We start from the raw sequence: 57,671 nt of genomic DNA on the forward strand, positions 1-57,671 counted from the left end.
TACGACGGAGTGGCCGTGCCCCCATTTTTGGATCATAACCTAGATCAACTAATTTTTCTTTGACTTTATCCGTCACTTCGAGGTGGATGTCGTTGCTAGAAAGACGTTTGTTAACATCTGCTAGCATGAGTTCGACGATTTGGAGGAGGTTGTCCTTGCTGAGAGCTTTGAACTCGATGATGCCGTCAAAACGGTTCATAAATTCTGGGCTAAAGAAATTGCCGAGTTCACCGAGAACAGAGTTGGTTCGACCTTCACGAGCTGCCCCAAAACCAACACTGGCTTCGGCCTTACCAGTACCCGCATTTGAGGTCATGATAATGATAGCATCCTTAAAGCTAACTGTACGTCCTTGCCCATCAGTCAAACGACCATCGTCCAAGACTTGGAGGAACATGTGCATGACATCTGGGTGGGCTTTTTCAACTTCATCGAGAAGGATGAGAGAGTAGGGATTGCGACGAACTTTTTCTGTTAATTGACCAGCTTCATCGTAGCCGACATAACCTGGAGGGGCACCGACTAATTTAGCCACACTGTGTTTTTCCATGTATTCACTCATATCAAAACGAATCATGCTGTCAGCAGAGCCAAAGAGTTCAATGGCTAGTTGTTTGGAAAGTTCTGTCTTACCGACACCAGTTGGTCCGACAAAGAGGAAACTTCCGATTGGGCGGTTGGGAGTACCAAGTCCAACACGATTACGACGGATGGCTTTGGCAATCTTATCAACAGCCTCGTCTTGTCCGATAACATGGGCCTTGAGGTCGTCTGCCAGATGGATGAGTTGAGATTGTTCTTTTTCTTTTAGTTCCCCAACAGGGATATTAGTTTTCTGCTCAATGATATGTTCAATGGTTTTCTCGCTAATGATAGGAGTATCCTGATCGGTCACCTTGTTTTTCTGCATTTCCTTGTACTTGGAAATCTGATCACGGAAGTAGGCAGCTTTTTCAAAGTCTTCCTCTCGTGTAGCTTGAGTCTTGAGATTCTCAGCTTCAATTAAACGCTGATCAATCACTTTGGGATCGACAAAGTTCAGAGTCAGATTCATCTTAGAACCAGCTTCGTCTAAAAGGTCAATAGCCTTGTCAGGTAAGAAGCGGTCTTGAATGTAACGATTGGACAGATTAGCAGCTGCCTCGATAGCAGCATCAGTATACTTGACGTGATGGTAGTCTTCGTATTTCTTTTGAACCCCTTTGAGGATGATAATGGTTTCTTCGACAGTTGGTTCATCTACCTTGACAGGCTGCATCCGGCGCTCCAAAGCAGCATCTTTTTCAATGATGCGGTATTCATTAAGAGTAGTAGCGCCAACCAATTGCAACTCACCACGAGCAAGGGCAGGTTTGAGGATATTTCCTGCATCCATATTGCCATCGCCTGCTGACCCTGCACCAACAATTTCATGGATTTCATCGATAAAGAGAATGATATCCTCGCGTTTGCGTATCTCTTCCATGAGTTTTTGCATACGCTCTTCAAATTGGCCTCGGATACCCGTTCCTTGAACTAGACTGACCACATCCAAACGGATAACTTGCTTGCCTTGGAGTTTATGGGGAACATCACCATCGACAATTTTTTGAGCCAGACCTTCAACAACGGCTGTTTTACCAACACCTGGTTCTCCGATGAGGACAGGATTGTTTTTTGTTCGACGGTTGAGGATTTCGATAACACGGATAATCTCCTCATCTCGACCGATAACAGGGTCAATATCCCCACGACGGGCAATCTCAGTTACGTTGATACCATATTCCTCTAGGAGTCCTCTTTCTTGGCTAGGAGGTGTTTGAAGTGGACCACGGTTTTGAGGTCCGTATCCCCCATCGCCCCCATATCCTCCACCTGATTGAGTTGGGGGAACGTTATTTGAAGAAGCCCTGAAATTATTCAAATCATTGAAAAAGTCTCCAAAAGGATCAAAGTCTCGATTGTTTAGGTCAGTCATTCCTTTAAAGAGGGTATTGTTTGGATCCGTTTTGATAATTTTATAGCAATTTTGACAGAGATCAATTTGCTTTTGCTGTCCATTGATATTGGTATACAGATGAATTGTTGAGTCGTTAATTTTACAGTTTTGACAGAGCATACATCTACCTCATTTCATTCTTATTCTTGGCTTAATAAAAAGGTCAAAAATAGTCAAAGTTTTATACTCTCATTATAGCATGATTAAGGTGTAAAGCAAGTAAAAAGATTGGGAAGTGGTCGTTTTTAAAAGAGGGATTCATGGAGAATCAAGTGACATTGAAGGTAAGAAAAAATCCCATTTGTGGTGACAAAAAGGATTCTCATTCATCAGTCAGGTTTTCCCTACTGATTTTTTATTAGTAAAGGAGTTCGTAGATCTCCATTGCAATCAAGTCAATACTATCAAAGGTATAGGTTTCACGTGCTTCAACATCGCGAAGGGTGAAGAGTGATCCATTTTCTTCGTCATAGCTGTAAGCAACTTCTGCAACAACAACTCCTTCACGTTCAAAATTACGTTTTAGATTTCCGCCATCTTTTGTCATAGCTTCTAGGCGGTTGATGATTCTAACCAAATGTGATTCCATTATGATTCTCCTCCATTTCTTATCGTTACTATTTTACCATAAACCACGGGGACTTGACTAGAAAAAACTAAGATTTCTCGCTATTTCTCTTTTGCATAAAATTATTGGTGAAAATCAGTGGGAAAAGATTGAATTTTAATTCAATACATGTTATAATCATACAATATGATATTTAGAAAGCTGAGTTTATATGAATTTTTCCTTTTTACCAAAGTATTTACCTTATTTTAATTATGGTGCTCTTATCACTGTAGTGATTTCAATTCTGGTAGTCTTTTTCGGTACCATTCTAGGTGTCTTATTGGCCTTTGCTCAGCGATCACGCTTTAAACCGCTTGTTTGGTTTGCAAATGTCTATATATGGATTTTCCGTGGAACTCCGATGATGGTTCAGATTATGATTGCCTTTGCCCTTATGCATATCAACGCTCCGACTATCCAAGTGGGAATTTTAGGAGTTGATCTTTCTCGTTTAATTCCAGGTATTCTGATTATCTCGATGAATAGTGGTGCCTATGTGTCTGAAACTGTTCGTGCAGGGATCAATGCAGTTCCTAAAGGGCAGTTAGAGGCGGCTTATTCCTTGGGTATTCGTCCCAAAAATGCTATGCGTTATGTTATTTTGCCACAGGCAATCAAGAATATTTTGCCAGCATTGGGAAATGAATTTATTACCATTATCAAGGATAGTTCGCTTTTGTCAGCAATCGGTGTCATGGAACTTTGGAATGGAGCTACAACGGTAGCAACGACGACCTATCTACCTTTAACGCCTCTCTTATTTGCAGCCTTTTATTACTTGATTATAACTTCTGTTTTGACAGTGGCTTTGAAGGCATTTGAAAATTACATTGGACAAGGAGACAAAAAATAATGACAGAAACCTTGATAAAAATCGAAGGCTTGCATAAGTCTTTTGGGAAGAATGAAGTCTTGAAAGGGATTGATCTTGAGATCAAAAGAGGGGAAGTTGTGGTAATTATCGGTCCGTCAGGTAGCGGGAAATCAACCCTTCTTCGTTCGATGAATCTTCTCGAGGAAGCAAGTAAGGGAAAGGTTATCTTTGAAGGTGTCGATATTACGGATAAGAAGAATGACCTTTTTGCGATGCGCGAAAAGATGGGCATGGTATTCCAACAATTCAACCTTTTTCCAAATATGACGGTCATGGAAAACATCACCCTGTCTCCAATCAAAACCAAAGGGGAAAGCAAGGAAGTAGCGGAGAAAAGAGCGCAAGAACTGCTAGAAAAAGTTGGCCTACCAGATAAGGCGACGGCCTATCCACAGAGTTTGTCAGGTGGTCAGCAACAACGGATTGCCATTGCACGTGGACTTGCTATGGAACCAGATGTTTTGCTTTTTGATGAGCCGACTTCAGCCCTAGACCCTGAGATGGTTGGAGAAGTTCTAGCTGTGATGCAAGACCTTGCTAAATCAGGGATGACTATGGTGATTGTGACTCATGAAATGGGCTTTGCGCGTGAGGTAGCAGACCGTGTTATTTTTATGGCGGATGGAGTTGTTGTCGAAGATGGAAGGCCAGAGGAGATTTTCGATCAAACAAAAGAACAACGGACCAAGGAATTTTTGAGTAAGGTTTTGTAATACCTCATTTTTAGAAGAAGTGGAGTGAAAATCATGGCTTCAAGTAAGGAATATTTAGCCTTTATTCTCGATCAGTTTTCGGAGCTAGAGGAGATGAGTTATCGTCCAATGATGGGAGAGTATATCCTTTATTATCGTGGGAAGATTATTGGGGGAATCTATGATAATCGTTTGTTATTGAAGCCTGTGAAGGTGATCATGGATCAACTGGGCCAGACAAGACTTGAACGTCCTTATAAAGGAGCTAAGGAGATGATTTTACTAGAAGACCTTGAAGACAAGTTATTTCTAGAGAGACTAATTAAGGAGATGTACGAAGTTTTGCCTGTTCCTAAGGTCAAAAAGAAAGCATGATAGACTTGCCTAAGATAAATAGGCACTAAAAGCTTGATAAGAGCTTTTTCTTATAGTTTCAAACTATAAGGTCTATTAGTCAAGAAGTGTTAGAATGCCAAGGTATTTTTTGATATAATAGAAGATATTTGATAGAAAAGAGAAGAAAAATGGCACAGATTATTGATGGGAAGGCTCTTGCAGCTAAGTTACAAGGACAGTTGGCTGAAAAGACTGCCAAACTAAAAGAAGAAACAGGTCTAGTTCCAGGCTTGGTGGTGATTTTGGTGGGGGACAATCCTGCCAGTCAAGTTTACGTTCGCAACAAGGAACGGTCAGCTCTTGCTGCTGGCTTCCGTAGTGAAGTTGTGCGAGTTCCAGAGACCATTACCCAAGCGGAATTGTTGGACTTGATTGCTAAATACAATCAAGATTCAGCTTGGCATGGGATTTTGGTTCAGTTACCATTACCCAAACATATCGATGAAGAGGCGGTTTTATTAGCCATTGACCCAGAAAAGGATGTAGATGGTTTCCATCCGCTAAACATGGGGCGTCTTTGGTCTGGTCATCCAGTTATGATTCCTTCTACACCTGCAGGAATTATGGAGATGTTTCATGAATATGGGATTGATCTAGAAGGTAAAAATGCGGTTGTTATCGGTCGTTCGAATATCGTTGGGAAACCAATGGCTCAGCTTCTTTTGGACAAGAATGCTACTGTTACTCTAACTCATTCCCGTACAAAAGATCTAGCTCAAGTAGCATCGCAAGCGGATATTCTTGTCGTTGCTATCGGTCGCGCCAAGTTTGTGACTGCTGACTTTGTCAAACCAGGTGCAGTTGTCATTGATGTAGGGATGAACCGAGATGAAAATGGCAAGCTTTGTGGAGATGTTGACTACGATGCCGTTGCACCACTTGCCAGCCACATCACGCCAGTACCTGGTGGAGTTGGCCCTATGACCATTACCATGCTAATGGAGCAAACCTATGAAGCAGCGCTTCGTACACTGAACAAGGATTAGGAAAATGAAATTCGTATTTGATCTGGATGGGACGCTGTCTTTTGACTATATGACCATAGATGAGGAGATTAAGCAGGTTCTTTTAAAGGCTGAAGATTATGGGCATGAGGTTGTGTTTGCCTCAGCCCGCTCTTATCGGGATTGCTTGGGCTTATTAGGCCCTGAACTCAGTCAGCGCTTGGTCATAGGTTTGAATGGTGGTGTAGCCTATTATCTGGGGAAAGCCATCTATGAAAGAAATCTCGATGCTAGAGTTTATCAGGCGCTAGTGAATTATTGCCAGACTTATAATCTCCCTTTCTTTGCAGATGATTGCTTTGATTATAGTGGTCAGATTGTGGAGAAGATTCCATTTATTTCTAGTGTTGACCCCCTAAAGGTGGCTCGTCATCAGAAACTCGAGGACTTGGGGACTCCGATTAAGGTAGTCGTTTATATGGGCGACCATGAGGATTTGCTTGATGACCTGCTTGGTCAGTTAGAAAGACTGGAGCTGGCTCATCTGTCTTATCATGCGCATGAAAAGTGCCTTTATGTTAATCCCTTGGATACTCATAAGGCGACAACTGTTGAAAAGTTATGTGGGGAGAATTTCATTGCTTTTGGAAATGACCAAAACGATATTGAACTGTTTAAAACCTCTCTCTATTCAGTTCAGATAGGAGATTTTGCTGGCCTTACTTCATATGCGGATGAAACGTTTGAGCTAAAAGGAGAACCTTCTCCAGCAGTGGCAGCTAAAATCTTACAGACCTTTGCGGAATTTAAGGGAAAATAGTGTAGAAGGAGGTTCGCCTTCTTTTTATGTAGAGTAATGCAGTCTATAAACTATAAATTTGAAGTTTGAAAAAGATATTAATGGAATTCAATTTGTAGTAGAAAGAGTCTAGAACCGAAAGCTATTTTCATTGCAACTATTCCTTTTAAATGAACTTTTCTTGTATAATATTTTATTAGGTCAAATTGATGGAAAATAATTGCAATATAAGGTGTGTTTTGATATATTTAATATATAAAATATATTATAAAACTTGGTACTTGTTTGTGTATTCAGAAGGAGGTTATTTTTAAAAATAAAGTAAACGCTTACTTTGTATCAAGAAAAAGAAATGAGGATTTTAATGAACAAAAGACTTTTTGATAAACGTTGTCATTATAGCATTCGTAAATTTGCAATAGGTGCGGCATCTGTGATGATTGGGGCTAGTATATTTGGTATTTCTGCTGTCCAAGCTGAGGAGTTGGCTTCATCCAATGCTCAAACAGAAGAAACAACTGTTCATCAAGCTCAACCTTTAGATAAGCTTCCCGATGATGTGGCAGCTGCTATCGCAAAGGCTGATGAGAATGGTGGGCGTGAGTTTGTAAAACCAAAAGCTGAATCTGCAGAAGATAAAGTTGCTAAGGATACAGAACCTACTACACCTGCTAATGAGGGTAGTCGTGAATTGGCTAGTCCTAAAGTGGAAACTCCAAATAAAGTAGAAGAAGGAACTAAGGTTGAGGACAAACAGAAATCTGAAGAGGCAAAGCCAAAGCCTGTTGAATCTGCAGTAAAAGCTGGAACAGAAGTAAAAGAGAATTCTAAAAAAACTTCTGAAAAGGACCAAGTGAAAGCAGACACAGAGATCAAATCTTCTTCTGAAAAATCGCAAGTGCTGTCTAGAGAGTCAAACAAAGCCGAAGTTGAAAAGGAAAAACAGCTATTATCGGAACGAAAACAAGATTTTAATAAAGATTGGTATTTTAAACTAAATGCCCAAGGAGATTTTTCAAAAAAAGATGTGGATGTCCATGATTGGTCTAAATTGAATCTTCCTCATGATTGGAGTATTTATTTTGACTTTGATCACAAATCTCCCGCGCGTAATGAGGGTGGCCAGTTAAATGGTGGAACAGCTTGGTATCGTAAGACTTTCACATTAAATGAAGCTGACAAGAATAAGGATGTTCGTATCAATTTTGATGGGGTTTACATGGATTCAAAAGTCTATGTAAATGGTAAATTTGTCGGACATTATCCAAGCGGCTATAATCATTTTTCATATGATATCACAGAATTTTTAAACAAGGATGGTAGTGAAAATTCAATTACTGTTCAAGTGACCAATAAGCAACCAAGTAGTCGCTGGTATTCAGGAAGTGGGATTTATCGTGATGTAACCCTTAGTTATCGTGATAAAGTTCATGTTGCCGAAAATGGTAATCATATCACTACACCAAAACTTGCTGAGCAAAAAGAAGGGAATGTTGAAACACAGGTTCAGAGTAGGATTAAAAATACGGATAAAAAGGCTACTAAAGTCTTTGTGGAACAACAAATTTTTACTAAGGAAGGTAAGGTTGTTTCAGAATTAGTCCGCTCTGAAACGAAGAATTTAGCAGAAAATGAAACTGCAGATTTCAGACAAACAATCCTAGTTAATAAACCAACTCTTTGGACGACAAAAAGTTATCATCCACAACTGTATGTGCTGAAAACAAAGGTTTATAAAGAAGGTCAACTAGTTGATGTAACAGAAGATACATTTGGTTACCGTTATTTCAATTGGACTGCGAAGGAAGGTTTCTCTCTGAATGGTGAACGTATGAAATTCCACGGGGTAAGTATTCACCATGACAATGGAGCTTTGGGGGCAGAAGAGAATTATAAGGCTACCTATCGTAAATTAAAACTCTTGAAAGATATGGGAGTTAACTCTATTCGAACAACCCACAATCCAGCGAGTCCTCAGTTGCTTGATGCTGCAGCTAGTTTAGGTCTCTTGGTTCAAGAGGAAGCTTTTGATACTTGGTATGGTGGCAAGAAGACTTACGACTATGGACGGTTCTTTGATCAAGATGCAACTCATCCTGAAGCTAAGAAGGGTGAGAAGTGGTCTGATTTTGATCTTAGAACAATGGTAGAACGTGATAAGAACAATCCGTCTATCGTAATGTGGTCTCTTGGAAATGAGGTGGAAGAGGCAAATGGTAGTCCTCGTTCTATCGAGACAGCTAAACGTCTGAAGGCTATTATCAAGGCGATTGATACTGAACGTTATGTCACCATGGGTGAAAATAAATTTAGTCGTGCAGCGACAGGTGATTTCTTGAAACTCGCAGAAATCATGGATGCTGTCGGTATGAACTATGGTGAACGTTTTTATGATGCGGTTCGTAGTGCTCATCCAGACTGGCTCATTTATGGTTCTGAAACCTCTTCAGCTACTAGAACGCGTGATTCTTATTATAACCCTGCTCAAATCCTTGGACATGACAATCGTCCAAATCGTCACTATGAACAATCTGACTATGGTAATGACCGTGTTGGATGGGGAAGAACAGCTACTGAATCATGGACTTTTGACCGTGATCGTGCTGGCTATGCTGGACAATTTATCTGGACAGGAATTGACTATATCGGTGAACCAACTCCATGGCATAACCAAGATAATACACCTGTAAAAAGTTCTTACTTTGGTATCATCGATACGGCTGGTTTACCAAAGAATGATTTCTACCTTTACCGTAGTGAATGGTATAGTGCTAAAGAAAAGCCAACTGTTCGCATTTTACCACATTGGAACTGGACTGAAGAGACCCTTAAGGAACGCAAGATGCTGGTTGATGGAAAGGTTCCGGTTCGTACCTTCTCAAATGCTGCAAGCGTCGAATTGTTCTTAAATGGAGAGTCACTTGGTAAAAAGGAATTTACTAAGAAAACGACAGAAGATGGACGTCCATATCATGAGGGGGCTAAACCAAGTGAATTGTATCTTGAGTGGCTTGTGAAATACCAACCAGGTACACTGACTGCGATTGCTCGAGATGAAAATGGGAATGAAATTGCGCGTGATAGTGTGACAACTGCTGGGGAGCCAGCAAGAGTTCGTCTGACTAAAGAAGAGCATGTTATCACTGCAGATGGAAAAGACCTATCCTACATCCATTACGAAATTGTTGATGGTGATGGGAATGTGGTTCCAACAGCTAACAATCTTGTTCATTTCAATCTTCATGGTCAGGGACAAATCGTTGGTGTGGATAATGGAGAACAAGCTAGTCGTGAACGCTACAAAGCTCAAGCAGATGGAACATGGCAAAGACGTGCTTTCAATGGTAAAGGGGTTGTCATTGTAAAATCAACAGAAAAAGAAGGTAAATTTACTCTTTATGCAGATTCTGCTGGTTTAACTTCTGATAGCGCAACAGTCGCAACTGTGTCTGGTAAGAAAGAAAACCGTCACTTTGTAGCCTTTGCTCCTGTAAAAGCAACAACTGACGTGACAACAAATCCTGAATTGCCTCAAACAGTAACAGCTATTTATAGCGATGGTAGTGTTGAGGAAAAGACTGTAACATGGGACGTGCCATCAGACTTGCTTACAAGTGCAGGTGAAAAGAAAGTCTCTGGACGAGTGGAAGGTTTGGAAACCCCAGCTGAGGCACTTGTTAAAGTGATTGCTTTAGATAGATGGTTACCAAAAGTTGCTACAGTCCCAGTTGGAACGAATGCGGCTGATTTGGATAAAACGGTCACTGCTGTTCTGACAGATGGTAGCTTGATTGATACTGATGTTGTTTCTTGGACCTTGAAAGACCCTGCTGTTTTGAACAAGGAAGGTGGACGTACGGAGGCTACTGGTAAATTGGTAGATGACGACCGTGAAGTGACTGCAACCTTTATCGCAAGTAGTAAGGAAACAACAAGTAGCATTACAGGACTTACTGTTGGGGATAAAGCTCTTGAGAATTTTGAGTCTGGCAAGACCTATTACCGTGTATCTCTTCCTTACACTGGAACAATTCCAAGTGTTGGAGCTCAGACTACCGGATATCAAGTAACTGTTCAGCAAGCTTCTGCTGATAATGGTTATCAGGCTTCTCTCTTCTTGAGTGACCAAAAGGGTGATTTGGTTCAAACTTACTTAATTCAGTTTGTGAAGGAAGCTCCTGCTTTGAAACGTTTGGAAGTGGTTGTAGAAGGAAAAGAAACTGCCACTGAAGATCAAGTATTAACTTATCACGTCATTGGTCGTTATGAGGATGGTTCACAAACAGAATTTTCGGCTTCAGATATTCACTTAGAAGCTAAATCATCTGATGGGGGACATCTTGAGGTGAATGGTCAGAATCTATTGCTCTATACTAAGGGAAGAGTGACTTTGACACCTCGAATCGATAATCAAACAGAGAAAACAGAATCTGTAACTACTGAAGTAGTGATTAAAGAAAATAAAGTTAACAAGAAGATTGTGAAACTGCATCCTGTATCTGTTTCTACAGACATCAATCAGCAACCGAATCTACCTAAAGAAGTTGGAGCAGAATTTGATAAGGGCTTACCACGCAAAGTATCTGTAACTTGGGATAAGGTAGATGAAAAAGAGTTGGGGCACTATCATAGCTTTACGCTTAAAGGACATGTGGAAGGTACAGATATCGAAGCACAAGCGACTGTAACGGTTGAAGGATTGCAAGTTGCAGAGGAAATCAGCCTCACAGTACCTAAGGGTGAGACGGTTCAATTGCCAGCCAATGTCCGGGCTTACCATTCTAACGGAACAACTATCTACAAAGATGTTGTTTGGGATCAGGTTCCAGCTAACTTTAGTCAAACTGAAGGGGTCTATGAAATCAATGGTCGTTTAGTAGGTAGCAATCTGACAACTAAAGCTCATGTTCGAGTGTCTAGTCAAGTGGTTGCTGGAAATAATATCTCTAAACAATGGACAGGTTCACAATTACCAGCTGCCATTGTATCCAATACAGGTGGAGATGATTCAGCCAATACCTTGAACGACTTGACTGTATCAAGAACGCCATCAGATGCTAAAAATAGATGGACAACTTGGAGAACAAATACTGATAATGACTGGGCTTCTATCTTATTTGGTAATTCAGGAGACTTGACGAAACGTTTTGTCAACAATTTGTCGGTTGATTTCTATACTGATGGAGCAATTGGTCTTCCAAAAGAATATGTAGTTGAATATTATGTAGGTAAAGAAATTCCTGATTTACCAAGTGATGTCAGTCATGCGCAACGAGCTAGCAATCATCCATTTAATAATCCAGACAATTGGAAAGCAGTTGAAAACTTACATGCTCCAAGTCAGCTATCTGCAACTCAAACAAATCACTTCACATTTGACAAGGTAGAAACCTATGCTGTTCGTATTCGTATGAAGAAGGCTGATGGAACTTCAGGTGTTGGTCTGACAGAGCTAACTGTCCTTGGAAACAAGGTAGTAAGCTCTACAAGTTCAGAGATTTCTATCAAGGTAGATGGCAAGGATCTTGAACACTTTAATCCATCTAAGACCGATTACTATATTCCTCAATCTAGCAAAGAAATCACTGCAACAGCTAGCAATAATGGTTTGGTAACAGTTGTTCCTGCAACCAGTCCAAAAGGTGCAACACGTCTCATCTTAAAAGCAGAAGATGGTACGGTATTGAAAGAATATAGAATCTTCCGCAATGATGAGAGAGAAACTAGTCAACCTCTTGCTGCAGAAAATAGTGCTAAAATCTTGAATGTTGGAGATGCTCTTCAACTTCCTTCAGAAGTCACTGTTTATTACCCAACTTCAACTACTTGGACTACAGATAAACTGGCAGTGAAATGGGATGCTATTCCTGAACATGCAACAGAGCATGAGGGAACATTTGAAATTACCGGTCATGTCATTGGTACAAATCTAACGACTAAAATGCAGGTGACAGTTGTTTCTAAAGGAAATCAAGTCATTTCAGAAAATCCAAGCAACAATGAAACGGATTCTAAAGCCTTTGCTTCGACAACGAACGATACACAAGCAGCTTCACATGATCGAATTTTCTATATCAATGATGGAAAATACAATGAAGATGGACGTTGGACAAACTGGTCTCGTACTCCGAAAAATGAAGAAACTTCTGTCGGACTACTCTTTAAGAAGGACGGTAAAATTGCCACCCAATCTATTGGAAAAGTAGCTATTCAGTTCTTTAAAGATAGTGGAACAGATGCCCCAGAGAAAATGGTTCTAGAAAGATATATTGGCCCTGCCTTTACAGAACCAAGTACGATTTCTCGTTATGAAGAAAATGCTGACCATCCATTCAACAAGGCAGAAAATTGGGCACCTATTCCTTACAAAGCTTCTGGAGAATTAGTAGCTGGTAAACCAATCGAGTTTAATTTTGATCCGGTTCAAACGACAGCAATTCGTGCTCGCATGACTCGTAAGGCTACTACCAATGGTCTTGCACTTGTAGAATTTACAGCCTACTCTGCAGGCAAGGGAGCAGAAGTGGAAACACCATCAGCGACTATTTCGATCGACGGAAAAGCATTGGAAAACTTTGATCCAAATGTGACAGATTACACTCTAACAACAATGGGTTCAAAACCAAAAGTCACTGCAACAACTAGTGGACATGGAGTAGTTACAGTTGTGGATTCTGGAAATGCCAATCTTCCAACACTGGTTCGTCTTGTTTCCAAAGATGGTAATCTGGTGAAAGAATATCGTTTACACTTTAAGTCTACCTTCCAAACAACACCAACAGAAGGCGTTAAGAACTTAGTAGCAGAAACTCCAAGTTTGGAAATTGAAAAGACTCCGCTTCCGTTTAAAGAAGTTATTCGTGAAAACCCTGAACTTGCTCAAGGTCAACGTCGTATCGTTTCTGAAGGACAAGATGGAGAAAAAGTTGACTATATTCAAGTTTTGGGTACTACTAGAAGTCTTGTTCATTCTGAAGAAAGAAAGGCTCAGGATCGCATTGTTGAAGTAGGAGTGAAAGCATCTATTTCAAGTAGTAAAGGCGAGGAGCCTGCTCCAGTCAATGAAGTTCCAGAATTCAAAGGAGGTGCTAACTTTGTAGAAGCAGCAGTGAACGATGTTCCAGAATTCAAAGGCGGTGCTAACTTTGTAGAAGCAGCAGTGAACGATGTTCCAGAATTCAAAGGAGGTGCTAACTTTGTAGAAGCAGCAGTAAATGAAGTTCCAGAATACACAGGAATTCTAGCCACAGTAGGAGATCAAGCAGTACCAAGTGTTGAGAAACCTGAATTTAAGGGTGGCGTTAATGCTGTAATGGCTCTAGAACATAAACTTCCAGAGTACCGTGGTATTCTAGCTACAGTAGGTAATCAACCAGCACCGACAGTAGAAAAACCAGAGTTTAAACTAAGTTCGTTAGAAAAAGCTCAGACTCCAGAAACACCAGTCCAAGTTGCCAAGGAAGACAAGAGATTGCCAGAAACTGGTGAAAAACAGTCAGAAACAGCTGTTTTCTTGGCAGGTGTTACCTTGGCCTTGTCAGCAGCTTTATTAACTGCAAAACTCAAAGAAGATTAGTCTCAGCGTCTAATGACATCCTATTTGTAGATATTAGCCGATGATTAAAAATTGGTTTCTTTTTCAACTATTGTAAGTTGATGGCATCTAAAAACTGGAGAAGACAATCATGGTCTTCTCCAGTTTTATATAGGTGTAAGCAAGAGAGGTGAATTGTACCCCAAAAGTTAGACAGAAAAATAGTAATCCAAATTGCAAGGTGTGTACCTTTTTGTTGTATAATGGAGTGAGGTGATTAGATGATTTTAAAAATTTATAATGGGGAATATAGTTTACAATGGGATGGAATATACTACTTAGCACTAATTGATTATCCGAATATTCAAGAGTGGGAATTAGAAAAAATTGCTAAATTTATAGCTTACGAAAAACTTCATAAACGTCAAACAAGTATTGAGTGTGCTGATTCTTGTTTAAAAGAAGAAATTTTAGATTACATCTGTCAGCATCCCTTTCTGCCACCATTTACCCCTACAGATAAAAGAGTAGCCTCGACTTATGATCTACATAAGAGGTTAGTGACTTCGGACTACTGTAGTCATACTACGACTATAGATGCAGCGATTTCTATCTTTAAAACAGGTCAGCTCTTATCTGCTGTGAACGCCTTTGGGCGAGATGCTGAAGAGTTGGTTTTGGATAGTAGAAATGCTGCATCGGATCCGATAGATTATTTTGACTATGTCATGTTAGGGTGGTCAAATACAAGTTCTGGTTATCGATTAGCGATGGAGCGTTTATTAGGTCGAGCTCCTTCAGATAAAGAATTACAAGACAAGTTTATTCCTGGAGTGAGTTTTCATTTTATCTATACAGATTTGATTAAAGTTACTGGTTATATTTTTGATGGCTACCATGTTGCAAAAATTAAGGACATATTGAATTTATTTAGTGAGTTGTATATTTGTATTATTCCAACTCATAATAAGAGCCAATTTGAAAATATTATTCCAACTAAAATACAAGATAGAGTGCATTATCTTGACTATGATGGAGAAGACTTAGAAGAGTGGACTAAGAAAGTCTATCAAGTTGTTTTAAAACAATCAGATAAAGGATAGTTGAGGAAAAAACGATGAAAGTGATTGATCAAACTTTATTAGAAAAAGTCATTGTAGAACGGCCACGTCACAGTCATAAGGGGGATTACGGTCGCCTGCTCTTGCTGGGAGGGACCTATCCTTATGGGGGTGCTATCATCATGTCAGCAATTGCAGCTGTTAAGAGTGGGGCTGGTTTGGTGACTGTTGGCACGGATAAGGAGAACATTCCGGCTCTGCACAGTCATTTACCTGAGGCCATGGCATTTTCTATAAAGGATACAGCATTACTAAAGGAACAGATAGAGAAGGCAGAAGTTGTCTTGCTAGGTCCGGGTTTGCGAGAGGATGCTTTCGGAGAAGAACTTGTAAAACGGGTTTTTGATAAGCTCAGAAATGACCAGATTTTGATTGTAGATGGCGGTGCTTTGGGAATCTTAGCAAAAAGCCAGTTACTATTTCCTTCTAGTCAGCTTATCCTGACTCCTCACCAAAGGGAATGGGAAAGACTATCTGGCACAGCTCTTGAACATCAAAATACAGAGACGACTGCTAGAGCTCTTGCATCTTTTTCTCAAGGAACGATTCTAGTCGAGAAGGGTTCGGCGACTCGTATCTGGCAAGCTGGTCAGTCTGAATATTATCAGTTACAGGTTGGAGGCCCCTATCAAGCAACTGGTGGGATGGGAGATACTCTGGCTGGGATGATTGCTGGTTTTGCAGGTCAGTTTCACCAAGCCAGTCTTTATGAGAGAGTAGTGGTAGCAACCCACCTTCACTCAGCCATTGCCCAAGAACTAGCTCAAGAACATTATGTGGTTTTACCAAGTCAGATGAGCTGTGAAATTCCGAAAACAATGAAAAAAATATCTCAAAAAGGCAGCTAATACCTTGGTTGTCTTTTTATGTCGATGTAGCTATGTTGATAAGTTTTTCAAATACCTCAGAACCAGCAATCAACTGCTGAACTTGCGTGAAATTCTCACTTTTAAGGTCTTGATTTTTACTTAAAATTACAAATAAAGCGAGATTGTTATCAAAGTTGAGGGGTGTCAAATCATGCTTTTTTTGATATAATTTTTAATGATGAATGCGAGAAATGATCGGTATGTGGTCGTTGATTTAGAGGCGACCAGCACCGGAAGCAAGGCAAAAATTATTCAAGTAGGCATTGTGGTGATTGAGAATGGTGAAATCATCGATCAGTATGCGACTGATGTCAATCCCCACGAACTCTTGGATTCTCATATCAAAGAATTAACAGGTCTGACCGATCAGCGCTTGGCTGTGGCACCAGAGTTTTCTCAGGTGGCTGGAAAAATTTTTGAATTGGTTAAGGACGGTATTTTTGTTGCGCACAATGTACAGTTTGATGCCAATCTCCTTGCGGAATTTCTCTTTTTTGAAGGATATGAATTGCGCACACCGCGGGTGGATACAGTTGAGCTTGCCCAAGTTTTGTATCCTCAGTTTGAAAAGTATAACCTAGGTATCCTTTGTCAAGAGTTGGGCATTGAACTAGAACAAGCCCACACTGCCCTGTCTGATGCTCAGGCAACAGCAGAACTCTTGCTTTACATGCGTCAAAAACTTTTTGAGTTACCAAAAGGGCTCTTAGAAAGCTTGTTAAACCTTGCAGACAACCTTCTCTATGAAAGTTATCTGGTGATTGAGGAGGTTTACCAGCAACAATCTCTCCTGGCTTCTCCAGAATTGATAGAACTCCATGGGCTTTTCCTCAAAAAGGAAAGCAAAGCCTTAGTCCCACGAAAGTTATCCAAAGACTTTGCTAAAAACATTTCTTTATTGGGATTGGAGGAACGTCCGCAACAGTTGGAATTTGCGGAGAAGGTTGAGCACTTATTGGAAGAACACCAGACTTCTTTTATCCAAGCTCAAACGGGATTGGGTAAGACTTACGGTTATCTCCTCCCAGCTTTGAACTCGGAGAGTCAAGCAGGGATTCTAGTGAGTGTTCCGACCAAAATTCTTCAAAATCAAATCATGCAAGAAGAAGGTCAGCGCTTAAAAGAGGTCTTCCACCTGGAGATTCATAGTCTCAAGGGTCCTCAAAATTATTTAAAACTGGATGCCTTTCACCGAGTTCTCCATCGACCGGAGTCCAATCGCCTTTTCACACGCTTTAAAATGCAACTGCTCATCTGGCTAACAGAGACAGAGACTGGTGATTTGGACGAAATCGGTCAGCTTTATCGCTACCAGCACTTTCTGCCTGAACTAGTCCACGATGGCAAGCTTTCAAAGAAAAGTTTATTTGCTACAGAGGATTTTTGGAAACGAGGGCAGGACAAGGCCAAGACCAGTCGTGTTCTTCTGACCAATCATGCCTATCTGGTCACTCGTTTGGAAGACAATCCAGAGTTTGTCGACAACCGTTTGATGATCTTGGATGAGGCACAAAAAATGCTGTTAGCTCTTGAAAATCTAGCCCAGCAGGCTTATCGCCTTGAGGATCTTGTAACTCAAATTGATAAGTCCTTGGAGACAGAGGAAAATTTGGTTCAGAAACGCTTGCTTGAGAGTATTGCTTTTGAATATCGTTACTTGATGGAGCACTATCAGTCAGGTCTTACGAATGGAAAGTGGTTGGATTCTCTCGAACACTTGCGCCAGCATTTTTCGGAGCTAGTTCTCCCAGAGTATAGAGAGATTGCAAACTTTTTCATCTCGGACCGTGAATTTTGGCTTGCTCCAGCAGAGAAATCGAGCAAGGATGTCTTGATTTGTTCAAGCAAAAAAGGCCGCTTTATACTAGCAGATTTATTGCCAGAAGACTGCAGGCTCCTAGGAGTATCGGCTACTCTTGAAATCAGCAATCGGGTTTCCCTAGCAGTTCTATTGGGATTCCCAGATGCTCCACTTGTTAGGCTTGATGTAGCAAAGCAGGACCAACAAAAAGTCTTTCTAGTCAATGACTTTCCTCTTGTGACAGAAGTTTCACCTTTTGACTATGCTAGTGAAGTGGCTTCTGTTATCCGAAGGTTACAAGCCTTTCAAGAAGCCTTATTGGTTTTGTTTACTTCAAAAGAGATGTTGCTGGCAGTTTCGGATTTGCTCGACCAACCGCATCTGGCTCAGTATAAAAATGGGGAACCAAGTCAACTGAAAAAACGTTTTGAAAAAGGTGAACGCCAGATCTTACTTGGAACAGGTAGTTTCTGGGAAGGAGTTGATTTTTCAACCCATCCATGCGTAATCCAAGTGATTCCGAGATTGCCTTTTCAAAATCCCCAAGAACCCTTAACCAAAAAATTAAACCAAGAACTGCGCCAAGAAGGGAAAAATCCCTTCTATGATTATCAGTTACCGATGGCTATCATTCGGTTAAAGCAAGCTCTTGGTCGTACTGTTAGACGGCCCGACCAAGGTTCGGTTGCTGTAATCTTAGACAGTCGTGTTGTCAGCAAGCGTTACGGCAAACAAATCGCCCAAACCTTGTCAAAAGAAAGAACGGTTCGGGTTCTTGCTAGAGAACAGCTAGAGCCTGCTGTAGCTGATTTTCTCCAATCCCGTCGCAATAGAATGAAAGAAAAATCCAAGAAAGAGAAAAGGTAAAAAATATGAAACGTTCCTTCGACTCTCGAGTCGATTATAGCCTCCTCCTACCAGTGTTTTGTTTACTGGTGATTGGAGTAGTGGCTATCTATATAGCAGTTAGTCATGACTATCCAAATAATGTACTTCCAATTCTAGGCCAGCAAATTGCCTGGATTGCTCTAGGGCTTGTCATTGGGTTTGTCGTCATGTTCTTCAATACCGAGTTTTTATGGAAGGTGACTCCCTATCTTTATGGCTTAGGTTTGGCTTTGATGGTTCTCCCCCTTGTTTTTTACAATCCGAGTCTGGTAGCTTCTACAGGTGCTAAAAACTGGGTGTCTATCGGGGGAACCACGCTCTTTCAACCATCTGAGTTCATGAAGATTTCCTACATCTTGATATTGGCTCGAGTCATTGTACAATTCACTCAAAAACACAAGGAATGGCGACGGACTATTCCCTTGGATTTCCTATTGATTGGTTGGATGATTGCCTTTACCATCCCAGTCTTGATCCTTCTAGCCCTACAAAGTGACTTGGGGACTGCCTTGGTCTTCGTAGCTATTTTTGCAGGCATGGTCCTCCTTTCAGGTGTTTCGTGGAAGATTATCATTCCTGTTTTTGCGACAGGAGTGACTGCAGTTGTAGGCTTCATGGCCATCTTTATAAGTAAGGATGGACGTGCCTTCTTGCATCAGATTGGGATGCCGACTTACCAGATTAACCGTATTTTGGCTTGGCTCAATCCCTTTGACTTCGCGCAAACAACGACTTATCAACAGGCGCAGGGGCAAATTGCGATTGGAAGTGGTGGCTTGTTTGGACAAGGTTTCAATGTGTCCAATCTCCTCATTCCAGTACGTGAAAGTGATATGATTTTCACAGTGATTGCTGAAGATTTTGGCTTCATTGGTTCAGTCTTTGTCATTGCTTTGTACTTGCTTCTTATCTATCGTATGTTGAAGATTACGCTCAGATCAAATAACCAGTTCTATACTTATATTTCAACTGGCTTTATCATGATGTTGCTCTTCCATATCTTTGAAAATATCGGTGCCGTGACAGGCTTACTTCCTTTGACAGGGATTCCTCTGCCTTTCATCTCCCAAGGGGGATCCGCAATTATTAGTAACCTCATCGGAGTCGGTCTCCTCTTGTCTATGAGTTACCAAACCAATCTAGCAGAAGAGAAAAGTGGAAAAGTTCCATTTAAACGAAAGAAAGTCGTCCTAAAACAAATCAAATAAGGAGGCCACTATGGCAAAAGTAGCAGTTATCTTAGCTCAGGGTTTTGAAGAAATTGAAGCCTTGACAGTAGTCGATGTTTTGCGTCGAGCAAACATTTCATGTGATATGGTAGGATTTGAAGAGCAGGTGACAGGATCCCATGGCATTCAGGTAAAAGCCGATCGTGTCTTTGATGGTGATTTGTCCGACTATGATTTGGTAGTTCTTCCAGGTGGCATGCCTGGATCAGCTCACCTACGAGATAACCAAGCCCTCATTTCACAGGTTAAAGCATTTGACCAAGCAGGAAAGAAAATTGCTGCCATCTGTGCAGCTCCAATCGCCCTCCATCAAGCAGGTGTCCTGAAAGACAAACACTTCACCTGTTATGACGGTGTTCAGGAGAACATCAGTGATGGAATTTACCGAAAGGAAACAGTTGTTGTGGATGGCAATCTAACAACTAGCCGAGGACCGTCAACTGCCCTTGCCTTTGCCTATGAATTAGTGGAGCAACTGGGAGGAGATGCAGAAAGTTTACGAGTCGGCATGCTCTATAGAGATGTCTTTGGAAATCAACAGTAAAACGAGAGCTAGACTCTCGTTTTTTACTTGGAAAAAACTAGGAAATCATCGCTTTTTTCATAAAAAAATGGTATAATGAAGGGTATGAAATATCACGACTACATATGGGATTTAGGTGGCACCCTATTGGATAATTATGAGATTTCTACAGCAGCTTTTGTAGAAACCTTAGCCCAATATAGTATTGAGCAAGAACACGACCGTGTTTACGAAGCCTTGAAAGTTTCGACAGCTTTTGCCATTGAGAAGTTTGCCCCAGACATCGATTATTTTTTAGAGAACTACAAAGAAAATGAAGCACGTGAGCTAGAGCACCCAGTCTTGTTTGAGGGAATTCCAGAGTTACTCAAAGACATTTCGGACAAGGGTGGTCGCCATTTCTTGGTTTCTCATCGAAATGACCAGGTGCTAGAACTTCTTGCCAAGACCCAGATAGCGAACTACTTCACCGAGGTGGTGACTGCCAGTTCTGGCTTTAAACGAAAACCAGATCCTGAGTCCATGATTTATTTACGTGATAAATATCATATTACATCTGGTTTGGTCATTGGTGACAGAAATATTGATATAGAAGCAGGTGAAGCTGCTGGCTTAGATGCCTATCTTTTTAATAACGTTGCGACATTGAGACAAGCAATAGACATGTAAGAAAAGGGAAAAAATGACAGAAGAAATCAAAAATCAACAGGCACAAGATTATGATGCCAGTCAAATTCAAGTTTTGGAGGGACTTGAAGCTGTTCGTATGCGTCCAGGTATGTATATTGGATCGACTTCAAAAGAAGGTCTTCACCATCTAGTATGGGAAATCGTTGATAACTCAATTGATGAAGCCTTAGCTGGATTTGCCAGTCATATCCAAGTCTTTATAGAGCCAGATAATTCCATCACCGTTGTAGATGATGGACGTGGAATTCCTGTTGACATTCAGGAAAAGACAGGACGTCCCGCTGTTGAAACCGTCTTTACAGTCCTTCACGCTGGAGGAAAATTCGGTGGTGGCGGATACAAGGTTTCAGGTGGTCTCCATGGAGTAGGTTCTTCCGTAGTAAATGCCCTCTCAACGCAACTAGATGTTCATGTTCACAAAAACGGTAAGATTCATTACCAAGAATACCGTCGTGGTCATGTTGTTGCTGACCTTGAGGTGGTTGGAGATACGGATAAAACTGGAACAACAGTTCACTTCACACCAGATCCAGAGATTTTTACAGAAACAACGACTTTTGACTTTGACAAATTAAACAAACGTATTCAAGAACTAGCCTTTTTGAACCGAGGTCTTCGAATCTCGATCACAGATAAGCGTGAAGGTCTCGAACAAAGCAAACATTACCACTATGAGGGTGGGATTGCTAGCTACGTTGAATATATCAACGAGAACAAGGATGTGATCTTTGATACACCAATCTACACAGACGGTGAGATGGATGATATCACAGTTGAAGTAGCCATGCAGTACACAACCGGTTACCACGAAAACGTCATGAGTTTCGCCAATAATATTCACACCCATGAAGGTGGTACGCATGAGCAAGGTTTCCGTACAGCGCTGACGCGTGTTATCAATGATTATGCCCGCAAGAATAAATTGCTAAAAGACAATGAAGACAACCTAACAGGGGAAGATGTCCGTGAAGGTTTGACTGCAGTTATCTCTGTCAAACATCCAAATCCACAGTTTGAAGGACAAACCAAGACCAAACTGGGCAATAGCGAAGTGGTTAAGATCACCAATCGCCTCTTCAGCGATGCCTTCTCTGATTTTCTCATGGAGAATCCACAGATTGCCAAGCGCATCGTGGAAAAAGGGATCTTGGCTGCCAAGGCTCGTGTGGCTGCCAAGCGTGCGCGTGAAGTCACTCGTAAAAAATCTGGATTGGAAATTTCCAATCTTCCTGGAAAACTAGCAGACTGTTCTTCAAATAACCCTGCTGAAACAGAACTCTTTATCGTTGAGGGAGACTCAGCTGGTGGGTCAGCTAAATCTGGTCGTAACCGTGAATTCCAAGCTATCTTGCCAATTCGTGGTAAGATCTTGAACGTTGAAAAAGCTAGCATGGATAAAATCCTTGCCAACGAAGAAATTCGGAGCCTTTTCACTGCCATGGGAACAGGATTTGGTGCAGAATTTGATGTCACTAAGGCTCGTTACCAAAAACTCGTTTTGATGACTGATGCCGATGTCGATGGAGCCCACATTCGGACCCTCTTGCTAACCTTGATTTACCGCTACATGAAACCAATTCTAGAAGCTGGATATGTCTACATTGCCCAACCGCCAATCTATGGGGTTAAAGTTGGAAGTGAGATCAAAGAATACATCCAGCCTGGTGCAGATCAAGAAATTAAACTCCAAGAAGCCTTAGCACGTCACAGTGAAGGGCGTTCAAAACCAACCATCCAACGTTATAAAGGTTTGGGAGAAATGGATGACCACCAATTGTGGGAAACAACCATGGATCCAGAACATCGTTTGATGGCGCGTGTTTCGGTAGATGATGCTGCCGAAGCAGATAAGATCTTTGATATGTTGATGGGGGACCGAGTTGAACCTCGCCGTGAATTTATCGAAGAAAATGCCGTTTACAGCACCCTTGACGTCTAAAAAATGTGGGAAATAGTTCCCATGACCTAAAAAATATGATATAATCAATACGATTGTTTCTAGTATAAAAGGAGTTTGATATGTCTAATGGACAACTAATTTATCTAATGGTTGCGATTGCAGTCATTTTGATTCTAGCTTATGTAGCGGCAATCTTCCTACGTAAGCGTAATGTAAGTAGATTGACGGCCCTCGAGGAAAGAAAAGAAGAACTCTACAACCTTCCTGTAAATGATGAGGTTGAAGCAGTTAAAAACATGCATTTGATTGGTCAAAGTCAGGTGACCTTCCGTGAATGGAATCAAAAATGGGTTGATTTATCCCTTAACTCATTTGCTGATATTGAAAATAACCTGTTTGAGGCTGAAGGCTATAATAATTCTTTTCGCTTTTTCAAAGCGACTCACCAAATCGATCAAATCGAAAGTCAAATTGATTTAATTGAAGAAGACATTGCGGCGATTCGTAATGCGCTTTCAGAGCTTGAAAAACAAGAGTCTAAGAATAGCGGACGTGTTCTGCATGCTTTGGACTTATTTGAAAATCTGCAACATACCGTAGCAGAAAATTCGGAACAGTATGGTAAAGCCCTTCCTGAAATTGAGAAACAATTGGAAAATATCCAGTCAGAGTTCTCTCAATTTGTAACCTTGAACTCTTCAGGTGACCCAGTTGAAGCTGCAGCAATTCTTGATTCAACTGAAAATCATATTCTCGCTTTGACACATATCGTTGATCGTGTTCCATCTCTCGTGAAGACTTTGTCAACAGAACTTCCAGAACAATTGGATGATTTGGAGGAAGGCTACCGTAAACTCTTGGATGCTAATTATCACTTCACTGAAACGGACATCGAGTCACGCTTCCAACTTTTACATGAATCCTTGAAAAATAATCAAGAAAACATCCGCCAGTTGGAATTGGATAATGCAGAGTATGAAAACACACAAATCCAAGAAGAGATTAATGCGCTCTACGATATTTTCACGCGTGAAATAGCTGCCCAAAAAGTCGTTGAAAGTCTCCTTTCAACACTTCCAACCTACCTCAATCACTTGAAAGAAAATAATCAGGTTTTGGTTCAAGATCTTGAACGCTTGAATAAAACCTATCTTCTCCCAGAAAGTGATGGGAATCATGTCCGCCGTCTTCAAGCTGAATTGTCAGGGCTTGATACAGCGATCACAGAGGCAACTGAAGATCAGACAGAACCTACTCAAGCTTACTCTATTTTAGAGGAGCAGTTTAATTCACTTCAAAGTAATCTAAAAGACATTGAAGACGAACAAGTTTCTGTTAGTGAACGCCTATCTCAAATTGAAAAAGACGACATCAATGCTCGTCAAAAAGCAAATGTCTATGTGAATCGCTTGCATACTATCAAACGTTACATGGAGAAGAGAAACTTGCCGGGTATTCCTCAAAGTTTCTTGAAACTTTTCTTCACTGCAAGCCATAACACAGAAGATCTGATGGCCGAGTTAGAACAAGCACAAGTTAATATTGAATCAGTTAAACGAATTCTTGAAATTGCGACCCATGACATGGAGGCTCTTGAAACAGAAACCTACAATATTGTTCAATATGCGACCTTGACGGAGCAACTCTTGCAGTATTCAAACCGTTACCGCTCATTTGATGAGCGTATCCAGCAAGCTTTCAATGAAGCACTTGAAATTTTTGAAAAAGAATTTGACTACAAGGCATCATTTGAGAAGATTTCTCAAGCCTTGGAAGTTGCAGAACCAGGAGTCACAAATCGCTTTGTTTCTTCTTATGAAAAAACACGTGAAGCGATTCGCTTCTAATACCTGAAAAGCTTAGATCATCTAGGCTTTTTATTATTTATTTCAAAAATAGAAGAATATCGATTTATCATTGAAATTATAGTTCTGATTTGATATGATGGAGGTATGAAGAAAAATAGAGAGAAGCGTGTTTCCCACGATAAAAAGAGAAGTAGATTGCTTTCCCTTGTTGGAATCTTGGGTCTTGCTATGATCTGCCTAGGTGGTGCCATTGGTCACAAGGTTCTACAAAAGCAATCTTATGAACAAAAAATTGAAGCGCTAAAGAGTGAAAAGGACCAGCAATTCAGCTCAGGTAGTCAGAAGGACCATTTCCGAAAAGGTCAAGCTGAGGTGATTGCCTACTATCCTCTGCAAGGAGAGGAAGTCATTGCGTCTATTAGAGAAAAAATCAACCAGGATATCAAAGAAAAGCTGGAAGATAAAGAAGATTTGGTCTTTTATTATACTGAGCAGTTGGATCCAGTCTTAAAGGGAGTTGTTTCTCGTAATATCAGTAAGCAAGTTTACGATTTGTCTGCAACAAAGGTTGAAGAAAAAGAAAAGACTTCTTTGGGAAGAGTTTACTTGACAGAAGATGGTAAACTTTTTACTCTTAGTCAACTTTTCAAAGATGCTAGCAAGGCTAAGGAACTACTGCTGAGCCAAATCAAATCAACCCTAGAAGATAAGAAACTTGACCAGACAAAAATGGATCAGGTGCTAAAAACCTTCACAGACCAAGAATTGGCATCTTGGAGCTTTGACTATAAAGATAGTCAACTCATCCTTTATCCTGCTGACCAAGTGGAGACTCTGGAGGAAATTGCTTTACCAATATCCAGTTTCTTTGATGTATTGGAGTCCTCTTATCTATTAGAAAAGGATGCTGAACTCTATCAGGCTTACTTTGCACAAAAAAATAAAAAAGTTGTAGCCTTGACTTTTGATGATGGTCCAAATCCATCTACAACTACCCAGGCTTTGGATACATTAGCTAAGTACAATGTAAAGGCGACCTTCTTTGTACTTGGTAAAAACATTGCTGGCAATGAAGATCTTCTGAAACGAATGAAATCAGAAGGACATGTTGTGGGAAATCATAGCTGGGATCATCCCGTTCTTTCAAAATTGACTCTTGAAGATGCTAAAAAGCAAATCACGGATACGGAAGATGCCTTGACCAAGGTTTTAGGTTCGAGTTCTAAACTTATGCGCCCCCCTTACGGAGCGATTACAGATGATATTCGTAATAGTCTGGATTTGAGTTTTATCATGTGGAATGTAGATAGTTTGGACTGGAAGAGCAAGAATGAAACTGCTATTTTAACAGAGATTCAGCATCAAGTTCGTAATGGATCGATTGTTCTTATGCATGATATTCATGGCGCTACAGTTAATGCTCTTCCAAAGATTATAGAATATCTGAAAGAGCAAGGTTATACATTTGTGACTGTTCCGGAAATGCTCAATTCACGTCTAAAAGCTCACGAAATGTATTACGATCGTGATCAATGATTTTAAAATCTAAAGGAGCAAGTGTGCTGATAATCAGGACTTTGTTTCTTTAGATTTTCTTCACATAGAAAGGAAAAAAGATGAAATCTTACACCCTTAATAATGGAGTTTCAATCCCAGTTTTAGGATTTGGAACATGGAAGGCTGAAAATGGAGAGGTAGCCTACCAAGCCGTTTTAGAAGCTTTAAAGGCTGGATATCGTCATATTGATACTGCGGCTATCTATCAAAATGAGGAGAGTGTTGGTCGTGCTATTCGAGATAGCGGTATTCCACGACAAGAAATCTTTGTAACGACCAAACTTTGGAATACCAATCACAGCTATGATGAAGCTCGCCAAGCTTTTGAGGAATCAATGGAAAAACTGGGCTTAGACTATCTAGATTTGTATCTTATCCATTGGCCGAATCCAAAACCACTAAGAGAAAACGACGAATGGAAAACTCGCAATGCTGAAGTCTGGAGAGCGATGGAGGACCTTTACCAAGAAGGCAAGATTCGTGCTATCGGCGTTAGTAATTTCCTTCCCAAGCATTTGAATGCCTTGCTTGAGACAGCAAGAATCATTCCAGCGGTTAATCAGGTGCGATTAGCGCCAGGAGTTTATCAAGAGGAAGTAGTTGCCTACTGTAGAGAGAAAGGAATTCTCCTAGAGGCTTGGGGACCTTTTGGACAAGGAGAATTGTTTAATAAGAAAGAAGTCCAAGAAATTGCTGATAAGCATGGAAAATCAGTTGCTCAAATCGCCTTGGCTTGGAGTTTGGCAGAAGAGTTTTTACCGTTACCTAAGTCAGTGACAGCCTCTCGCATCCAGAGCAATCTTGACTGTTTTGGAATTGAACTCAGCAAAGACGAGCGAGAAGTCTTAAAGACGATTTCGGTGACTTCGGGCGCACCTCGTGTGGATGAGATGGATTTTTAAAAAGTAAGAAAAAGAATTGTAAATTTCGTACCTTTCTGATATAATATTCAACAGGAAAGAAAGTCTTATGGCGTTCTTCAAGCGAGTTTGGGACAGTGGGAGCCAAGTAGAACAAGGTAAGAAACTGGCGCTTTCTGTCGTATTTTTAAAAACAATGAAGTAATAAATTAGGGTGGAACCGCGTTTCTGACGCCCCTAGTCGCAAGGCTTGGGTGTTGAAATTCGGTTCTTTTTGAATTTCGTCTAATACCTAAGTAGAAAGGAGCATAATGCTTAAAGGATCTTGTTTATGTAAAGCAGTTACCTACACTTTAGATGAGGAATTGTCGGAATTAGTTTTTTGTCATTGCTCATTCTGTCGGAAAGCAACTGCGTCTGCCTATACAGTTAATGCCAAAGTTAGCAGCAAAAATCTGGTATTGTATGGAGAAGAGAATTTGGTTACTTATAGTTCATCTCCAGGGAAACAACGCTATTACTGCCAGAACTGTCATAGTCAAATTTTCACTATTCAAGAAGATGTACCAGAAGTTTGTGCTTTGAAATTGGGCACAGTAGATGAATGCAATCAGAATTTACAAACTGTTCCTAAACGTCATATTTTTCAGGATCCAGCTTTTTCTTGGTTGCTTGATAAATAAATTTAAAAAGATAATATAAACTAAAGGAGTATTCAATGTCTAAGAAATTAACATTTCACTGCGTCAGTGGCATAGACCTCCTTACAGTCGGGCTGCCCCACGATCAGCACTAGAGTGCCTGAGCTAGACGCAGTACTAACTCGTCTTGCCTCGTATGATCGACGAGGCAGACTCGTGTCGCAAGTAATTTATAAAAAAAGGAGTAAACAATGTCTAAGAAATTAACATTTCAAGAAATTATTTTGACTTTGCAACAATTTTGGAATGACCAAGGTTGTATGCTCATGCAGGCTTATGACAATGAAAAAGGTGCGGGGACAATGAGTCCTTACACTTTCCTTCGTGCTATCGGGCCTGAGCCATGGAATGCGGCTTATGTGGAGCCATCACGTCGTCCTGCTGACGGTCGTTACGGGGAAAATCCTAACCGTCTTTACCAACACCACCAATTCCAAGTGGTCATGAAGCCATCTCCATCAAATATTCAAGAACTTTACCTTGAGTCTTTGGAAAAATTGGGAATCAATCCATTGGAACATGATATCCGCTTCGTTGAGGACAACTGGGAAAATCCATCGACTGGTTCAGCTGGTCTTGGTTGGGAAGTTTGGCTTGACGGGATGGAAATCACTCAGTTCACTTATTTCCAACAAGTTGGTGGATTGGCAACTGGTCCTGTGACTGCGGAAGTTACTTATGGTTTGGAACGCTTGGCTTCTTATATTCAGGAAGTAGATTCTGTCTATGATATCGAGTGGGCTGATGGTGTAAAATACGGAGAAATCTTCATCCAGCCTGAGTACGAGCATTCAAAATATTCATTTGAGATTTCAGACCAGGAAATGTTGCTTGAAAACTTTGATAAGTTTGAAAAAGAAGCTGGTCGTGCCTTAGAGGAAGGCTTGGTTCACCCTGCCTATGACTATGTTCTCAAATGTTCACATACCTTTAACTTGCTTGACGCGCGTGGTGCCGTATCTGTAACCGAGCGTGCAGGCTATATCGCTCGTATTCGTAACTTGGCCCGTGTCGTAGCCAAAACCTTTGTCGCAGAACGCAAACGCCTAGGCTACCCACTTTTAGACGAGGCAACACGAGCTAAACTCTTAGCAGAAGACGCAGAGTAAAGAGAGTGACAGTTTACGAAAATGGGCGAACAGAGTGAGCCCTGAGCCAAGTTGCCACAGTGATGAAGGTATCCTTAGTGATGCTAAGGATACTAGGCAAAATTGGAGACTTTTGGCTCCAATTTTAGCAATGAAACGACGAAGTCGGTTGCTTGCGTGCCAATCACATAAGACAAACTGGAAAATAAAAAGATACTTTTCGGAGAAAAAATATGACAAAAAACTTATTAGTAGAACTCGGTCTTGAAGAGTTACCAGCCTACGTAGTAACTCCAAGCGAAAAACAACTAGGTGAAAAAATGACCGCCTTCCTCAAGGAAAACCGCCTTTCCTTTGAAGCCATTCAAACCTTCTCAACACCACGTCGTTTGGCTGTTCGTGTGACTAGTCTTGCAGACAAACAGTCTGATTTGACAGAAGATTTCAAGGGTCCGGCAAAGAAAATTGCACTGGATAGTGATGGAAACTTCACCAAAGCAGCTCAAGGATTTGTCCGTGGGAAAGGCTTGACAGTTGAAGATATTGAATTCCGTGAAATCAAGGGTGAAGAATATGTCTATGTTACCAAGGAAGAAGTGGGTAAACCAGTTGAAGCCATTGTTCCTGGTGTAGTAGACGTCTTGAAGTCACTGATATTCCCTGTCAGCATGCACTGGGCTAACAATACTTTTGAATATATCCGCCCTGTACACACTTTGACAGTTCTCTTGGACGAACAAGAGTTTGATTTGGATTTCCTTGATATCAAGGGTGGGCGTGTGAGTCGCGGCCATCGTTTCTTGGGACAAGAAACTAAGATTCAGTCAGCATTGAGCTACGAAGAAGACCTTCGTGAACAGTTTGTAATCGCAGATCCTCGTGAACGTGAACAAATGATTGTTGATCAAATCAAGGAAATTGAGGCAAAACATGGTGTTAGCATCGAAATTGATGCCGACTTGCTTAACGAGGTATTGAACCTGGTTGAATACCCAACTGCCTTTATGGGAAGTTTTGATGCCAAATACCTTGAAGTTCCAGAAGAAGTCTTGGTGACTTCGATGAAGGAACACCAACGTTATTTCGTTGTTCGTGATCAAGACGGTAAACTCTTGCCAAACTTTATTTCTGTTCGTAATGGAAACGCAGAGCATTTGGGAAATGTCATCAAGGGTAATGAAAAAGTCTTAGTTGCCCGCTTGGAAGACGGAGAATTCTTCTGGCGTGAAGACCAAAAATTGGTCATTTCAGATCTTGTTGAAAAATTGAACCAGGTGACCTTCCATGAAAAGATTGGTTCCCTTCGTGAACACATGATTCGTACAGGTCAGATTGCCGTCCTTTTGGCGGAAAAAGCTGGTTTATCAGTGGATGAAACGATTGATCTTGCCCGCGCAGCAGCCATTTACAAGTTTGACTTGTTGACAGGTATGGTTGGTGAGTTTGATGAGCTACAAGGGATTATGGGTGAGAAATATGCCCTTCTTGCTGGTGAAACTCCAGCAGTTGCAGCTGCCATTCGTGAACACTACATGCCTACATCAGCCGAAGGAGAGCTTCCAGAGAGCAAGGTGGGGGCAGTGCTTGCCATTGCAGACAAATTGGATACGATTTTGAGTTTCTTCTCAGTAGGTTTGATTCCATCAGGTTCTAATGACCCTTATGCCCTTCGTCGTGCGACGCAAGGTGTGGTACGTATCTTGGATGCCTTTGGTTGGTACATTGCTATGGATGAGTTGATTGATAGCCTTTATGCTTTGAAATTTGACAGCTTGACTTATGAAAATAAAGCAGAGGTTATGGACTTTATCAAGGCTCGTGTTGATAAGATGATGGGTTCTACTCCAAAAGACATTAAGGAAGCGGTTCTTGCAAGTTCGAACTTTGTCGTGGCGGATATGTTGGAAGCAGCAAGTGCTCTTGTAGAAGCAAGCAAGGAAGAAAACTTCAAGCCGTCTGTTGAATCTCTCTCTCGTGCTTTCAACTTGGCTGAGAAAGCGGAAGGATATGAAACAGTTGATCCTGCTCTCTTTGAAAATGAAGAAGAGAAAGCCTTGGCGGAAGCAGTAGAGTCACTCGTTTTATCAGGGACTGCAAGTCAGCAATTAGAACAACTCTTTGCGCTTAGTCCAGTTATTGATGCTTTCTTTGAGAATACTATGGTAATGACCGATGATCAAGATATTCGTCAAAATCGATTGGCCATCTTGTCGCAATTAACCAATAAAGCAGTGAAACTTGCACGTTTCAACCAAATTAATACCAAGTAAAATCTGTTAAACGGATTAAATCTTATCATAAAGGAGAGAAACATGGATCCTAAAAAAATTGATCGTATTAACGAGCTTGCTAAAAAGAAAAAAACAGAAGGCTTAACTTCTGCTGAAAAAGTGGAACAAGCTAAACTTCGTGAGGAGTACATTGAAGGCTATCGTCGTTCTGTTCGCCACCACATTGAAGGAATCAAAATTGTCGACGAAGAAGGAAATGACGTCACACCAGAAAAACTACGTCAGGTACAACGTGAAAAAGGTTTGCACGGCCGTAGTTTAGATGATCCTAACTCATAAAATGAAAGGGGGGTGTAGATGATTTACAAGCCCCTTTTCTGTTGTAATAAAAAAGGAGCCATTTGGCTCCTTTTTGGTTTCTTAGTTGCTTGCACCAGAAGTGGCGTCGGCGTCACCACCATGGCCTCCAGCGTCCCCCGAATCAGAAGCGCCAGAAGTAGCATCTGCGTCTCCATGACCTCCGGCAGCAGGAGCAAATGGTCCGCTACCACCCACCAAACGTTGACCAGTCTCTTTTAGGTACCATTCAAGCCATGGTTGGAAGTTAAAGACGATTTCATTGATTCCAGCGTAAGATCCATCAGGATAGTACATTGCTTGGTAGTTGTGGGTGTTGATAACACCTGCAGGAGAACCTGGAACGATCGTACGGACGTATTCTTGGTTTCCGTTGCGAAGTGTTCCGATGACCCACTCTACATTCTTCATACGTGCTGGTGGAAGAGAATTGTGAACAGTCGACATACGGTTACCTGATTGAGGTGGTACACGTTTGGCAAACATGGTGTCTGGATCTTGGTGAGCGTTGTTGTAGTAGAGGAATTGGTTGTTATCGTCAGCGTATGTCAATTCAAATGGCATAGCTTTCAAGAACATATCGATTTGGTTAACTGTTAGGATACCGTGGTCCAATTTGACATAGGTATCACCAGAAACAGCACCAGTGATTGCTGCAACTTTTTCCACCCATTCTGGATCGTCAGGGTCAACTTCTGTAATGGTTGTAGCAATTGGTTTTCCACAATCCAAGTCTTCTGGTTCGATTGGTTTTGGTTTTTTCAATTTTGAAACGACTCCTACGTATTTTACAAAGTTATCTAAGCAAGTTTCAAGGAATTTAACAGTTCCTTCGTTGGTGATGTTTCCGTCGTTATCAAAAGCTTCCTTGGCTTTACCAAGAAGGAATTCGTTACCTGGAAGCGTGTAGGCATTAACACCTGGAGCATCAAGGATTTTACGAAGGTGAACTTGGGCACGTGATGTTCCTTGGTCGTAGTATGATGCACCCACAATCATAACAGGTTTGTTTTCAAATGGATGAACTTCGTATGAAAGCCATTCAAGTACAGATTTGAGTGAAGCTGAGATAGTGTGGTTGTGCTCAGGAGTGGCGATAATGACACCATCAGCACGTGTAATTTTGTTATACAAGAAGCGTAATTGGAAACTGTCGTCCCATTTTTCGTCTTGGTTAAACATTGGAACTTCGTCGATTTCAAGAACTTCTAGTTCAAATTTAAATTTGAAATTGCGACGGATAAATTCCAAGAGTTTGCGGTTATATGATTGATCGTAGTTTGATCCAACAAGTCCAACAAATTTCATTCTTTCGGTCTCCTATCTTACAAATTTTCCCAGTCAAATTCTTCTGCATCTTTGCGAAGCAATTCTTGTGCATTGCGCAATTTCTCAGTAATCTTCACAAAGATACGGAAGTCATCAAAGATGGCATCCAATTTCTTGATAACATCAAGGTCAACCAAGTCTCCACTTGGGTTAAATGCTTGAAGAGAGTGAGAAAGCAAGAATTCATCTGGAAGAACATTTGCCTTAATTTCAGGAGCGTTCAAGATTTGACGAAGTTGCAATTGGGCACGAGATGAACCAAGTGTACCATAAGAAGCACCAGTAATCATGATTGGTTTGTTCAAAAGTGGGTAGATACCGTAAGATAGCCAAGCAAGAGCGCTCATCAAAACTGCAGGGATAGAGTGGTCGTACTCAGGAGTACCGATAATCACACCGTCAGATGCTTCAATTTTAGCTGCAATCTCAAGAATTTCAGCTGGAAGTTGCTTATCTGCTGGTTTGTTGAAAATAGGGATATCCTTGATTTCAACGAGTTCAATTTCAGCTTTATCAGCAAAGTGTTTTTGCATGTATTGGAGCAATTGGCGGTTTGTAGAACGTTTAGAGTTCGTTCCAACAATGGCAATAAGTTTTAGCATGAGATTTCCTTTCTCTTTTTACATAATACAATTTTGAAGGCCTGAAGAACATGCAATGCGTCCCTCTTTGTCGATGAGAATGGCTTCAATACCATCTAAACTTTCGACTTGCCAGAGGATAGAAGCGCTTCGTTCTCCGAAAAGGCGCGTTGTCCAAATCTCACCATCAACGGATTTATCAGAGATAATCGTTAGGCTAGCGAGTTCGGTTTCGACAGGGAATCCTGTCTTACTATCAAAAATATGGTGATAGTCTTTTCCATCTACTGTCAGGTGGCGTTCATAGATACCTGAAGTGACAACGGATTTGTTAGAAGCAGGAATGGTTAGGAGATGATTGCCACGAGGATTTCGCGGATCCTGAATGCCGATCTGCCAGGCTTTCCCTTCTTTGGCTTGGTTATTCCCGATGGTGAGGATATTTCCTCCGAGATTGATCAGGGCAGAGGTGACACCGTGTGTTTTTAAATACTGGGCAACCTTATCTGCACTATAGCCCTTAGCCAAACAACCTAGATCGAGCTTCATTCCTTTCTTCTCTAAAAAGACAGTAGAGCTAGTCGGATCTAACTTGATAAAATGTGGGTCAACTAGAGGCAAGACGGCTTCGATTTCATTTGGCTTTGGAAGCCGAGCATCTGAAAAACCAATTCGCCAGGTTTGAATCAAGGGACCAATACTGATGTTGAGATGGCTAGAGGGAGCTAGGCTATGCTCTAGTCCAAGAGCAATCAGTTCAAATAGGTCAGGATGAACCTTGACAGGTGCGATTCCAGCCTGGTAGTTGATTTCCATCAGTTCGGATTCTTGACTGTTGGCGTTGAAGCGGTATTCGAGCTCTTTGAGCAAGTCAAAAGCCCCTTGAAGCAGGGTTTCTGCCCGCTCATCTACTAATGAAATGGTGATAGTTGTTCCCATTAGCCGTTCAGAGTGCGAACGAAGAGGCAAGCTACCAGCTCCTTTCTCTTTATAGGAAATCATTCAATATAAGTTAGTTAAAGAAAAATTAAACCCCTTACATTTTCTTTCCATGTATCTAGCATACCATAAAGTCAGCGTTTTCACAAATAAATTTTAACAAAAGTCAAGAAATATGCTTAAAAATTGGAAGGAAATGAAACAAATAATATAGTAAAGAATAATTTTTTCTGAAAAAAAGAGAATTCCAAGCAAATACCTTGTAAACGCTAACAGCAAATGATATACTAGAGGGGTAAATTAAATTTTAAAGGTGGAATTATTCTATGAGTAAAATCGTTGTAGTTGGTGCTAACCACGCTGGTACAGCATGTATCAACACTATGTTGGACAACTTTGGACATGAAAATGAAATCGTAGTATTTGACCAAAACTCAAATATTTCATTCCTTGGTTGTGGAATGGCTCTTTGGATCGGGGAACAAATCGACGGCCCAGAAGGTCTCTTCTACTCTGATAAAGAAAAATTGGAAGCAAAAGGTGCTAAAGTTTACATGAACTCACCAGTTCTTTCAATTGACTACGATAACAAAGTTGTGACTGCAGAAGTTGAAGGTAAAGAACACAAAGAGTCTTATGATAAATTGATCTTTGCAACTGGTTCAACTCCAATCTTGCCTCCAATCGAAGGTGTTGAAATCGTTAAGGGCAACCGCGAATTCAAAGCAACTCTTGAAAATGTACAATTTGTTAAATTGTACCAAAACGCTGAAGAAGTTATTGAAAAACTTGAAGACAAGAGCAAACACCTTGAGCGCATTGCCGTTGTTGGTGGTGGTTACATCGGTGTTGAGCTTGCTGAAGCTTTCGAGCGTCTTGGAAAAGAAGTGGTTCTGGTAGATATCGTAGATACTGTCTTGAACGGTTACTATGACAAAGACTTCACACAAATGATGGCGAAGAACTTGGAAGACCACAACATCCGCTTGGCTCTTGGTCAAACAGTTAAAGCCATCCAAGGTGATGGAAAAGTTGAACGCTTGGTAACAGACAAAGAAACATTTGATGTGGATATGGTGGTTCTTGCCGTTGGTTTCCGCCCTAACACAGCTCTTGCTGATGGTAAGATTGAGCTCTTCCGCAACGGTGCCTTCCTTGTAGATAAGAAACAAGAAACATCTATCCCAGGTGTATACGCTGTTGGTGACTGTGCAACTGTTTATGACAATGCTCGTAAAGATACAAGCTACATCGCTCTTGCATCTAACGCTGTACGTACTGGTATCGTTGGTGCTTATAATGCTTGTGGACACGAACTTGAAGGAATCGGTGTACAAGGATCAAACGGTATCTCTATCTACGGTCTTCACATGGTTTCGACTGGTTTGACTCTTGAAAAAGCCAAAGCTGCAGGCTATAATGCAACTGAAACTGGCTTTAACGATCTTCAAAAACCAGAATTTATCAAACATGACAACCACGAAGTTGCCATCAAGATTGTCTTTGACAAAGACAGCCGCGAAATCCTTGGTGCACAAATGGTTTCACATGATGCTGCTATCAGTATGGGAATCCACATGTTCTCACTTGCTATCCAAGAGCATGTAACAATTGACAAGTTGGCCTTGACAGACCTATTCTTCTTGCCACACTTCAACAAACCATATAACTACATCACAATGGCTGCACTTACAGCTGAAAAATAATAGAAACATTATTTGATATGAAAACAAAAAGTTGAGAAAAGATTCTCAACTTTTTTACATGTAATAAACAATCGCGATATATTGGAGTGCAGATGCCGCTAGGATAAAGAGATGCCAAATCATGTGGAAATAAGGTTTTTTCTTAGCGTAAAATCCAGCTCCAACTGTATAACAGAGTCCGCCAGTTACCATGAGACTCCAGAAAATTGGAGTTGTTTGACTGATAATGGCAGGAATGATAGCTAGAACCAACCAGCCCATAATCAGGTAAAGGGCAAGGCTGAATTTCTCATTAACCTTTTTAGCAAAGATTTTATAGAGGATGCCAAAGATGGTTGTTCCCCACTGAATGGCAATGATCAGATAGCCAAACCAGTTATTCATCAAGGTCAAGACGACAGGCGTATAAGAGCCTGCGATAGCCACGTAAATCATAGAATGGTCAATGATTCGCAAGACGTATTTGTGAGTCGAACCATAGGCCATAGAGTGGTAAATGGTTGACGAGAGGAACATGAGAAATAGACTGATAACAAAGATAGAAACGCCAAAAGACGATAAAAATCCATGTGCTTCATAACTATAGGTGGATGAAATAGGGAGTAAGATGAGCATGATGACGGCACCGACAGCATGGGTCACGCTGTTGGCAATTTCTTCTCCAAAACTGAGCTTTTTACTGAGTTTTAGGCTAGTATTCATTGGGATACCTCCTCTTCTTTGTTAAGGATTAAGTCTAGAGTTTGATGATAGAGTTTAACCGTTTGACAGCTAGTTTGGATAATAGGATTTTCTGGATCGATTCCTTGGTTCATGTAGTCCACAAAAGCATCGTAGAGCTGGTCTGAACTCGCTTGAGTTTGTAGAGTATTAAGTGTCTGAGCGATTTCTTGAATCGAAAAGACAGATTTGAGAGTAGTGATAGCAATCAAACGGGCAATCTGTTTGCGTTGGTATTTCTTCTTGTCAGGCTTTGTCAAGTAACCATGTTTGACATAGTTATTGACCATGGATGCTGTTAACCCCTTGTCTTTATCTGGAGAGATAGGGGCACAGACTTGATTGACATAAAGTAAAACCTGATCCAGATAGAGGTCAATGTTTGGAATGTCTTCCCATTTTGGGTAGGAAAAGTTAGAATTCATTTCCAACTCCTTTTTATCTAGTTTCAATAACTAGATTATAAAATAATAAAAAACAAAAGTCAAGTTTCAACTGCTTGTAGAAAGCCCTAAATTATGCTATGATGAGAGAAACTAGTTAGAAATGAGGGGAAAAGATGGAGATTCGCTTAGCTTTTCCAAACGAAGTAGATGCAATCATGCAGGTGATGGAGGATGCCAAAAAGTGTTTAGCCGAGTCTGGCAGTGACCAGTGGCAAAATGGCTATCCAAATGCTGACATCATTATTGATGATATTATCTCTGGTCAAGCCTATGTAGCCTTGGAAGAAGGAGAATTACTAGCCTATGCTGCTGTGACCAAGAGTCCTGAGGAAGCCTATGAAGCGATTTATGAAGGAAGTTGGCAGAGGGGAGAGTCAGAATATCTGATCTTTCACCGTATCGCTGTGGCAGCAGATGTCCAAGGACAAGGGGTTGCTCAGACTTTCCTAGAAGGCTTGATTGAAGGTTTTGATTATCTAGATTTTCGTTCAGATACGCATGCAGAAAACAAGACCATGCAGCATATCTTTGAAAAGCTAGGCTTCCAACAGGTTGGTAAGGTTCCAGTTGATGGGGAACGTTTGGCCTATCAGAAATTAAAAAAATGAAGCAGAATAAGTACGTAAAAATGCTCTACCCGTCGCCAATTGGGACCTTATCCTTAGTTGCTGACGAGCAATATCTGTATGGAATTTGGGTGCAGGACCAGAAGCATTTTGAGAGGGGATTAGGAGATAAAACAATAGAAGAGGTTGTTAATCATCCTGTATTAGAGCAAGTTATTTCCTATTTAGATACCTATTTCGAAGGCAGTGTTCAGGACCTATCAGACTTACCTTTGGCTCCTATTGGAACGGATTTTGAAAAGCGAGTCTGGACTTATTTACAGGCCATTCCTTATGGTCAGACAGTAACTTACGGACAAATAGCGCAAGACCTGCAAGTGGCTTCTGCTCAAGCGATTGGCGGAGCAGTGGGGCGTAATCCTTGGTCCATACTCGTACCCTGCCATCGTGTGCTGGGATCAGGCAATCGTCTGACAGGCTATGCATCTGGAGTCGAAAAGAAAGCCTGGCTCTTGCAACATGAAGGTGCAGCATTTCAAGAAAATAAAAAATAGAAAGAAAATAAGATGTTAGAATTTATCGAATATCCAAAATGTTCAACTTGTAAGAAAGCAAAAAATGAATTGGATAAACTTGGACTGGAATACCAAGATGTCCACATCGTAGAAGAAACACCAAGTGAGGACGTGATTTTGAAGTGGTTGGAAACTTCCGGTTTTGAAGTGAAACAATTTTTCAATACTAGCGGGATTAAATACCGCGAACTGGGCCTAAAAGATAAGGTGGGAAGTTTGTCAAAACAAGAAGCAGCCAAGCTTCTAGCCAGTGATGGCATGTTATTGAAACGTCCAATTCTGGTGGAAAACGGTGCTGTGAAACAAATCGGCTATAGAAAATCATACGGGGAACTGGGATTGAAATAGTTTTTATCTATCTCCTTGATAGGTAAAATATATGGCTTCCCTGTTTTAAAGTGTGATAAACTAGAAGGTAGACAAAGTCTGCTTTACCCGTAGCAAATAATTTGCTTGCGAGCAGAAGTATGGTAGAATGAATCATTATCAGGAGAGGATGTTTTTATGACTGTTACAACATTTTTAGCATCAGATTGGTACCAAAGTTTGATGCAACTCATTCCGGATGGTAAGCTCTTTAGTTTGCGTTCGGTCTTTGATGGAATTCCAAGGATTGTCCAGCAACTGCCTACAACCTTGATGTTGACGCTTGGAGGTGCACTCTTTGGTCTGATACTTGCCTTGATTTTTGCCATTGTTAAGATCAATCGTGTTAAGATTCTATATCCCTTGCAGGCCTTTTTCGTCAGCTTCTTAAAAGGTACCCCAATCCTAGTTCAACTTATGTTGACCTACTACGGAATTCCTTTAGCACTGAAAGCTATCAACCAGCAATGGGGCACTGGTTTCAATATCAATGCGATTCCAGCGGCACTTTTTGCGATTGTGGCCTTTGCTTTTAATGAGGCGGCTTATGCAAGTGAAACGATTCGTGCAGCTATTCTTTCTGTTAATCCAGGTGAAATTGAGGCGGCGCGTAGTTTGGGTATGACGCGAGCTCAAGTTTACCGCCGCGTGATTATTCCCAATGCTGCGGTGGTAGCGACACCAACCTTGATCAACTCCCTCATCGGTTTGACCAAGGGAACTTCTCTAGCCTTTAGTGCGGGTGTTGTCGAAGTTTTTGCTCAGGCTCAGATTTTGGGTGGAGCAGATTACCGCTATTTTGAACGGTTTATCTCTGTTGCTCTCGTTTATTGGGTGGTCAATATCGGAATTGAAAGTCTCGGTCGCTTTATCGAGAAGAAAATGGCCATTTCAGCGCCGGATGCAGTAACTACAGATGTGAAAGGAGACCTTCGTTAATGATTAAGATTTCGAATTTAAGCAAATCCTTTTCAGGTCAGACTGTCTTGGATCATCTAGACTTGGATATCCAAAAGGGAGAAGTGGTTGCCTTGATTGGTTCATCTGGAGCAGGGAAATCAACTTTTTTGCGAAGCCTCAACTATCTTGAAACACCTGACAGTGGCTCTATTCAGATAGATGATTTCTCAGTTGATTTCTCTAAAATTACTCAAGAAGAAATCCTTGCTCTACGCCGCAAGCTATCCATGGTTTTTCAACAGTTCAATTTGTTTGAACGCCGAACAGCCCTTGACAATGTCAAGGAAGGCTTGGTTGTTGTCAAGAAATTATCGGACGAGGAAGCAACAAAAATCGCCAAGGAAGAGTTGGCCAAGGTTGGTCTTTCTGACCGTGAACAGCATTACCCTCGCCACTTATCAGGTGGGCAAAAGCAACGGGTTGCCCTCGCTCGTGCGCTTGCTATGAAACCAGATGTCTTGCTCTTGGACGAGCCCACTTCAGCCCTTGACCCAGAACTGGTCGGCGAAGTAGAGAAGTCTATCGCAGACGCTGCCAAGTCAGGTCAAACTATGATTTTGGTCAGTCATGACATGTCTTTTGTAGCCCAAGTGGCAGATAAGATTTTGTTCCTAGATAAGGGGAAAATCATCGAGTCAGGCACACCGGATGAAATCATCAATCATCCGAAAGAAGAACGGACAAAAGAATTCTTCGCTAGTTACAAACGGACTTATATTTGATATAATAGTAAAAGGAAAACTCAGTTAGGTGGACTAGCTGAGTTTACTCTTTAAAAAAGATAGAAACGAGAGAGATCATGCTGCTGCAACTATTTTCTTTATATTTCGAGAGTTTGATCTTAACGACCATTCTCGTCGTGATTTTTTTAGGGATTTGGATTGGATTGCGAGCTATGTCTGGTGTGGACAAGACAGCCAAGGCTCGCCAAGCTCATCTCTATGATATGATTATGATTGGGGTGTTGGTGATTCCAGTATTATCCTTTGCCGTCATGAGTCTCATTTTAGTTTTCAGAGCATAATGCTTGCTAAATAAACTTCAAACAGTTAGAATAAAGATAGTTACAACAAGAAAGAAGGAATCGAAATGTACGATACGATTATTGTCGGTGCTGGACCTGCGGGAATGACCGCTGCCTTATATGCTGCTCGAAGCAATCTGAAAGTGGCTTTGATTGAAGGTGGTCTGCCAGGCGGGCAAATGAATAACACATCTGATATTGAAAACTATCCAGGTTATGCTAACATCAGTGGCCCTGGATTGGCAGAGAAGATGTTTGAACCTCTTGAAAATCTTGGAGTAGAGCACCTTTATGGCTATGTTGAAAATATTGAAGACCAAGGTGACTATAAGAAGGTAATCACTGATGATCAAGTTTACGAAACCCGTACTGTCATCGTGGCAACTGGGTCAAAACACCGTCTCTTGGGAGTTCCCGGAGAAGAAGAACTGAATAGTCGTGGTGTTTCTTACTGCGCAGTCTGTGATGGTGCTTTCTTCCGTGATCAAGATTTGTTGGTAGTTGGTGGTGGAGATTCAGCGGTAGAAGAAGCCCTCTTCTTGACTCGCTTTGCCAAATCTGTCACTATAGTTCACCGTCGCGACCAACTTCGTGCCCAAAAGGTTTTGCAAGACCGTGCCTTTGCTAATGAGAAAGTCAACTTTATCTGGGATTCTGTAGTCAAGGAAATCAAAGGTGAAAACCGAGTAGAATCAGTTGTATTTGAAAATGTAAAGACGGGTCAAGTGACAGAGCAAGCCTTTGGAGGTGTCTTTATCTATGTTGGTTTGGATCCTGTTAGTGATTTTGTCAAGGACTTGAATATTCAAGATCAGGCAGGATGGATTGTGACAGACAACCACATGAAAACTAGCGTTGACGGTATCTTTGCGGTTGGGGATGTTCGCCAGAAAGACCTTCGCCAAGTGACAACAGCAGTTGGAGATGGGGCTATCGCTGGTCAAGAAGCCTACAAATTTATTACAGAACATAGTTAATACACTTCGAAAATCAAATTCAAACCACGTCAGCTTCGCCTTGCCGTACTCAAGTACTGTCTACAGCTAGCTTCCTAGTTTGCTCTTTGATTTTCATTGAGTATAATCATAAAAAAGTTTCCAATCACTTGATTGGAAACTTTTTTATAGTCGGTTTCGGAAAACTTCGTACATGAGAATGGCTGCAGCAACACTGGCATTGAGGCTTTGAACATGCCCATTCATGGGAATGGTAATCATCTCATCGACCTGTTTTTTGATGTTGCTAGAGATGCCTTTTCCTTCATTTCCGATGATGAGGGCAATTTTCCCTTTTGTATTCCATTTGTGGCAAGGGGTACCGTTCATATCCGTTCCAAAGGTCCAGAAACCTTCGTCCTTGAGTTTATCTAAGGTTTGACTGAGGTTGGTCACTCGGGCAATCGGTACATGCTCAATAGCCCCAGTAGCCGTTTTGGCAACGACTGGAGTTACACCGACAGCACGGTGCTTGGGAATGATGACACCTGAAACATTGGTCGCGTCAGCAGTTCTCAAGATAGAACCTAGATTATGGGGGTCAGTTAGACCATCCAGAATCAACAGAAGTGGATTTTCTTCTTGTCGTGTTTTGGCAAGAATGTGATCTAGCTCGCTATAGGCAAATTCGGAAACTCGAAGGACAAATCCTTGATGGACAGCACCTTCGGTCATTTCAGAGAGGGATTTTTTTGAAGTCCAAGAGATGGACACCTTCTTTTCTGTAGCCAGTTCCTTGACTTTCTCAACATTCTTTCCCCTTAGATCTTCTTGGAGATAGAGTTTGTTTCCTGTGTTTGCAAGGAGGGCTTCGGTAACGGCATGGACGCCATAGACAATATCATTTGTTTTCATGCCTCTATTATAACACAAAACCCCGTCTTGAAACGGGATTTTCTTTATTCGAGGATGAGGAGTCCATCTTTAACTGCAAATGGATCTTTCTCATTGATACGATCGTAAAACATGATTCCGTTTAGGTGGTCAATTTCATGTTGGACAACGATGGAGTTGTAGCCTTTGAGCTTGATACGGTGTTTTTCGCCGTCCTTGTCAAAGTAATCGACAGTGACGCGGGCATGGCGGACAACGTAGCCTGGCACGTTACGGTCAACAGATAGGCAACCTTCTCCTTCGCCAAGAGCAGCGTCCTGAACAGAGTGAGATACGATTTTTGGATTGTACATAACAGCTTGCAGATCGTAGGCTTCCTGTGGAGTTTCACCTTCTTCCACAATATTTGGGACCAAGACGGCAATAATACGTTTTGAGATATCCAGCTGGGGAGCAGCAAGTCCAACACCACCACGCAAGCCCATTTTCTCAGCCATAACAGGATCCTGAGAATGTTTGAGGAATTGCATCATCTTTTCACCAAGGATGATTTCCTGGTCAGACAGTGGGAAAGTGACCTCCTCAGCAACCGCGCGTAAAGTTGGATTTCCCTCACGGATAATATCGTTCATATCAATCAAATGAGCAGCTTTTGTAATACGTTCTATAGCAGACATTTTCTCTCCTTTCATTACCTCTACATGATAACACAAAATAGACGAGAAAGAAAGTCGCAGAAGTTTCTAAAAAATAATATAATAAACGATATTCCCCTTTTGTCTGTGGTATAATTAAAGAAAAGACTTGCATCAAGAAGCAAGGAGGGATAAAGATGGAAAAGCGACAAGATAGACGGTCTCGTGGTTCTCTTTATGGGGTGTGGAGAACTAGTGTTGGTTTCTTTCGAAATTATAAATCTTGGACCAATGCCCAGTTTGTTACGGTATTGCTACTTGCAGTTGCCTTGTCCATGGGGCTGAACTTGTTGGTTCGAGCAGTACAGGGTAACAAGATAACAAGTTCTAACAGTCAGACTACAACGTCTAGTCAATCCAAGGAAGATCAGTCTGGTGAAACGACGGCACGTATCATGGCAAATGGTGATCTTCTCTACCATATCCCCATCTACCGAACAGCTCTTAAAGAGGATGGAAGCTATGATTTCCATGAAAATTTTGAATATGTGAAACCATGGCTCAAGCAAGCAGATTTAGTGCTTGGTGATTTTGAAGGAACGGTGAACAAAGACCACTACTTGGCAGGTTATCCTCTCTTTAATGCACCTGGAGAAGTCATGGATGCTATCAAGGATGCAGGCTACCAAGTTCTAGACTTGGCTCACAACCACATCTTGGATTCTCAGATAGAGGGAGTAGTTTCAACGGCTCAAGCTATTGAAAAGGCAGGAATGACACCCATAGGAGTCTACACACATGAATCCCGTGACCAAGCTCCACTAGTTATCAAGGAAGTCAATGGGATCAAGGTAGCTCTCCTGGCCTATTCCTACGGTTTTAATGGCATTGAGCAGTATATCTCTCAAGAAGATTATAATCGCTATCTTTCTGATCTGAATGAAAATAAGATGAAGGCAGAAATCGAGCGTGCTGAGAAGGAAGCAGATATTACTGTCATTATGCCTCAGATGGGAATTGAGTACCAGCTAGAACCGACGGAAGAACAAAAAACACTGTACCACAAGATGATTGACTGGGGAGCTGATATTATCTTTGGAGGGCATCCTCACGTCGTTGAACCTGCTGAAACAGTTGAAAAAGATGGTGACAAAAAACTGATCATCTACTCCATGGGGAATTTCCTCTCAAACCAGCGCATTGAAACCATGCAAGATGAGGAAAATGCCAAGTGGACTGAGCGAGGAGTTCTCATGGATGTGACCATTAAGAAAAAAGATGGAAAGACAAGGATTGAAACTGCCAAAGCGCATCCGACTTGGGTTAATCGGACGCCTAAAGGAACATACTCTCCAGAAGGCTATCCGCTCCTCCTCTATCAGACCTATATCCTAGAGGACTTCATCGAGGGAGGCAGTCACCGTGATCAGTTGGATGAAGTGACCAAGGAACGAATTGACACAGCTTATAAAGAAATGAATGAACATGTAGGGTTGAAGTGGGACTAGCTTGAATCCAGAGGAAGTAAAATGACGATTAAGATTATTGCAACAGACATGGATGGAACCTTGTTGGATCCAAGAGGGCAACTGGACTTGCCACGTTTAGAAAAGATTTTAGACCAATTAGATGAACGAGGTATCCGTTTTGTCATTGCGACGGGGAATGAAATCCATCGTATGAGAGAACTATTGGGACACTTGGCTGAACGAGTGGTCCTAGTAGTTGCCAATGGGGCGCGAATTTTTGAAAACAATGAACTGATTCAAGCGCAGACCTGGGATGATGCTATGGTTGACAAGGCTTTAGTTCATTTTAAGGGGAGAGAGTGCCGAGATCAGTTTGTCGTAACTGGTATGAATGGTGGTTTTGTCAAGGAAGGCACTGTTTTTACAGAACTTGATAAATTTATGACTCCAGAGATGATTGAAAGACTCTATCAACGAATGAATTTTGTGGAAGATTTTCAATCAGACCTCTTTGGTGGAGTGCTTAAAATGAGTATGGTTGTCGGTGAAGAACGTTCTAGTTCTGTTTTGCAGGAAATCAATGACCTCTTTGATGGGCGTGTAAGAGCTGTTTCCAGCGGTTATGGTTGCATTGACATCCTCCAAGCCGGGATTCATAAAGCATGGGGATTGGAAGAATTACTCAAGCGCTGGGATTTGACATCGGAACAGATCATGGCTTTTGGTGATAGTGAAAATGATGTCGAAATGTTAGAGCTGGCTGGAATTGCCTATGCGATGGAAAATGCAGCTGATAATGTCAAGGCAGTTGCGACTGCCCTGGCACCAGCCAACAGCCAGGCGGGCGTTTATCAAGTTCTAGAGAATTGGTTAGAGAAAGAGGGATAGGGTGGCAGTACAGTTATTAGAGAATTGGCTCCTAAAAGAGCAGGAGAAGATTCAAACCAAGTATCGTGAATTGAATCAAGTTTCTGTCCTAGAGCCAGATGTAATTTTTATCGGCGATTCGATTGTGGAATATTATCCTCTACAAGAGTTGTTTGGGACTGCAAAGACGATTGTCAATCGTGGCATCCGAGGCTACCAGACGAAACTGTTATTAGAGAATCTAGATGCCCATCTTTATGGTGATGCTGTGGATCAAATTGTTCTCCTAATTGGGACAAATGATATTGGAAAAGATATTCCCATGAATGAAGCCTTGGATAATCTCGAGCGTGTAATCCAATCGATTGCCAGAGAATATCCGCTGTCACAAATAAAGCTCCTTTCCATTTTGCCAGTCAATGAGGGAGAGAAATACAAGCAGACAGTATATATTCGTACCAATGAAAAGATTAGAGAATGGAATCAAGCCTATGATGCTCTAGCATCCGCCTATGTGCAGGTAGATTTTGTGCCGATTTATGATAGTTTGGCAGATTCAGAAGGGCAACTTCAATCAGCCTATACAACGGATGGCCTCCATCTAAGTGTAGCCGGTTATCAAGCCTTATCAGAAGCCTTAAAAGGGGTTCTTTTCTAAAGAAACGGCTTGATTTTGCATTTTTTTTGAAGATAGGTTATAATAGTTCTAATATCCTGGGGTCGTTACGGATTCGACAGGCATTATGAGGCATATTTTGCAACCCGTGTGGCGACGTAAACGCTCAGTTAAATATAACTGCAAAAAATAACACTTCTTACGCTCTAGCTGCCTAAAAACCAGCAGGCGTGACCTGATTTGGATTGCTCGTGTTCAATGACAGGTCTTATGATTAGCGAGATACGATCAAGCCTTGTCTAGTGGTTTGATAAGAGATTAATAGACTCGCAGTTCCTAGGCTTGAGTTATGTGTCGAGGGACTGTTAAAACAATACATAACCTATGGTTGTAGACAAATATGTTGGCAGGTGTTTGGACGTGGGTTCGACTCCCACCGGCTCCATTATTCCTTTGCATTCTTTCGCATTCCTTGGTAAAACGTTGTTAAATCAACGTTTTTTATTTTTGTCTTTGGTATTCCTTGGTATTCTTTTGCGAAAAAAGGATACAACAAAGGATACAACATTTTTGTCGTATCCCCAAAATAATTTTTCTTTCCTACGGAAGACATGGGATTCGAACCCACGCACGCTGTTACACGCCTACCGCGTTTCCAACACGGCCTCTTAAGCCTCTTGAGTAATCTTCCAATACTTACTCAAATAGTCTACCATAAAGCCACTTATCTTGCAATAAAAATTTTGGAAATAAGAAAAATGATAGAATTTGAAAGAAAATGACAAATAATGCTTGACTTTGCCAGGAATTGTGCTAGAATGAATAGTGTAAACGATAACAGGAGGTGATTTAGTGTTAAAAACTGAGCGAAAGCAACTGATTTTAGAGGAGTTAAATCAACATCATGTAGTTTCTCTTGAAAAATTGGTTAGTCTATTAGAAACTTCAGAATCAACGGTTCGAAGAGATTTGGATGAGTTGGAGGCGGAAAACAAGCTTCGCCGTGTGCATGGTGGAGCAGAATTACCTCACTCCTTGCAGGAAGAAGAAACCATTCAAGAAAAATCTGTCAAAAACCTTCAAGAGAAGAAGTTACTTGCTCAAAAAGCAGCCTCTCTTATTAAGGAACAAGATGTTATCTTTATTGATGCTGGAACGACAACTGCTTTTTTAATCAAGGAATTGGTTAATAAGAATATCACAGTTGTGACCAACTCCATTCACCATGCGGTTCAGTTGGTTGAAAAACAGATTCCAACTGTCATGGTTGGAGGAAGTGTCAAGATGGCAACAGATGCATGTATCGGTGGTGTTGCTCTTAATCAAATCAATCAATTGCACTTTGACCGTGCCTTTATTGGGATGAATGGTGTAGACGATGGTTATTATACGACTCCTGATATGGAGGAGGGGGCTGTGAAACGTGCTATTTTGGAGAATGCCAAACAGACTTACGTCTTGGTGGATTCGTCAAAAATTGGACAAACTTGCTTTGCCAAGGTAGCACCACTTAAACGCGCTATTGTCATCACAAGTCAAGGGCATGAGCTCTTGCAAGCTATTAAGAAGAAAACGGAGGTATTAGAAGTATGATTTATACAGTCACACTCAATCCGTCTATTGACTATATCGTTCGCTTGGACCAAGTTCAAGTTGGTAGTGTCAATCGTATGGACAGTGATGATAAGTTTGCTGGTGGGAAAGGAATCAATGTCAGTCGTGTTTTGAAACGCTTGGATATTCCAAATACAGCGACTGGATTTATCGGAGGCTTTACTGGTAAATTTATCACAGATACTCTGGCAGAGGAAGAAATCGAAACTCGATTTGTTCAAGTGGCAGAAGATACTCGCATCAATGTCAAGATTAAAGCAGATCAAGAAACAGAAATCAACGGAACAGGTCCAAATGTTGAACTCGAACAACTTGAAGAGTTAAAAGCCATTCTTTCAAGTCTGACAGCAGAAGACACGGTTGTATTTGCGGGATCGAGTGTTAAGAATCTAGGGAATGTTATCTACAAGGAACTGATTGCCTTGACCCGTCAGACTGGTGCGCAAGTGGTCTGTGACTTTGAAGGACAGACCTTGATTGATAGTTTAGACTACCAGCCTCTTTTGGTTAAACCAAACAATCACGAGCTTGGAGCTATCTTTGGAGTGAAACTCGAAAGTTTAGATGAAATCGAGAAATATGCTCGTGAGTTACTAGCTAAAGGTGCTCAAAATGTCATCATCTCTATGGCTGGGGACGGTGCACTTCTTGTCACATCTGAGGGAGCTTACTTCGCAAAACCTATCAAGGGAACAGTCAAAAATTCAGTTGGTGCTGGTGACTCTATGGTTGCTGGATTTACAGGTGAATTTGTCAAATCTAAAGATGCAGTAGAAGCCTTCAAATGGGGAGTGGCTTGCGGAACGGCAACTACCTTCTCGGATGACTTGGCAACAGCGGAATTTATTAAAGAAACATATGAAAAAGTTGAGGTAGAAAAACGATGAAAATTCAAGACCTATTGAGAAAAGACGTCATGTTGCTGGATTTGCAGGCAACTGAAAAAACAGCTGTCATTGAAGAGATGATTAAAAGCCTGGTAGATCACGGTTATGTGACAGATTTTGAAACCTTTAAAGAAGGAATTTTAGCGCGTGAAGCTCTCACTTCCACTGGTTTGGGTGATGGAATTGCTATGCCCCACAGTAAAAACTCTGCGGTCAAAGAAGCAACAGTTCTCTTTGCTAAGTCAAACAAGGGTGTTGACTATGAGAGTTTGGATGGGCAACCAACCGACCTCTTCTTCATGATTGCGGCTCCAGAAGGTGCCAATGATACTCACTTGGCAGCCTTGGCAGAATTGTCTCAATACTTGATGAAAGACGGTTTTGCTGACAAACTTCGCCAAGTAACATCTGCAGACCAAGTTATCGAACTTTTTGACCAAGCTTCAGAAAAAGCTGAGGAGCCTGTTCAAGCACCTGCCAATGAATCTGGCGACTTTATCGTTGCTGTTACAGCTTGTACGACAGGTATTGCCCACACTTACATGGCCCAAGAAGCCCTTCAAAAAGTGGCTGCTGAAATGGGTGTTGGTATCAAGGTTGAAACCAATGGTGCCAGCGGAGTCGGTAACCAACTAACTGCAGAAGATATCCGTAAGGCTAAAGCTGTTATCATCGCAGCAGATAAGGCAGTAGAAATGGATCGTTTCGATGGCAAACCATTGATCAATCGTCCAGTTGCAGACGGTATCCGTAAGACAGAAGAGTTGATTAACTTGGCTCTTTCAGGAGATGCTGAAATCTACCGTGCTACTAATGGAGAAAAAGCTGCAACAGCATCTAATGAAAAACAAAGTATCGGTGGTGCCTTCTACAAACACTTGATGAGTGGTGTATCACAAATGTTGCCATTCGTTATCGGTGGTGGTATCATGATTGCCCTTGCTTTCTTGATCGACGGAGCTTTTGGTGTGCCACAGGATAGTCTTGGCAATCTCGGATCCTACCATGAGCTAGCTTCTATGTTCATGAAAATCGGTGGCGCTGCCTTTGGCTTGATGCTTCCAGTTTTTGCAGGATACGTAGCCTACTCTATCGCTGAAAAACCAGGTTTGGTAGCAGGTTTTGTGGCTGGTGCTATTGCTAAAGAAGGTTTTGCATTTGGTAAAATCCCTTATGCAGCAGGTGGTGAAGCAACTTCAACTCTTGCAGGTGTATCATCTGGTTTCCTAGGTGCCCTTGTTGGTGGATTTATCGCAGGTGCCTTGGTTCTTGCCATCAAGAAATACGTTAAAGTTCCTCGTTCACTTGAAGGTGCTAAGTCTATCCTACTCTTGCCACTTCTTGGAACAATTTTGACAGAATTTGTTATGTTAGCTGTTAACATTCCAATGGCAGCAATCAACACTGCTATGAATGATTTCCTTGGCGGTCTTGGAGGAGGCTCAGCTGTCCTTCTCGGTATAGTTCTTGGTGGAATGATGGCTGTTGATATGGGTGGACCTGTCAATAAAGCAGCCTATGTCTTTGGTACAGGTACGCTTGCAGCGACTGTTTCCTCAGGTGGTTCTGTAGCCATGGCAGCAGTTATGGCGGGAGGAATGGTTCCACCACTTGCTATCTTTGTCGCAACCCTTCTTTTCAAAGATAAATTTACTAAAGAAGAGCGTAACTCTGGTTTGACAAACATCATCATGGGCTTGTCATTTATCACTGAGGGAGCAATTCCATTTGGTGCAGCTGACCCAGCTCGTGCTATCCCAAGCTTCATCCTTGGTTCTGCGGTGGCAGGCGGACTCGTTGGTCTTGCTGGAATCAAACTCATGGCACCACACGGAGGAATCTTCGTTATCGCCCTAACTTCAAATGCCCTACTTTACCTAGTCTTTGTCTTGATTGGAGCAATCGTAAGTGGTGTGATTTATGGTTACCTACGTAAACCACAAGCATAAAAAGGATTAGAATAGAAAGATTGTTACCATTTGGTGCAATCTTTTTCTCTATTCGAAATAGCTGTGAAATATGGTATAATAAAAGAATGGCAAACAAGAATACTACAAAAACAAGACGGAGACCGTCTAAAGCAGAACTCGAAAGAAAACAGGCTATCCAGAGGATGTTTATTTCCTTAGGGATTGCCTTATTATTGATTTTTGCAGCCCTCAAGCTCGGTGCGGCGGGTATCACCCTTTACAATCTCATTCGACTGGTGGTCGGAAGTTTGGCCTATGTGGCCATTGGTGCCCTCCTCGTCTATCTTTTTCTTTTTAAATGGATACGCAAGCAAGAGGGGCTTCTGTCAGGATTTCTCTGTATCTTCGCTGGCTTGCTCTTGATTTTTGAGGCCTATCTTGTCTGGAAGTTTGGTTTGGAGCAGTCAGTTCTAAAAGGGACCTTGGCTCAAGTTATGACGGATCTGACTGGTATCCGGGTGACTAGCTTTGCTGGTGGGGGTCTGCTAGGTGTTGGACTTTATATCCCCATTGCCTTTCTTTTCTCAAATATCGGATCGTACTTTATTGGAGTTCTCTTGATTCTAGTTGGGGCACTCTTGGTCAGTCCTTGGTCTATTTACGATGTTGCAGCCTTTATTGGAGCGAAGTTCAGATCTTTCATGGAAAAACAGGAACTGAGAAAACAGCAACGCTTCATCAAGAGAGAAGAAGAAAAGGCACGTCAAGAAGCTGAAGAAGCTACCAGAATCAAGAGAGAACAAGAAGAGCAGGATGCGCTACCGCTTCCTCCTGTAGATCCTGAAACTGGAGAAATCTTATCAGAAGTACCAGTCTACGATTTCCCACCAATTCCTGAGGAAGAATGGATTGAGCCAGAGATTATCCTTCCTCAAGCTGACTTAGAAGTTCCAGATGTGGAAGAAGACTTTGAGGATGAAGAGGTTCAGGTTGATTTTTCTGCCAAGGAAGCCCTCGAATACAAGCTACCAAGCTTGCAACTCTTTGCGCCAGATAAACCCAAAGATCAGTCCAAGGAAAAGAAGATTGTTCGAGAAAATATCAAAATCCTAGAAGAAACATTTGCCAGCTTTGGTATTAAGGTAACAGTTGAACGGGCTGAAATTGGACCATCAGTGACCAAGTATGAAGTCAAACCAGCAGTTGGTGTACGGGTTAACCGCATTTCCAATCTGGCTGACGACTTAGCGTTAGCTCTGGCGGCCAAGGATGTTCGGATTGAGGCTCCAATACCTGGTAAATCCTTAGTCGGAATTGAGGTTCCTAACTCTGAAATTGCGACCGTTTCCTTCCGTGAACTCTGGGAACAGTCTCAGACTAAACCAGAAAATCTCCTCGAAATTCCTCTAGGTAAGGCTGTCAATGGAACTGCTCGCACCTTTGACCTTTCCAAAATGCCCCACTTACTTGTTGCAGGTTCGACGGGTTCAGGGAAGTCAGTCGCAGTTAACGGTATTATCGCTAGCATTCTGATGAAAGCAAGACCAGACCAGGTCAAGTTTATGATGGTGGATCCAAAGATGGTTGAGTTATCCGTTTACAACGACATTCCTCACCTCTTGATTCCAGTCGTAACCAATCCGCGCAAGGCCAGCAAGGCTCTGCAAAAGGTTGTGGATGAGATGGAAAACCGTTATGAACTCTTTGCTAAGGTTGGTGTGCGAAATATCGCTGGCTACAATGCCAAGGTCGAGGAATTTAATAGCCAATCTGAGTACAAACAAGTACCACTGCCTTTGATTGTTGTCATTGTGGACGAGTTGGCAGACCTCATGATGGTGGCCAGCAAGGAAGTGGAAGATGCCATCATCCGTCTCGGACAGAAGGCACGTGCTGCAGGGATTCACATGATTCTTGCAACGCAGCGTCCATCCGTTGATGTTATCTCTGGTCTCATCAAGGCCAATGTCCCTTCTCGAGTGGCTTTTGCAGTTTCATCGGGCACAGATTCACGAACCATCTTGGATGAGAATGGCGCTGAAAAACTGCTTGGTCGAGGAGACATGCTCTTTAAACCAATTGATGAAAATCACCCAGTCCGTCTGCAAGGATCCTTTATCTCAGATGATGATGTCGAACGAATCGTAAACTTCATCAAGGCTCAGGCAGATGCGGACTACGATGAGAGTTTTGATCCAGGTGAGGTTTCTGAAAATGAAGGAGAATTTTCAGATGGTGAAGCTGGTGGCGATCCGCTTTTTGAAGAAGCTAAGGCTTTGGTTATCGAGACGCAGAAAGCCAGTGCCTCTATGATTCAGCGTCGTTTGTCGGTTGGATTTAACCGTGCGACCCGCCTTATGGAAGAACTCGAAATGGCAGGTGTCATCGGTCCAGCTGAGGGAACCAAACCACGAAAAGTATTGCAACAATAAAAAAATAGCTTCTTTCCAAATCTGGAGGGAAGCTATTTTAGTGGCTACTGGCTCGTTTTAGTTTCAGAGCTCGTCGTATTTGACTGTGTTCCGTTATCACTTGTTTCTTTATTTGTAGCAGGTGTAGAAGAGTCCTGAGTTGTTGTTTTCTGTTCTTCTTTTTTCTCCTCTTTCTTGTTGGATTGAGAAGTTTCTTCTTGTGGGCTATTTTCTTTAGTAGAAGTGTTGTCCTTGTTAGGTGTAGTATTTTCCTGAGGGGATTCCTTTTGAATTTCCTTGACAACAGTTGTTTGGGTTGTCGTTGGTTCTTTTTTGTTGTTTTTATTATTATCCATAGCGTTCATAATGGTGATACTAGCAGTTATCAGACCAAGGATACTACCGATGGTAGCAATCGTTTTTTGAAAGACAGTGAATCCCTTTTTGATGTGTTCTGTTTTTGGTTTTGAAGTTCTACGATAGTTAGACATGATACTCTCCTTTGATTATGATTTATTATACCTCATTTCTTTAAAAAAATCTTAAAAAAAGAGAAACTTCCCTTTCTTGTCGCAGGTCTCTTTTCGTGATACAATAGAGGGAGTGATTTTAGAAAGCGTGAGAAAATATGATCTACTTTGATAATTCGGCGACAACTAAGCCTTATCCTGAAGCTCTAGAGACCTATATGCAGGTCGCTTCGAAAATTGTAGGAAATCCTTCTAGCCTCCATCGTTTGGGAGACCAGGCAACACGAATCTTAGATGCTTCCCGTCAGCAAATTGCAGATTTGATTGGTAAGAAAAGTGATGAAATCTTCTTTACATCTGGTGGAACAGAAGGGGATAACTGGGTCATCAAAGGTGTGGCCTTTGAAAAAGCCCAGTTTGGCAAGCACATCATCGTATCAGCCATTGAACATCCAGCAGTTAAGGAATCAGCCCTCTGGCTGAAAAGTCAAGGTTTTGAGGTGGATTTTGCTCCAGTTGATGAGAAAGGGTTTGTGGATGTTGAGGCTCTAGGAGCTTTGATACGACCTGACACGACCCTCGTTTCGGTCATGGCAGTTAACAATGAAATCGGCTCTATCCAGCCTATTCAAGCTGTTTCAGAACTTTTAGCTGATAAACCAACCATTTCCTTCCATGTTGATGCGGTTCAGGCACTTGCCAAGATTCCGACTGAAAAGTATCTGACAGAACGGGTGGATTTTGCAACCTTCTCAAGTCATAAGTTTCATGGTGTCAGAGGTGTTGGCTTTGTCTATATCAAGTCTGGTAAGAAAATTACGCCTCTGTTGACTGGTGGTGGTCAGGAGCGAGACTATCGTTCGACAACTGAAAATGTGGCAGGGATTGCAGCGACAGCCAAGGCCCTCCGTTTGTCTATGGAAAAGTTAGCTATCTTTGCTAGTAAGACAGGACAGATGAAATCAGTTACTCGCCAAGCGCTTCTGGACTATCCAGATATTTTCGTCTTTTCAGATGAGGAAGACTTTGCACCTCATATCCTGACTTTTGGAATCAAAGGTGTTCGTGGTGAAGTCATCGTCCATGCCTTTGAAGACTACGATATTTTCATTTCAACGACCTCTGCTTGTTCTTCCAAGGCTGGAAAACCTGCAGGCACCTTGATTGCAATGGGAGTAGATAAAGATAAGGCCCAGTCAGCTGTGCGTTTAAGCCTAGACCTTGAAAATGATATGAGTCAGGTCGAGCAATTCTTGACCAAGCTAAAATTAATTTACAATCAAACTAGAAAAGTAAGATAGGAGCATTTATGCAGTATTCAGAAATTATGATTCGCTACGGAGAGTTGTCAACCAAGGGCAAAAATCGTATGCGGTTCATCAATAAACTTCGCAATAACATTTCAGACGTTTTGTCCATCTATCCCCAAGTTAAGGTAACCGCTGATCGCGACCGTGCCCACGTTTACCTCAATGGAGCCGATTACACAGCAGTTGCAGAATCACTTAAACAAGTCTTCGGGATTCAAAACTTTTCTCCCGTTTATAAGGTCGAAAAATCTGTTGCGACGCTTAAGGCTGCTGTCCAAGAGATTATGCAGGACATCTACAAGGAAGGCATGACCTTTAAGATTTCTAGTAAGCGTAGCGACCACAACTTTGAACTCGACAGCCGTGAACTCAACCAAACGCTTGGTGGAGCTGTTTTCGACGTAATTCCTACTATTCAAGCCCAGATGAAAAATCCTGATATCACTCTTCAAGTGGAGATTCGTGAGGAAGCTGCCTATCTTTCCTATGAGACCATTCGTGGAGCAGGTGGTTTACCAGTGGGTACTTCTGGTAAGGGGATGCTCATGTTGTCAGGAGGGATTGACTCACCTGTAGCAGGTTATCTAGCTCTTAAACGTGGGGTAGATATTGAGGCCGTTCACTTTGCTAGCCCACCATATACTAGCCCTGGCGCTCTCAAAAAAGCCCAAGATTTGACCCGTAAATTGACCAAGTTTGGTGGCAATATCCAGTTTATCGAAGTGCCTTTTACTGAGATTCAAGAAGAAATCAAGGCCAAGGCGCCAGAAGCCTACCTCATGACCTTGACGCGTCGCTTTATGATGCGGATTACTGACCGTATCCGTGAGGTGAGAAAGGGTCTGGTCATTATCAATGGGGAGAGTCTAGGTCAAGTAGCGAGCCAGACCTTGGAAAGTATGCAGGCTATCAACGCTGTGACCAACACTCCCATCATTCGTCCCGTGGTTACTATGGACAAGTTGGAAATCATTGACATCGCGCAGGAAATCGATACCTTTGAAATTTCAATCCAGCCTTTTGAAGATTGCTGTACTATTTTTGCACCTGACCGTCCTAAGACCAATCCTAAGATAGAGAATGCAGAGCAGTATGAAAAACGCATGGATGTTGAAGGCTTGGTTGAGCGAGCAGTGGCTGGTATCATGATCACTGAGATTACACCTCAGGCTGAAAAAGATGCTGTCGATGAGTTAATTGACAATCTCCTCTAATCAGAAAATCCAGAAGAATTCAGAAAAACAAATGAAAAAAGTTAGTTATTTATCCTTTAAATGGACATTAACTGACTTTTTTTCTATTTTTATGGTATAATAAGATAAAATTTTGAATATAGAGAGTTTTCTGACAATGAATCATTCCTACTTTTACTTAAAAATGAAAGAACACAAACTCAAGGTTCCTTATACAGGAAAAGAGCGTCGAGTGCGTGTTCTCCTGCCTAAGGACTACGAGAAAGACACAGACCGTTTTTACCCTGTTGTTTACTTTCACGATGGGCAAAATGTCTTTTACAGCAAGGAGTCCTATATCGGACACTCTTGGAAGATTATTCCAGCCATTAAGCGAAATCCGGATATCAGTCGCATGATTGTTGTAGCCATTGACAATGATGGTATGGGACGGATGAATGAGTACGCAGCTTGGAAGTTTCAAGAATCTCCTATTCCAGGGCAGCAGTTTGGCGGTAAAGGTGTGGAGTATTCCGAGTTTGTCATGGAGGTGATCAAGCCTTTTATCGATGAGACCTACCGTACCAAAGCTGACCGCCAGCATACGGTCATGATTGGATCGTCATTAGGAGGCAATATTACCCAGTTTATCGGACTGGAATACCAAGACCGAATTGGTTGTCTGGGTGTCTTTTCATCTGCCAACTGGCTCCACCAAGAAGCCTTTAACCGCTACATCGAGCGTAAGAAACTGTCGCCTGAACAGCGCATTTTCATCTATGTAGGAACAGAAGAAGCAGACGATACGGACAAGACCCTGATGGCTGGCAATATCAAACAAGCCTATATCGACTCGTCGCTTCGCTATTACCATGATTTGATTGCAGGTGGAGTAGACTTGGATAATCTTGTTTTGAAAGTTCAGTCTGGTGCCATCCATAGTGAAATACCTTGGTCGGAAAATTTACCAGACTGTCTCCGATTTTTTGCAGAGAAATGGTAAGTTAAGAAAGGAGAAAGCCAATGCATATTGAAAACCTCAGCCACTGGAGTGGCAATCTTAATCGTGAAATGTATCTCAACCGTTATGGGCATGCTGGGATTCCAGTTGTGGTTTTTGCTTCATCTGGTGGCAGTCACAATGAATACTATGATTTTGGTATGATTGATGCCTGTGCTTCCTTTATCGAAGAAGGTCGTGTTCAATTCTTTACTCTCTCCAGCGTTGACAGTGAGAGCTGGTTGGCCACTTGGAAAAATAATCATGACCAAGCGGAGATGCATCGAGCTTACGAACGCTATGTGATTGAGGAGGCCATTCCTTTTATCAAGCATAAGACAGGTTGGTTTGATGGCATGATGACTACGGGTTGCTCGATGGGGGCTTACCATGCACTCAATTTCTTCCTCCAGCATCCAGATGTCTTTACCAAGGTGATTGCTCTCAGCGGTGTTTACGACGCGCGTTTCTTTGTCGGCGATTACTACAATGACGATGCCATTTATCAAAACTCGCCAGTAGATTATATCTGGAATCAGAATGACGGCTGGTTTATCGATCGTTACCGTCAGGCGGAGATTGTCGTTTGTACGGGCCTCGGTGCCTGGGAACAAGATGGTCTACCATCTTTCTACAAGCTTAAAGAAGCCTTTGACCAGAAACAAATTCCAGCCTGGTTTGCTGAATGGGGACACGATGTCGCCCACGACTGGGAATGGTGGCGTAAACAAATGCCCTATTTTCTTGGACACCTGTATCTATAAAAGGAGTTGCCTATGAATTACCTTGTTATTTCTCCCTACTATCCGCAAAACTTTC

Annotated in this window: 50 protein-coding genes, 1 tRNA gene and 1 other RNA gene (2 of these 52 cut by a window edge); 41 read left to right on the forward strand and 11 right to left on the reverse strand. The window is 41.7% G+C overall.

Features of this window, described 5'->3' with window-relative positions; genetic code table 11:
* On the reverse strand, nt 1–2,098 hold the 5' portion of the coding sequence (locus HF881_RS04620; protein WP_169446650.1) for an ATP-dependent Clp protease ATP-binding subunit. The gene continues 161 nt to the left of window position 1, outside the view; only the first 2,098 of its 2,259 coding nucleotides appear in the window; the start codon lies at nt 2,096–2,098; its stop codon lies beyond the left edge, outside the window.
* Between the two features lie 238 nt (nt 2,099–2,336).
* Entirely contained in the window at nt 2,337–2,567 is a 231-nt protein-coding gene (locus HF881_RS04625; protein WP_000443579.1) for a DUF1797 family protein, read from the reverse strand.
* Nucleotides 2,568–2,757: 190 nt separating this feature from the next.
* Between HF881_RS04625 and HF881_RS04630 the strand changes: the two genes are divergently transcribed.
* From HF881_RS04630 to HF881_RS04725, 20 genes are all read left to right on the forward strand, one after another.
* Nucleotides 2,758–3,441 (forward strand): amino acid ABC transporter permease, encoded by a 684-nt coding sequence (locus tag HF881_RS04630; RefSeq protein WP_125398851.1) that lies wholly within the window; start codon nt 2,758–2,760, stop codon nt 3,439–3,441.
* Entirely contained in the window at nt 3,441–4,175 is a 735-nt protein-coding gene (locus tag HF881_RS04635) for an amino acid ABC transporter ATP-binding protein (protein ID WP_000140929.1), read from the forward strand. The genes HF881_RS04630 and HF881_RS04635 overlap by 1 nt, the downstream gene beginning before the upstream one ends.
* 33 nt (nt 4,176–4,208) lie before the next feature.
* On the forward strand, nt 4,209–4,529 hold the full coding sequence (locus HF881_RS04640) for a TfoX/Sxy family protein (RefSeq protein ID WP_125398850.1): 321 nt from the start codon (nt 4,209–4,211) through the stop codon (nt 4,527–4,529).
* Between the two features lie 149 nt (nt 4,530–4,678).
* On the forward strand, nt 4,679–5,536 hold the full coding sequence (locus HF881_RS04645; protein ID WP_169446651.1) for a bifunctional methylenetetrahydrofolate dehydrogenase/methenyltetrahydrofolate cyclohydrolase: 858 nt from the start codon (nt 4,679–4,681) through the stop codon (nt 5,534–5,536).
* A gap of 4 nt (nt 5,537–5,540) precedes the next feature.
* Nucleotides 5,541–6,314 (forward strand): HAD hydrolase family protein, encoded by a 774-nt coding sequence (locus HF881_RS04650; protein WP_169446652.1) that lies wholly within the window; start codon nt 5,541–5,543, stop codon nt 6,312–6,314.
* Nucleotides 6,315–6,657: 343 nt separating this feature from the next.
* Nucleotides 6,658–13,869 (forward strand): SIALI-17 repeat-containing surface protein, encoded by a 7,212-nt coding sequence (locus HF881_RS04655; RefSeq protein WP_169446653.1) that lies wholly within the window; start codon nt 6,658–6,660, stop codon nt 13,867–13,869.
* A gap of 239 nt (nt 13,870–14,108) precedes the next feature.
* Nucleotides 14,109–14,930 (forward strand): phosphate ABC transporter ATPase, encoded by an 822-nt coding sequence (locus HF881_RS04660; RefSeq protein WP_169446654.1) that lies wholly within the window; start codon nt 14,109–14,111, stop codon nt 14,928–14,930.
* A gap of 14 nt (nt 14,931–14,944) precedes the next feature.
* A complete protein-coding gene (locus HF881_RS04665; protein ID WP_169446655.1) occupies nt 14,945–15,796 on the forward strand; it encodes an NAD(P)H-hydrate dehydratase in 852 nt (283 codons plus the stop codon).
* A 196-nt stretch (nt 15,797–15,992) separates the two neighbouring features.
* Complete coding sequence (locus HF881_RS04670; protein ID WP_206283172.1) at nt 15,993–18,485, forward strand: bifunctional DnaQ family exonuclease/ATP-dependent helicase; 2,493 nt, start codon at nt 15,993–15,995, stop codon at nt 18,483–18,485.
* Between the two features lie 5 nt (nt 18,486–18,490).
* A complete protein-coding gene (locus HF881_RS04675; protein ID WP_169446656.1) occupies nt 18,491–19,714 on the forward strand; it encodes an FtsW/RodA/SpoVE family cell cycle protein in 1,224 nt (407 codons plus the stop codon).
* Between the two features lie 10 nt (nt 19,715–19,724).
* Nucleotides 19,725–20,279, forward strand: a complete 555-nt coding sequence (locus tag HF881_RS04680; RefSeq protein ID WP_169446657.1) for a DJ-1 family glyoxalase III — start codon at nt 19,725–19,727, stop codon at nt 20,277–20,279.
* A gap of 84 nt (nt 20,280–20,363) precedes the next feature.
* Nucleotides 20,364–20,927: an HAD-IA family hydrolase gene (locus HF881_RS04685; RefSeq protein WP_346775283.1), complete on the forward strand. Its 564-nt coding sequence runs from the start codon at nt 20,364–20,366 to the stop codon at nt 20,925–20,927.
* 13 nt (nt 20,928–20,940) lie between these two features.
* Nucleotides 20,941–22,887: a DNA topoisomerase (ATP-hydrolyzing) subunit B gene (gene gyrB, locus HF881_RS04690; RefSeq protein ID WP_000134069.1), complete on the forward strand. Its 1,947-nt coding sequence runs from the start codon at nt 20,941–20,943 to the stop codon at nt 22,885–22,887.
* Between the two features lie 80 nt (nt 22,888–22,967).
* Nucleotides 22,968–24,695 (forward strand): septation ring formation regulator EzrA, encoded by a 1,728-nt coding sequence (gene ezrA / locus HF881_RS04695; RefSeq protein ID WP_169446659.1) that lies wholly within the window; start codon nt 22,968–22,970, stop codon nt 24,693–24,695.
* Nucleotides 24,696–24,800: 105 nt separating this feature from the next.
* A complete protein-coding gene (pgdA, locus tag HF881_RS04700) occupies nt 24,801–26,192 on the forward strand; it encodes a peptidoglycan-N-acetylglucosamine deacetylase PgdA (protein WP_169446660.1) in 1,392 nt (463 codons plus the stop codon).
* 80 nt (nt 26,193–26,272) lie between these two features.
* Nucleotides 26,273–27,115 (forward strand): aldo/keto reductase, encoded by an 843-nt coding sequence (locus HF881_RS04705; protein ID WP_125415048.1) that lies wholly within the window; start codon nt 26,273–26,275, stop codon nt 27,113–27,115.
* Nucleotides 27,116–27,384: 269 nt separating this feature from the next.
* Nucleotides 27,385–27,756: a GFA family protein gene (locus HF881_RS04710; RefSeq protein ID WP_000912018.1), complete on the forward strand. Its 372-nt coding sequence runs from the start codon at nt 27,385–27,387 to the stop codon at nt 27,754–27,756.
* A gap of 209 nt (nt 27,757–27,965) precedes the next feature.
* Nucleotides 27,966–28,883, forward strand: a complete 918-nt coding sequence (gene glyQ, locus HF881_RS04715; RefSeq protein ID WP_000038733.1) for a glycine--tRNA ligase subunit alpha — start codon at nt 27,966–27,968, stop codon at nt 28,881–28,883.
* Between the two features lie 212 nt (nt 28,884–29,095).
* Nucleotides 29,096–31,132 carry a glycine--tRNA ligase subunit beta gene (gene glyS, locus HF881_RS04720; protein ID WP_125415049.1) on the forward strand — a complete coding sequence of 679 codons (2,037 nt, stop codon included), beginning with the start codon at nt 29,096–29,098 and terminating at the stop codon, nt 31,130–31,132.
* Between the two features lie 42 nt (nt 31,133–31,174).
* On the forward strand, nt 31,175–31,432 hold the full coding sequence (locus HF881_RS04725) for a DUF896 family protein (protein ID WP_000371301.1): 258 nt from the start codon (nt 31,175–31,177) through the stop codon (nt 31,430–31,432).
* An 81-nt stretch (nt 31,433–31,513) separates the two neighbouring features.
* Here HF881_RS04725 and HF881_RS04730 read toward each other — a convergent pair whose 3' ends face one another.
* From HF881_RS04730 to HF881_RS04740, 3 genes are read right to left on the reverse strand one after another with little or no spacing between them, the layout of a single operon-like run.
* Nucleotides 31,514–32,758 (reverse strand): NAD(P)H-dependent oxidoreductase, encoded by a 1,245-nt coding sequence (locus HF881_RS04730; RefSeq protein WP_169446661.1) that lies wholly within the window; start codon nt 32,756–32,758, stop codon nt 31,514–31,516.
* Between the two features lie 17 nt (nt 32,759–32,775).
* Complete coding sequence (locus HF881_RS04735; RefSeq protein ID WP_169446662.1) at nt 32,776–33,381, reverse strand: NADPH-dependent FMN reductase; 606 nt, start codon at nt 33,379–33,381, stop codon at nt 32,776–32,778.
* Between the two features lie 18 nt (nt 33,382–33,399).
* Complete coding sequence (locus HF881_RS04740) at nt 33,400–34,329, reverse strand: FAD:protein FMN transferase (RefSeq protein ID WP_125398871.1); 930 nt, start codon at nt 34,327–34,329, stop codon at nt 33,400–33,402.
* Between the two features lie 296 nt (nt 34,330–34,625).
* Here HF881_RS04740 and HF881_RS04745 point away from each other — a divergent pair, with 296 nt between their 5' ends.
* On the forward strand, nt 34,626–36,005 hold the full coding sequence (locus HF881_RS04745; protein ID WP_000036761.1) for an FAD-dependent oxidoreductase: 1,380 nt from the start codon (nt 34,626–34,628) through the stop codon (nt 36,003–36,005).
* A 54-nt stretch (nt 36,006–36,059) separates the two neighbouring features.
* Here the strand turns inward: HF881_RS04745 and HF881_RS04750 are convergent, their stop codons facing one another.
* On the reverse strand, nt 36,060–36,707 hold the full coding sequence (locus HF881_RS04750; RefSeq protein ID WP_001097972.1) for a hemolysin III family protein: 648 nt from the start codon (nt 36,705–36,707) through the stop codon (nt 36,060–36,062).
* Nucleotides 36,704–37,150 (reverse strand): DUF1836 domain-containing protein, encoded by a 447-nt coding sequence (locus tag HF881_RS04755; RefSeq protein ID WP_169446663.1) that lies wholly within the window; start codon nt 37,148–37,150, stop codon nt 36,704–36,706. The genes HF881_RS04750 and HF881_RS04755 overlap by 4 nt, the downstream gene beginning before the upstream one ends.
* A 134-nt stretch (nt 37,151–37,284) precedes the next feature.
* Between HF881_RS04755 and HF881_RS04760 the strand changes: the two genes are divergently transcribed.
* The 7 genes from HF881_RS04760 (at nt 37,285) to trxB (ending at nt 41,639) form a co-directional block, all read left to right on the forward strand.
* A complete protein-coding gene (locus tag HF881_RS04760) occupies nt 37,285–37,779 on the forward strand; it encodes a GNAT family N-acetyltransferase (RefSeq protein WP_169446664.1) in 495 nt (164 codons plus the stop codon).
* Entirely contained in the window at nt 37,776–38,291 is a 516-nt protein-coding gene (locus tag HF881_RS04765) for a methylated-DNA--[protein]-cysteine S-methyltransferase (protein WP_169446665.1), read from the forward strand. Before HF881_RS04760 ends, HF881_RS04765 begins: the two co-directional genes overlap by 4 nt.
* 12 nt (nt 38,292–38,303) lie before the next feature.
* Nucleotides 38,304–38,660 (forward strand): arsenate reductase family protein, encoded by a 357-nt coding sequence (locus HF881_RS04770; protein ID WP_169446666.1) that lies wholly within the window; start codon nt 38,304–38,306, stop codon nt 38,658–38,660.
* A 156-nt stretch (nt 38,661–38,816) separates the two neighbouring features.
* A complete protein-coding gene (locus HF881_RS04775) occupies nt 38,817–39,617 on the forward strand; it encodes an amino acid ABC transporter permease (RefSeq protein WP_169446667.1) in 801 nt (266 codons plus the stop codon).
* The gene (locus tag HF881_RS04780; protein ID WP_169446668.1) at nt 39,617–40,360 is read left to right on the forward strand and encodes an amino acid ABC transporter ATP-binding protein; all 744 of its coding nucleotides are present in this window, start codon (nt 39,617–39,619) and stop codon (nt 40,358–40,360) included. Before HF881_RS04775 ends, HF881_RS04780 begins: the two co-directional genes overlap by 1 nt.
* A 77-nt stretch (nt 40,361–40,437) precedes the next feature.
* Complete coding sequence (locus tag HF881_RS04785; RefSeq protein ID WP_000926602.1) at nt 40,438–40,662, forward strand: DUF4059 family protein; 225 nt, start codon at nt 40,438–40,440, stop codon at nt 40,660–40,662.
* 65 nt (nt 40,663–40,727) lie between these two features.
* On the forward strand, nt 40,728–41,639 hold the full coding sequence (gene trxB / locus HF881_RS04790) for a thioredoxin-disulfide reductase (protein ID WP_169446669.1): 912 nt from the start codon (nt 40,728–40,730) through the stop codon (nt 41,637–41,639).
* 144 nt (nt 41,640–41,783) lie between these two features.
* Here trxB and rlmB read toward each other — a convergent pair whose 3' ends face one another.
* The gene (rlmB, locus tag HF881_RS04795) at nt 41,784–42,512 is read right to left on the reverse strand and encodes a 23S rRNA (guanosine(2251)-2'-O)-methyltransferase RlmB (protein WP_000855742.1); all 729 of its coding nucleotides are present in this window, start codon (nt 42,510–42,512) and stop codon (nt 41,784–41,786) included.
* 44 nt (nt 42,513–42,556) lie between these two features.
* Nucleotides 42,557–43,168: a peptide deformylase gene (def, locus tag HF881_RS04800; RefSeq protein WP_001272959.1), complete on the reverse strand. Its 612-nt coding sequence runs from the start codon at nt 43,166–43,168 to the stop codon at nt 42,557–42,559.
* Between the two features lie 155 nt (nt 43,169–43,323).
* Here def and HF881_RS04805 point away from each other — a divergent pair, with 155 nt between their 5' ends.
* From HF881_RS04805 to ssrA, 4 genes are all read left to right on the forward strand, one after another.
* Nucleotides 43,324–44,634: a CapA family protein gene (locus HF881_RS04805; protein ID WP_169446670.1), complete on the forward strand. Its 1,311-nt coding sequence runs from the start codon at nt 43,324–43,326 to the stop codon at nt 44,632–44,634.
* Nucleotides 44,635–44,655: 21 nt separating this feature from the next.
* Entirely contained in the window at nt 44,656–45,483 is an 828-nt protein-coding gene (locus tag HF881_RS04810; RefSeq protein WP_169446671.1) for an HAD family hydrolase, read from the forward strand.
* A 1-nt stretch (nt 45,484) separates the two neighbouring features.
* Entirely contained in the window at nt 45,485–46,120 is a 636-nt protein-coding gene (locus HF881_RS04815; RefSeq protein WP_065371701.1) for an SGNH/GDSL hydrolase family protein, read from the forward strand.
* Between the two features lie 58 nt (nt 46,121–46,178).
* Nucleotides 46,179–46,526, forward strand: a transfer-messenger RNA (tmRNA) gene (gene ssrA / locus HF881_RS04820).
* Between the two features lie 155 nt (nt 46,527–46,681).
* Here ssrA and HF881_RS04825 read toward each other — a convergent pair.
* Nucleotides 46,682–46,769, reverse strand: a tRNA-Ser gene (locus HF881_RS04825).
* A 161-nt stretch (nt 46,770–46,930) separates the two neighbouring features.
* On the opposite strand from HF881_RS04825, the gene HF881_RS04830 reads away from it, so the two are divergent.
* From HF881_RS04830 to HF881_RS04845, 4 genes are all read left to right on the forward strand, one after another.
* Nucleotides 46,931–47,671, forward strand: coding sequence for a DeoR/GlpR family DNA-binding transcription regulator (locus tag HF881_RS04830; protein WP_169446672.1), 741 nt, complete (start codon nt 46,931–46,933; stop codon nt 47,669–47,671).
* Entirely contained in the window at nt 47,668–48,579 is a 912-nt protein-coding gene (gene pfkB, locus HF881_RS04835; protein ID WP_169446673.1) for a 1-phosphofructokinase, read from the forward strand. Before HF881_RS04830 ends, pfkB begins: the two co-directional genes overlap by 4 nt.
* Nucleotides 48,576–50,528, forward strand: coding sequence for a fructose-specific PTS transporter subunit EIIC (locus HF881_RS04840; protein ID WP_169446674.1), 1,953 nt, complete (start codon nt 48,576–48,578; stop codon nt 50,526–50,528). Before pfkB ends, HF881_RS04840 begins: the two co-directional genes overlap by 4 nt.
* Nucleotides 50,529–50,614: 86 nt before the next feature.
* Nucleotides 50,615–52,921: a DNA translocase FtsK gene (locus HF881_RS04845; protein ID WP_169446675.1), complete on the forward strand. Its 2,307-nt coding sequence runs from the start codon at nt 50,615–50,617 to the stop codon at nt 52,919–52,921.
* Nucleotides 52,922–52,965: 44 nt separating this feature from the next.
* Here the strand turns inward: HF881_RS04845 and HF881_RS04850 are convergent, their stop codons facing one another.
* Nucleotides 52,966–53,391 carry a DUF6556 family protein gene (locus HF881_RS04850; protein ID WP_169446676.1) on the reverse strand — a complete coding sequence of 142 codons (426 nt, stop codon included), beginning with the start codon at nt 53,389–53,391 and terminating at the stop codon, nt 52,966–52,968.
* Between the two features lie 137 nt (nt 53,392–53,528).
* On the opposite strand from HF881_RS04850, the gene HF881_RS04855 reads away from it, so the two are divergent.
* The 5 genes from HF881_RS04855 to HF881_RS04875 all read left to right on the forward strand — a co-directional run.
* Nucleotides 53,529–54,671: a cysteine desulfurase family protein gene (locus HF881_RS04855; protein WP_169446677.1), complete on the forward strand. Its 1,143-nt coding sequence runs from the start codon at nt 53,529–53,531 to the stop codon at nt 54,669–54,671.
* Between the two features lie 8 nt (nt 54,672–54,679).
* On the forward strand, nt 54,680–55,894 hold the full coding sequence (thiI, locus tag HF881_RS04860) for a tRNA uracil 4-sulfurtransferase ThiI (RefSeq protein WP_169446678.1): 1,215 nt from the start codon (nt 54,680–54,682) through the stop codon (nt 55,892–55,894).
* 136 nt (nt 55,895–56,030) lie between these two features.
* Complete coding sequence (locus HF881_RS04865; RefSeq protein WP_125847156.1) at nt 56,031–56,855, forward strand: alpha/beta hydrolase; 825 nt, start codon at nt 56,031–56,033, stop codon at nt 56,853–56,855.
* A gap of 20 nt (nt 56,856–56,875) precedes the next feature.
* Nucleotides 56,876–57,616 carry an esterase family protein gene (locus HF881_RS04870; protein ID WP_125847158.1) on the forward strand — a complete coding sequence of 247 codons (741 nt, stop codon included), beginning with the start codon at nt 56,876–56,878 and terminating at the stop codon, nt 57,614–57,616.
* Between the two features lie 12 nt (nt 57,617–57,628).
* On the forward strand, nt 57,629–57,671 hold the 5' end (the start) of the coding sequence (locus HF881_RS04875; protein ID WP_169446679.1) for an ATP-grasp domain-containing protein. It continues 1,124 nt past the right edge of the window; only the first 43 of its 1,167 coding nucleotides appear in the window; it begins with the start codon at nt 57,629–57,631; its stop codon lies off the right edge, out of view.

The sequence above is a fragment of the Streptococcus sp. WB01_FAA12 genome, assembly GCF_012843315.1.
Classification (GTDB): domain Bacteria; phylum Bacillota; class Bacilli; order Lactobacillales; family Streptococcaceae; genus Streptococcus.

Coding starts and splice junctions, on each gene's coding strand:
- HF881_RS04745 (WP_000036761.1), top strand. CDS start 34,626: ATGAGTAAAATCGTTGTAGTTGGTGCTAACCACGCTGGTACAGCATGT.
- HF881_RS04770 (WP_169446666.1), top strand. CDS start 38,304: ATGTTAGAATTTATCGAATATCCAAAATGTTCAACTTGTAAGAAAGCA.
- pgdA (WP_169446660.1), top strand. CDS start 24,801: ATGAAGAAAAATAGAGAGAAGCGTGTTTCCCACGATAAAAAGAGAAGT.
- HF881_RS04660 (WP_169446654.1), top strand. CDS start 14,109: ATGATTTTAAAAATTTATAATGGGGAATATAGTTTACAATGGGATGGA.
- HF881_RS04675 (WP_169446656.1), top strand. CDS start 18,491: ATGAAACGTTCCTTCGACTCTCGAGTCGATTATAGCCTCCTCCTACCA.
- pfkB (WP_169446673.1), top strand. CDS start 47,668: ATGATTTATACAGTCACACTCAATCCGTCTATTGACTATATCGTTCGC.
- HF881_RS04680 (WP_169446657.1), top strand. CDS start 19,725: ATGGCAAAAGTAGCAGTTATCTTAGCTCAGGGTTTTGAAGAAATTGAA.
- HF881_RS04805 (WP_169446670.1), top strand. CDS start 43,324: ATGGAAAAGCGACAAGATAGACGGTCTCGTGGTTCTCTTTATGGGGTG.
- HF881_RS04840 (WP_169446674.1), top strand. CDS start 48,576: ATGAAAATTCAAGACCTATTGAGAAAAGACGTCATGTTGCTGGATTTG.
- HF881_RS04855 (WP_169446677.1), top strand. CDS start 53,529: ATGATCTACTTTGATAATTCGGCGACAACTAAGCCTTATCCTGAAGCT.
- HF881_RS04630 (WP_125398851.1), top strand. CDS start 2,758: ATGAATTTTTCCTTTTTACCAAAGTATTTACCTTATTTTAATTATGGT.
- HF881_RS04665 (WP_169446655.1), top strand. CDS start 14,945: ATGAAAGTGATTGATCAAACTTTATTAGAAAAAGTCATTGTAGAACGG.
- HF881_RS04640 (WP_125398850.1), top strand. CDS start 4,209: ATGGCTTCAAGTAAGGAATATTTAGCCTTTATTCTCGATCAGTTTTCG.
- ezrA (WP_169446659.1), top strand. CDS start 22,968: ATGTCTAATGGACAACTAATTTATCTAATGGTTGCGATTGCAGTCATT.
- HF881_RS04635 (WP_000140929.1), top strand. CDS start 3,441: ATGACAGAAACCTTGATAAAAATCGAAGGCTTGCATAAGTCTTTTGGG.
- HF881_RS04810 (WP_169446671.1), top strand. CDS start 44,656: ATGACGATTAAGATTATTGCAACAGACATGGATGGAACCTTGTTGGAT.
- rlmB (WP_000855742.1), bottom strand. CDS start 42,512: ATGAAAACAAATGATATTGTCTATGGCGTCCATGCCGTTACCGAAGCC.
- glyQ (WP_000038733.1), top strand. CDS start 27,966: ATGTCTAAGAAATTAACATTTCAAGAAATTATTTTGACTTTGCAACAA.
- HF881_RS04785 (WP_000926602.1), top strand. CDS start 40,438: ATGCTGCTGCAACTATTTTCTTTATATTTCGAGAGTTTGATCTTAACG.
- thiI (WP_169446678.1), top strand. CDS start 54,680: ATGCAGTATTCAGAAATTATGATTCGCTACGGAGAGTTGTCAACCAAG.
- HF881_RS04845 (WP_169446675.1), top strand. CDS start 50,615: ATGGCAAACAAGAATACTACAAAAACAAGACGGAGACCGTCTAAAGCA.
- HF881_RS04850 (WP_169446676.1), bottom strand. CDS start 53,391: ATGTCTAACTATCGTAGAACTTCAAAACCAAAAACAGAACACATCAAA.
- trxB (WP_169446669.1), top strand. CDS start 40,728: ATGTACGATACGATTATTGTCGGTGCTGGACCTGCGGGAATGACCGCT.
- def (WP_001272959.1), bottom strand. CDS start 43,168: ATGTCTGCTATAGAACGTATTACAAAAGCTGCTCATTTGATTGATATG.
- gyrB (WP_000134069.1), top strand. CDS start 20,941: ATGACAGAAGAAATCAAAAATCAACAGGCACAAGATTATGATGCCAGT.
- HF881_RS04870 (WP_125847158.1), top strand. CDS start 56,876: ATGCATATTGAAAACCTCAGCCACTGGAGTGGCAATCTTAATCGTGAA.
- HF881_RS04645 (WP_169446651.1), top strand. CDS start 4,679: ATGGCACAGATTATTGATGGGAAGGCTCTTGCAGCTAAGTTACAAGGA.
- HF881_RS04750 (WP_001097972.1), bottom strand. CDS start 36,707: ATGAATACTAGCCTAAAACTCAGTAAAAAGCTCAGTTTTGGAGAAGAA.
- HF881_RS04780 (WP_169446668.1), top strand. CDS start 39,617: ATGATTAAGATTTCGAATTTAAGCAAATCCTTTTCAGGTCAGACTGTC.
- HF881_RS04775 (WP_169446667.1), top strand. CDS start 38,817: ATGACTGTTACAACATTTTTAGCATCAGATTGGTACCAAAGTTTGATG.
- HF881_RS04710 (WP_000912018.1), top strand. CDS start 27,385: ATGCTTAAAGGATCTTGTTTATGTAAAGCAGTTACCTACACTTTAGAT.
- HF881_RS04865 (WP_125847156.1), top strand. CDS start 56,031: ATGAATCATTCCTACTTTTACTTAAAAATGAAAGAACACAAACTCAAG.
- HF881_RS04655 (WP_169446653.1), top strand. CDS start 6,658: ATGAACAAAAGACTTTTTGATAAACGTTGTCATTATAGCATTCGTAAA.
- glyS (WP_125415049.1), top strand. CDS start 29,096: ATGACAAAAAACTTATTAGTAGAACTCGGTCTTGAAGAGTTACCAGCC.
- HF881_RS04685 (WP_346775283.1), top strand. CDS start 20,364: ATGAAATATCACGACTACATATGGGATTTAGGTGGCACCCTATTGGAT.
- HF881_RS04730 (WP_169446661.1), bottom strand. CDS start 32,758: ATGAAATTTGTTGGACTTGTTGGATCAAACTACGATCAATCATATAAC.
- HF881_RS04705 (WP_125415048.1), top strand. CDS start 26,273: ATGAAATCTTACACCCTTAATAATGGAGTTTCAATCCCAGTTTTAGGA.
- HF881_RS04760 (WP_169446664.1), top strand. CDS start 37,285: ATGGAGATTCGCTTAGCTTTTCCAAACGAAGTAGATGCAATCATGCAG.
- HF881_RS04670 (WP_206283172.1), top strand. CDS start 15,993: ATGATGAATGCGAGAAATGATCGGTATGTGGTCGTTGATTTAGAGGCG.
- HF881_RS04725 (WP_000371301.1), top strand. CDS start 31,175: ATGGATCCTAAAAAAATTGATCGTATTAACGAGCTTGCTAAAAAGAAA.
- HF881_RS04625 (WP_000443579.1), bottom strand. CDS start 2,567: ATGGAATCACATTTGGTTAGAATCATCAACCGCCTAGAAGCTATGACA.
- HF881_RS04735 (WP_169446662.1), bottom strand. CDS start 33,381: ATGCTAAAACTTATTGCCATTGTTGGAACGAACTCTAAACGTTCTACA.
- HF881_RS04755 (WP_169446663.1), bottom strand. CDS start 37,150: ATGAATTCTAACTTTTCCTACCCAAAATGGGAAGACATTCCAAACATT.
- HF881_RS04650 (WP_169446652.1), top strand. CDS start 5,541: ATGAAATTCGTATTTGATCTGGATGGGACGCTGTCTTTTGACTATATG.
- HF881_RS04765 (WP_169446665.1), top strand. CDS start 37,776: ATGAAGCAGAATAAGTACGTAAAAATGCTCTACCCGTCGCCAATTGGG.